We start from the raw sequence: 55812 nt of genomic DNA, 5'->3' as shown, positions 1-55812 counted from the left end.
GCCTGTGGTGATGAGGTAGAGCGGGGGAAACCTGCGCCGGATATCTTCCTGCTTGCGGCGAAACGCTTAGGTCAGGCTCCTCAAAATTGCATTGGGTTTGAAGATTCTCCTGCGGGGCTTACCGCCCTCCACGCAGCAGGTATCCCTTCAGTCTATGTTAAAGACCTTGTGGAAGCCCCGGAGGAAATCCTCCGCTGGGTATGGCGGCGCTGCGGCGATCTTGCCGAAGCGGCTGAACTTTTCGGTCCCTAACGTTCTTCCCTTAACAAAACTTCCCTAAAACCTGCGTTGTAGAGCCGTTCGCCAAGCGCCCGCATCTCGTATCCCCGTACCCAGGGTATCTGCACCCGGGTAAGATCACCCTGTATCTCAAACACAGGGCTGAACCCGGCGTTTAGCAGGCGGTTAAAGGCTTCCTGGGCGTTTGCGCGGGCCTTGAAGGCTCCGACTTGGACCCGGTATAGGGTATTGTCCCGGGGACCGGGCATATGGGGAGCTGCACTGACCGAAGGTCCTTGATAAACCGGGGCAGGGACAGCTCTGGGTGGGGAAGCAACCCTGGGAGGAGGCGCCGGGATCCGCGCGGGACCGTTGATACCCGGCCTTTCTATACTACCTATCCACGGCTGAGCCAATTCCGGCAACAGGGGGTCGCTTGGCTGTACCGGCCACGGCGTAGGATGGCCGGTTTCCCAAGGCGGAACAATTGGTTCTATCTCCGAGGTAGGTATCGGCCCGGGGGGCGGCGGGGGTACGGTATAGGGAACCGGTACGGCGGCAACCGAAACTTCAGCAGGCGCCGGAACGGTGGCTGCCGCATCCGCCGGAGCTGTGCTGGCAGCCGTAGGCGTGCCGGTAACTGCCGGCGGTAACGGAACCGAAGCGGATACTGCCGCAGGGGCAGTAGTATCCGCCGGAGTAGTAGTAGCTGCCGGAGTAGGTACAGCGGCGCTTGACGGTGTTTCGGTACGTTTCAGTTCCGCCTCAATGGTAACCTGGGTGGAATCATCAAACATGGCTAAAGCAACAGCAGCGGCGCCTGAAAGATTTATGATACGGGAACTTGTCGGGGGTATCCGTTCTGTGATGGTAACCGTAGCCTGGGCTCCGCTTTCCAGGTTGGTTACGGTCACCTCCTGGCCTATGGGCAGGATAGCATGACCTGCTTCGAGATCATCCGACTCCATATCATGGGTTGCCGTTCCGGTTTGGACAAAATTCAGGGGATCCGATTGGGCGGCGCAAACCGCAGCAAGAATAACGCTTAACAGCGATGTTATAAAGATCCTTTTTATCATCTTGAATCACCTCGCTTGGGTTTTACCGCCTTCATGCCCATGGGCAGATCCGGTAATTGGTTTAATTATTAACCATAGGACAAAATTAAACAAGTTGTCTCCGTCTTGAAGAGACAAAACGGGAAAAATCGTTGATATTTTTGACTACCATCTTATCATTGAAGAGCTCCATTCGCCGCTGGGCAACAAAATGGGTGATAATTTCCCGGGCTTCGGTGACACCCATGGCTGCCCAGTGGGCGATATCATCCACCGTGGCCTGAAATTCCCGGCGATCCGTAGTCCGGTCTATGTCGGTCTGACCTTCCTCCAGCATAAGGAATACATCGGCAATACGGGCCTCCGGTTCTTCCAGGGTAAGGATCATGAACTTGCGCTTTGAATCGTAGAGGCGTTTGGCAAAGGTCCTGAGCAGCTTCAGAGCTATCTGGGGGTTTCCGGATATGAGGATGTCAAAATTTTTCCGGTTGAATTCCAGAACCAGTACCGTGTCCAGGGCAATAGCGGTGGCGGACCGGGGGGAATTCTCTAAAATGGCCATTTCCCCGAACATTTCATTAGGCTGCAGGATATCCAGGGTTTTTTCCACGTCTCCGATAACCTTAACCAGCTCTACCCTGCCTTCCTGGATCAGGTAAAATGCGTCTCCGGGTTCAAATTCGGAAAAAATCATCTCTCCGGGCTGAAAGGTCCGGGCAAAACGAGAAAACATCGAAAGATCGGGGATGAGTGTGGCCATTCTATCTCTTCCCCAGCGCCGCCAGGGCACTTTTTGCCTTTATATTAACCGGGTTATCCCTATCGGGAACCATGGAAAGGATCTTCGTGTAAAAAACCTCCGCCATATCTTTTTTCCCCCGGAGCTCATGGGATTGAGCTATGAAAAAGAGGGCATCCGGCAAGTTGGGATGCTTTGGATAGGATGTAAGCATAATAGTAAAATGCTGAATGCACTCCTCAAATTTATTCATCATAAAAAGACAGCGTCCGATTTCAAAGCTGCTTTTGGCCATGAACCCGGGATCCGCAGCATCGTCCAGGATTTTTTTCAGGGTAACGAAGGCATCCTGGAATTTTCCTTGTGAAATACAACTCACCGCATCGGAGTAAGCCTTGGCGGCGGCGGACCCATCCTCCGCAGTAACTACCTGACCAATAGAAGATTTCCGTTTGGCCTCCGGGGCTGCCGGAGTATCCAAGGCGCTCTCCGTACTGCTTTCGGTACGCATGATCTGCAGGTTTCTCGCCGCCTTACCGGCATTTTTCCCCGATGGATAATAGGTAAGGTAACGGCCGAATATATATTGGGCCTGGGGGAAACGTTTGTTTTTAAGGTAGTATTCTCCCACACTAAAGAGACTCTGCTCGGGATTTTCCGGATCGTACCCCTCTTTTTCCATGATATTTGCGGTCTGGCGGTGGACACGGCGCAGCTGCTTAGAAAAAATTTTGAGCATCTTCATGATGATACGGATATTTGAGCTGGCAAGCTGCTCAAATTCGGAAACAGAAAAGATCATAATGGTAGTTTCATGGGCGACTATGGCGTTTTCTTCCTCAGGGTACCGGCCCAGGGCGGCTTTTACCCCAAAAAATTCTCCGGCCTGTACCGGATCGGAGATGTGCTCCCCGGTTTCAATGTCCTGATAGTGTAGGGTCACATTTCCGCTTTGGAGGAGGTATATTTTATCTGCGGCGTTTTCTCCCTGAAAGTAAATGACCGCGCCGTCTCGGTACTGAACTGTTTTGGGCATCCCCGTCCTTTCTTGCGGATATTTGGGCGGCAAACCCTCCGTCCCTTACGTCAATATCGGCATCTATATCAATTTATATCACACCATACTATAATATCCCACTATTGTGGAGCTATATGATCGATTTGCATACCCATTCCAGGGCTTCTGACGGTACCATGACACCATCAGACCTGATAAAAACCGCTAAAGGACGGGGTCTTTCCGCCATAGCTCTCACGGATCATGATACCATAGGGGGCCTTGAGGAAGCCCGGGAGGAAGCGGAGAAACAGCAGATCCGGTTTATTCCGGGGATTGAGATTGAAATCCATTATGAACCGGTCACGATCTGCGGCGAATTCCATCTTTTGGGCTTGGGAATCAACAAACCCGGCCCGGTTTTTAAGGAGATCCTGGCGGATTTGAGCCGCCGGCGGGAAGAACGGAACCTGCAGATCCTTGATGGTATGAAGAAACTGGGGATAAATGCGGATTATGAGGAGATCCGGGCTCTTTCCGGGGGCGGTTCCGTGGGCCGGCCTCATTTTGCTTCGCTTCTGGTCAATCGGGGGATTGTAAAAAACCGGGAGCAGGCCTTTGATCGGTACCTGGGCAAGGGTAGGCCCTTGTATATACCCAAGGAGGGGCTTGAGTTTACCCAGGCTTTGCAGATTATCCGGGATGCGGGAGGTATTTCGGTGCTGGCCCATCCGGGATCCCTTTACATTGCCTGGGGCCGGCTCCCGGGTTTGATTGCAGATCTGGCTGCCCAGGGGCTTGAGGGTATAGAGGCATGGCATCCTACCGCTAAGGTCCGATTTTGCAAGCGGCTTGAGGAACTGGGGAAGACCCTGGGGCTCTATATCACCGCCGGCAGTGACTTCCACGGGGAATCCCGTCCGGACCGAAAACTGGGGATCACCGCCGGGGACCGAAAAATCGAAGATACGCTCCTCGAATTGATTCCCCCCTTGCGGTTTTAGATAAAAAACTTTATAATTTAGGAGTGTTTATGAATATTCTGAAACCCTTAGAAGGGAGGTTATTGTGAAAAAAATTGTATTTCTTACAACCCTAATGCTCGTCCTGGCGGGAATACTACCGCTTGTTGCCCAGCAGAATAATTCTTCCTCATCTGCCGGCGGCAAAGAAGGATCTTACGCCCTTACGGTAAGCCTGGAGCGGGTTTTCCCCTACCGAAAGGGGTATGTGGTGAAATACCGGAAGGGAATGAGCGGAGTGGTGGACGCCTACCTACCCATTGAGTGGTTCGAAGGGACCGGTAAAAAAGGGGATCTGATACTAATGGGGTCCGGGACCGATTGGCCCCATATGACTGTGTTTTATAAGGATGGAGAATTCGACCATGTTCGTCTCTATGTACGGAGAGAACGATCCCATGAATCCTGGGGTAATATACCCCTTCATGTAAATCTTGATGACAAGTTTGAGGGTGTAGAAGGTATTAAGCTCGTGTTTTAATGACTTCCTTTCTGAATTTAAGCCGCATACAAGAAGCCATCTGCGGGGAAAAACTAGATGGATGGCTTTTTTGTAATTTCCACCACCGGGACCGGTTGGCGGATGACATACTCCATATTAACCGTAAGGATACTAATTCCCGGCTCTGGTTTTATGCGGTTCCCGCAGAAGGGGAACCCTTCGGCATTATCAACGCCGTTGAGCCGGGTATCCTTGATAAACTTCCGGGACAGAAAACGGAGTATTTTGGCCGGGAAGAACTGATGGCCCTCCTGAAAACCCTTGGAGGAAAACGTTGGGGGGTTCATATTTCCGATACCCTCACCATGGTCTCCTATTTAGATCGGGGGACCGCTGCGGTTCTGGAAAGCGCCGGTCTGGAACTGGCCTCCGCTGCGGGGCTGGTCCAGCGCTTCAAGGGTATCCTGGACGGGGAGGGTATTGCTTCCCATGAACGAGCCGCCGTAGCGCTCTACGATGTTGTGGAACAGACTTGGGGGACCGTCCGGAAGGCCTATATAGACAAAACGCCCCTCAGCGAAGGGGATCTGCTCCGGGTTATGACCGCAGCCGTAGAAGACCGGGGGCTCATAACGGATCACGCCCCCATTATCGCCGCCGGGGCAAACGCCGGAAATCCGCACTATAGCTGTGACGGAACGGGCGCTCCTATCCGGGAGGGCGCTGTGATTCAGTTTGACCTCTGGGCCAAGGAGCGTGATCCCGGCGCTATCTATGCGGATATTTCCTGGGTTGGGGTTTTTGCCCCCGCCCCTTCAGCGGAGTATGAAAAGGCCTTTAGAGAGCTTGTTTCCGCCCGGGAAGGGGTGTACGAGTACATCGCCGGGGAAATAGCCGCCGGGCGGACCATCTCAGGGGCCATGGCGGATGCAAAAGCCCGGGAAGCTCTGGTCAGCTTAGGTTACGGGACTGAGCTGAAACACCGTACCGGCCACGGCATTGACACCCAGTGCCACGGTTCGGGGGTAAACATCGATTCCTGGGAATTTCCCGATACCAGGCCTATCCTGGAGGGCTCCTGTTTTTCCCTGGAGCCGGGAATCTACTTTTCCGGTTTCGGTATGCGTACCGAGGTGAATGTGTATATCAAGGATGGCCGGGCAATTATTTCCCAGGGGGATCGCCGCCAATTTACCCTGCTCAATTGTCAACCGGGGACTGCCCGGTGAAAATGGTTCCTGTGCCCCCGGCGCTGCTCGATTTTATCCGCGAAGGATCAAAATTCCTTCTGGCGGGCCACAAAGACCCCGATGGGGACTGCGTGGGGAGTCAGCTTGCCCTGGCCTCGGTACTGCGAAGGATGGGCAAGGAGGTCATTCCCTGTTCCGCCGGTCCTTTTACGCGTACCGAAATAAAGCCCTATGCCTCCGCCTTTATCGCCAAACCAGGGGATACGGAACGGGAGGGCGCCCGGGTAATCATTTTTGACTGCGATTCCCAAGAACGTACCGGGGATCTGGGCCCCTTTCTCGAAGGGCTTCCCACGGCGATAGTTGATCACCACGCCACGGGTAAGGCAGGGGATGACGGCTCCGATTCCCCGATTTACCTGAACCCGGAAGCCCCCGCCACTGCCGTCCTTGTTCTTGAGCTTATCGAAGCCCTGGGTTTTAGCCCTACGGTGGAGGAGGCGGAACTGCTCTTCTTCGGGCTCTGTACGGATACGGGGTTTTTCCGTCATGTGGATGAACGGGGCGCCGAAACCTTCCGTTATGCCGCCCGGCTGATCAGCGCCGGGGCAAATCCTAAGAAGGCGTATTATGACATACACGGCGGTAAAAACCTGGATTCCCGTATCCTCGTGGGCAGGATACTTTCCAAGGCCCAATCCTATTACGGCGGCAAGCTTCTTCTCGCTACCGAGGCCCTGGAGGATACTCGTCGTTACGGCCTTGAGGGAAGGGACTCGGACAGCCTCTATCAGCTTTTGCAAACCGTGGCCGGGGCGGAAGCTATCGTCATCATACGCCAGGAAAATCCGGAAAACTGTACCATAGGGTTCCGCTCCCGGAACCTAGTGGATGTGGCGGCCATCGCCCAAAAATTCGGCGGCGGGGGCCACAAAAACGCCGCGGGACTCAGTCTCGCCGGGACTATTGAAGAGACAAAATCGAAAATTATCGAAGAATTTCGCGATATTTTTAACGAAAACCAGTGACATAGATCACTTTTTACTAAAGCAAAATTCGCCCCAGCCCCTATTACTCCCGATAAACCGGAAAGGGAGTGATTTATGAAGGACAATTTGCCGTTAACAAAATTGCTGAATCGTTATGCGCTTGGGCTCATCAGCAAGAAGGATTTGGAAGGTTACATTTTCAAATTTATTTTGGATAATTACCAGCAGTTCCATCCCTATGGGTGGGACAAGGAAGATTATATGGACTATCTCTGCTGGTTCTATCCCCGGATCAGCCGGGCCATCGAGAATTACCAGGACACGGGCGCCTCCTTTGACGCATATATAAACTCACTGGTGCGCTGGGGTTCCAAGGAATACCGCGCCCGGGAGACGGAGCACCATGTTGCGGAATATGCTTGCTGGAAAGCTAAGGCTCTGGATGATGCGGCCTGCCATGAAGAAGAGGATGTCTATATTGAAAAGAGTCCGGTTTTTGATTCGGTATCCAATCCCCGGCAAGTATTAGTTTTACTGCTCAAATCGTATCACTATATGTCATCTGATTTTCTGGATCGCATTTCTCCGGCCCTTAATATTGACAAGGAAAAACTTGGGCAGATGGTTGAAGAATTACGAAAACTACGCTTACAGCGGGAAGAGGAAATCCGGGAACTCCAGGAACGGATACACGGCCAATTCTACCGGTGTATAGTCATTGAGAAAAAACTTAAACTTGCCCCTCCGAATTCTGCCCGTCATGAAAAGATGAAATGCTGTCTGGTCCGGGGACGGAAACGGCTGGAGTCTATGCGGAAACGTCTGGCGGGGATGAAAATCGGTGCGAGTAACCGCCAGGTGGCGCAAATTTTGGAATCCGCAAAGGGGACCATTGATGCGCATCTTTACACGGTTAAGGCTAAGGGGGAAAAATACGGGGATGAAGGCGAAGTTGAAGATACTGAGCAATAATAGTCTTCACCGGGTAGTTTATTTGAGGTATGATTTAGGAATGTTGAGCTATAGACACGGCTTTCATGCGGGGAATACGGCGGATGTTTTAAAACATGCAGTTCTGATTTACTGTATGGAGTATTTAGGGCAGAAGGAGGCTCCCTTCCTCGTTATTGATACTCATTCCGGGGCAGGGCGCTATTTCTTGACAGGGGGGTATGCGGCGCAGAACCGGGAGTGGGAACAAGGGGTGGGGCGGCTAATGGATCAAGCCGTCTTACCGCCCTTGCTTGACCGGTATGTCGCGCTGGTTAGGGAATCCCTGGGAACTTCGTTGCAAAATGCGCGGCGATATCCGGGGTCTCCGGCGCTCATACAAAGGCTGCTGCGCTTCCAGGATCGGGCGGTTTGTTTTGAGCTGCACCCGGCTGATTTTACTGCGCTGGAGGAAACGCTTACGGGGGATAGGCGGTTTAGGGTTTTGCGGGAAGATGGGTTTGGCGGGCTTAAGGCTTTACTGCCGCCGCCCTCCCGCCGGGGCTGCGTTTTTATCGATCCGTCTTACGAAATGAAAAGCGATTATGAGGCGGTTCCGGAAAAGCTCGCCGAAGCGCTCCGGCGTTTTCCCACGGGTTTATACATTATCTGGTACCCCTTGTTGGTTAGCGATGATGCCGGGGAAGGCGCTACCCTGCAGGAAACGCTGCGGGAAACCCTGCTTGGGCTTTACGGCGGGAACCGGTGCGCCGTGGAGCTGCGTACCAGGGCTGCCGGCGGCGGAGGAAAGCGGCTGTACGGCAGCGGGCTGGTGATTTACAACCCGCCTTTTACGCTGCGGAAAACTCTGGAAGAAAGTCTTCCTGCGCTGGCAGATCTGCTGGAGGAAGGACAGGGGAGCTGGGATCTGCGGTGGGAAGATGCCATGGTTTGAAGAATTTTAACCGCAAGGTCAAATTAAAGGAATTTAGGGGTGTCGGAAAATACCCTTTTTTGCAACCATTCCCAATTATAAAGGTCTAAATCTACATGAAAGATGCTCTAAATTATGTAAAAAAACCGGCTTCTAAAGCGGCGGTTTTGCCGCTGCCCTTTCAGACCCTGGGTGAAGAAATAGCCAATGCCATACTCCACGGTCTGGGGGCGCTCCTTGCCGTGGCAGGCTTGGTCCTCCTGGTGCTTCGGGGCAAGGGCTATATGGGCATTGCCGCTGCGGGGGCTAAAACTGTTGCTGCCTATGTAATTTTTACCGCCGCCATGATCTGTATGTTTCTGGCTTCCACCCTGTACCACGCGGTCCAGCATACGGGGGCCAAGCGCATCCTCCGTATCCTGGATCATTCGGCTATCTACCTGTTTATTGCCGGTTCCTATACCCCCTTCTGCCTGGTGGGTCTTAAGGGCGCCTGGGGCTGGGCCATCTTTGGCGCCGAATGGGCCTTAGCCGCCGCAGGGATAATCCTCCATGCAGTAAACTACCGCCCTTTAAAAAAGCTTGAACTATTGGTATACATCCTTATGGGCTGGGCCATCGTCATAGCGACGGTTCCCCTGGTTAGGTCCATATCCCGTTTGAGCCTCATTCTACTGGCCGCCGGAGGCGTGGCCTATACCCTGGGCGCCCTCTTTTACCGTAAACACGAGGTCCGGGGCGCCCACGTTACCTGGCATGCCTTTGTATTAGCGGGGGCGCTCTGCCACTGGTTGTCTATCTGGTGGCTGTAATCGGTAAAGACAAGCTCTTTCGTTCGGGTTCCGGGTGGTCAGCTATCAGTGCCATCTACCCGGGATTTTATATATTCTTCTGCGGTTTGGACTGCCATGTCTTTTACGGTATAATCCTTTGTGTTTCGGGTTACTAAAACAGTAATTTCATTTCCGAATGATTTTCTGAGCATATAAAATACATTTGCCAATACAACCGGGGTGGTAAACAGCTGAACATCCCTATTTCCCGCCGAGTATCCGTTGCAGCCGCTCATCGGTCTCCGCCAATTTATACAACTTTTTCACTTCTTCCTTGGAACTGCGCCAAGCAGAGCTTCGACTACCGGCGAAAATTTCTTTTCAGGAGACGGTTTTTGGGTAAGATTCCTAAAATAGTTTTCAACAATCTTTGATAAGCTGCGATGGCGGCTATCGAGATAGGCAAGCTTTTCAATGCGCTCGCCGTGCAAAATCACATAGCGGCTTCTCTGCTCATCCCGTAGGGTTCCAAAAATGAGGTGGGTTTCGGGGGTATAAATGATATATATTTCATTGTAATCTTATAGGGATGGACTGGAATGTTTGGGGTTATTTTCCTGAACTTAAGTGGAAGATAGTTGCAAAATTCAAATGATTTTTCAGGTTTTAGAAGAGGTGGAAAATATTATGCGATCCATACGTTTTGTTGCTATTTTGACCCTATTCGGCGCCTGTGTTACTTTTTCCGGCAATTCTGAAACAACGGGAACGGAAAGCCGGGCGCCGATGTTTTCCGGAGACGGCGGGAAGGGCATTGTCATTGCGGTACCTACCCCGGCGCTGGAAAACAGTACCCCTGCCAACAATTGGATACCCCAGTTCTTCCAGGACCTTATGACCGGTGATTTTGTCCGCTTTTCAGCGATGACCGTCCTGGACCGGGCCAATGAAAGTTTAATACTTGCCGAACAGGAACTTCAGGCAAACGGAAATTATTCTGACGAGGATTACAGTTCAATAGGCCATTTAGCCAACGCACATTATGTTGTGGCCGGGACTATTCGTTCTATCTCGGGGCGCTATTCGGTAAGCTTTAGAATAAACGATATTGAGACCAATGAGATCAGGGCTTCATTTAACAAACAGTACAGCCCCCAGGATGTAGAGGGTGGCTTAGCCGCCAAAGAAGCAGTGCAGGAACTGCTTGCCGGCATGGGGGTTGTTTTGACCAGCGAAGGGGAAAGGCAATTACTGGCTATACCGAAAATTGAAGTAAGGGCTTCTTCCCAGCTGGCCAGGGGTATGGCCGCAGAACAGCGGAACGATAACCCGGTGGAAGCTCTGGCTTTTTTTTATCAAGCTACCACAACTAACCCGAATATGCGGGAAGCAAACCAGCATATAGAAAATTTTGCCAATGCTCAGCCGCCCGGTACTATACGGGAACGGGCTGAATGGGCTCAGGCACAGAAAGCAAAATGGGAAAAGATTTGGGCGGATTTGAATACTTACGTAGAAAATAATTTGGCGATTGCGGTTTATGATTTGAGCAATGTCGAAGATACAATTAAAGTATCCGGTAATAATACGACAGTTAGTTTTAGTGTAACACCGGGTATTAAAATTTTTCCTAATAGGAATGTTTTGTTGGTATGGAAAAAAGTTCGGGATGAGTGGGGAAAAGTTCGCGTGCTTGAAGAAAATAAATCCTGGGCAAGTTCCGTCGCAATGCCGAAGATCGGAGGTACTTTTCATGGAATTTCAGGAGAAATAGTGCTCTACTATGATACAGAAATTGGCCTATATGATGATTATGGGGACAGGATTGCCAGTTATAAAGGGGAAACACACTTATCTTACATGTATTCTCCACAATTCCAGGTAATTGCCCAGCATAAATACTATGATGATGCCAGAATTATTCCTGTTTCATTTAATAATGTACCAATTGAAAAGATTACCACCGATACCGTAACACCAAAAATAGAAAAGATTTACTACCGTGAAATTAATTATGGTGGCATGGGAAGAAAACAAATACCCCTTCTGTTACTGTCTGTTCCTGAATGGGAACAATGGCTTGCGGAACATGGAGGGAGATGACCCTGGGACATGAATGTGTATAGAAAAACCTACCTTTTATATGCAGCCGGTTTCTTGTTCTCCGGGGTAAAATACCCCTCCGCATGTGTCAGTACCGGCGGGGAAAAACTCCGCCCTGAGTTGCAAATAAGGATGTAAACACTTCTGCCACTGGCTGTAGGTTTAGTATTCCAATTTTCTTGCTTCATTATTGGGCATAAAAAGTACCCATCCTTCATCAAATCCATACATGGCCAGATAACGGCCGTCGGTGGAGGAAATTTCAGGCATCCCATTGATGGTATATCCCTGCCTCCAATCCAGCTGCATATCCAACAGGCTGTCGGCGGCGGCGATGATATCATCCCATTCGCTAAAATTGAGTAAATTTTCAGCCAAGACCGTGCCTTCAATGGTTTTTATAATAACCCTATCCCGCATCCGCACATACAGCTTATTCTCATCCACCACAATATTCCGCTCTTTATTGCTGGATATTATATCAAGAATTTTTCGATCTACTATGCCGCCCTTACTGGGATCTCCAAAATCGTCATAAAGGGTAACATCATAGGAGGCAACAGTTATTGTATGTATGTTTCCCGGCCTTATTTCTTCTCCCAATTCCTCTTGAAGACTGTCTGCAATTTTTTCAAATAGTTCAATAATTTCAGGTTCAATCTTCAAATCCGTCATTGCCCTGCTTAGGACCACAGACTTTAATTGTGCTTTATTGGTGCTTTGGGAAAATAAAAAAACAGGGATTAAAAATAGTAAAAAAACTACGCTGATTCTTTTCATATATCCTCTTATTTGAACAAATAAAAACTAACCGAAGATGATTTTCTATGTCCGGCCGCATGACCTCGTGATATGTAAGCCGCATCCTGCAGTTTCCTGTTTATCGAATTGTATATCGGTCTTCCAACGGAGCTATAGTCTATTGAATATACAACTTCATCATTGACAATTGCGGTAAAGGGGGATTCGGAAAACTTAAACTCAAAATACCCATTTGAAAAAGTATACCGGAGATTGATAATTGAAAATGCTTCGTAATGTAATTCGGTAAGAACAAGGGATGACCGTAAATCCTGTCTGTTCCGCTCTCTGTATACCTCATAGGCTAAGATATAGCTGGAATTATTTTTCAAATATGATGTGCCTAGTGCGGTAAACATCTTTTGTATATCATTGGTGTTAAGCCCCTGTCCCGCATCTAATTGTAATATAACATTTTTGCTGATCGGGTCTTCCTGGAGCTCCTTTTCGTCTGCAAAAACCAGGCCGGTCAGACCCATTATGAGGATTAAACTCATTGCAAATCTTTTCATGATAAAAACTCTCCTTGTTAATAAAAATATATGATCTTTTTATACAATATTATGAGGTAATGGTCAATTCATCGGTTTCTGGCTTGGTTCTTACAGGGATTCCATGATCCCTCTTTTTACGGTATAGTACCGCCATGGCTACAACGGTTGACGATAAAAAAGTTATATATTCCATGGACAGGGTCTCCAAGAAGCATGGGACCAAGCAGGTGCTTAAGGATATCAGTCTCTCCTATTTTTATGGGGCTAAGATCGGCGTTATAGGCCTTAACGGGTCGGGGAAATCAAGCCTCCTCCGGATTCTCGCCGGGACGGACACGGATTTTTCCGGGGAAACCACGGTAAGTCCGGGCTTTACCATCGGCTTTTTGGAACAAGAACCGGTACTGGAACCGGGGAAGACCGTAAAAGAGGTAGTTTCCGAAGGGGTCCAGGAATTGGTGGACATCCTGGCTGAATTCGATAAGGTGAGCGAGGCCTTTGGCGATCCCGATGCGGATTACGATAAGTTGGGAGCGAAACAGGCGGCGCTGCAGGAAAAGATCGAGGCCGCCGACGGGTGGAACCTGGACAGCCGTCTGGAACTGGCCATGGACGCTTTGCGCTGCCCCTCCGGGGACGAGGTGGTGGATCACCTTTCCGGGGGCGAGCGGCGGCGGGTAGCCCTGTGCCGGCTCCTCCTTAAAAAGCCGGACATCCTGCTCCTGGACGAGCCCACCAACCACCTGGACGCGGAAACCGTGGCCTGGCTGGAACACCACCTCCGGGAATACGATGGCACGGTTATCGCCGTAACCCACGACCGCTACTTTCTGGATAATGTGGCCGGCTGGATCCTGGAACTGGACCGGGGCGAGGGGATTCCCTGGAAGGGTAACTATTCGGGCTGGCTGGAACAGAAGCAGGCCCGTATGGCCCAGGAAGAGAAGGGCGAAAGCGAACGGCGGAAAACCCTGGAGCGGGAACTTGAATGGATACGCATGAGCCCCAAGGGGCGCCACGCGAAGAGCAAGGCCCGTATCGCCCAGTATGAAAAGCTTTTCCAGGATGATGAGCGGGAAAAGGTCAAGGATAACCGTATTACCATACCGGCGGGACCCCGGCTGGGGCAGTTAGTTATTGAAGCTAAGGAGCTTTCCAAGTCCTTTGGGGATAAGCTGCTTTTTGAAAACCTGGAATTTACCGTGCCCCCCGGCGCTTGTGTGGGCATCATCGGTCCCAACGGCGCGGGCAAGACTACCCTGTTTAAGATTATCACCGGCAAGGAACAGCCCAGCTCCGGGCAGCTCCGGCTGGGGGACAGCGTCAAACTGGCCTACGCAGACCAGATGCGGGAAAACCTGGACGGGGAGAAGAGCGTCTGGGAACAGCTTTCCGGCGGGTTGGACATCATCAAGTTGGGCGGAACCAAGGAAGTCAATTCCCGGGCTTACTGCGCCTGGTACAATTTTTCCGGCGGGGACCAGCAGAAAAAGGTTTCAGTTTTGTCAGGCGGCGAGCGGAACCGGCTCAATCTGGCCATGATGCTCAAGGAAGGGGCCAACGTGCTGCTCCTGGACGAGCCCACCAACGACCTGGACGTGAACACCCTCCGCGCCTTAGAGGAAGCGGTGGATACATTCGCAGGCGTAACCCTGGTGATAAGCCACGACCGCTGGTTCCTGGATCGGATTGCCACCCACATCCTGGCCTTTGAGGACGGGGAAGTGGTCTGGTTTGACGGCAACTGGTCGGAATACGCCGAATGGCGGCGGCAGAAGCTGGGCGCCGAGGCGGACCGCCCCCATCGCTACGTGTACCGAAAACTGGAGCGATGAGGCCGGGCTTTAGACATCCATCGTATCAATTAAACGCTGAAGACACAGTTTGATATAGTGATTGATGGTGATCTTCGCGTTCTCCGCCAGGCTGGCGGGATCGAAGAGCAGTATCCATACATCCTGCCGGTCATATCGGGGTCCCAGAAAGATGAGGTCCGCCATAGCCAGGGAACCCCGGAGCTTCAGCTGAACCTTCCGTATCACGGCGTTTTTATCCAGCTGCGGGGGGGCATCGATCTGTGCGGCAAAACCTGCGGCGCTGATGTCGAGGAGTTTGCCCGTTATGAGCCCAAAATCGCCCTTGAAGTTCAAGGTTCCCGATCCTTCTTCGCAAACCGCCCGGAAACTCTTCCTTCGGCCCTTGGCTTCATTGGCCAGCAGGGCGTTGCGGATAATCACGGTGCTTTCCTTAACTCCTTGCTTTAGCTGTATATACCCGCAGGGTACCATCATCTCCATGAGGTACTTTTCCATGAGATCCCGGTCGGTATTATAAGATAAGATGCCCAACCGGGTTTGGATCCCCGGGTTATCCTGGATTTCCTGGATATAGGCTTCCCACTCCGGTTCCTCCAGCCGTTCATCAATATTGATAAACATGATAGAGCCCGGAAAACGTTCTATAAGCTTTCGGGCCCGTTTATGGTCCCGGAGTATATAGATCTCAAATCCCTGCATAATAAGTTCATCCACCAGATCGTCTTGAATGACGCTGTGGGGATATAGAAAAAAGACTTTTCTTCCTTCGATAGGTGGCTGTTCCATATTATTCAATACTATCGCAAATTTTTCACATTGACAATATTCCTTTATGGTATTATTTTTATTGTGAAATATTTCACAAGGAGTGGTCATGGCCCAGATTCCGGGACCGGCAAAAGAAAGGCTTCTCTCCCTGATGCGGCTCCTCGAAAAACAGGCCGGGGGCCGTATTACCTCCGGCGAGGTTGAAGCCCTTACCGGCTGGTCCAGCCATACTATCCGTAAGGATATCTCTTATTTAGGCGGTATTGCCGGGAATAGTACCGGCTACGATCCGGAAACCCTGATTCCCGCCATAAAGCAGGCCCTGGGTCTTGGGGTCCACCGTCGGCTCTGTGTGGTAGGACTTGGCCGGCTGGGTTCCGCCTACCTGAATTTCCGGGGTTTCGGCGTCCCCGGCGCTGAGTTTGAACTGGCCGCGGGGTTTGATACCAGCGTAAACCGGGTGGAGATCCTTAAATCTCCGGTTCCCCTGTACCCGGCCTTTAAAATGGGCGAGGTGATTTCCCGGTTCGGCATAGAGCTGGCCCTGCTCTGTGTCCCCGAATCCGCCGCCCAATCCGCTGCGGAAAAATTGGCCGCCGCGGGCATCCGGGGTATCGTTAATTTTGCCCCCCTGATCTTACAACTGCCTCCGGAGATTGCAGTCCGTAATGTCTATGTGGTGGATGAACTAAGGGCCCTGTCGGTTAAGTTAAGCGAATAGGTTTACTGAAAAAAGGAGCTGTTATGCGTGTATACAATTTTGCCTCCGGACCTTCAGCCCTGCCCCTTCCGGTCTTGGAACGGGCGGCGGCGGAAATGACCGATGTCAACGGAACCGGCCAGTCGGTAATGGAGATGAGCCACCGGTCTAAGGACTTTAAGCCCATCATCGAAAAAACCGAAGCCCTGCTCAGGGAATTGATGGGTATTCCCCCCAATTACAAGGTGCTGTTCCTCCAGGGCGGCGCTTCTCTGCAATTTTCCATGGTCCCCCTTAACCTGGCCGGGGTTGAACCCGGGTCGCCGAAAAAAAAGGCTGCCTATGTGGAGACCGGTATCTTTGCAAAGAAGGCCGCCGAGGAGGCGTCCAAGTATGCGGAGGTGCATACCCGGGGGAGCTCAAAGGACAAAGCCTATACCTACATACCGGCGCCGCTTCCCCCGGAGGCCGATGACGCCTATTACCACATTACGGTGAATAACACTATTGTAGGGACCAGGTGGGCCGCCCTGCCCGAAACCGGTTCCGTTCCCCTGGCGGCGGATATTTCAAGCTGCATCCTTTCGGAACCCCTGGATGTTTCCCGGTTTGGTCTCCTCTACGCCGGCGCCCAAAAAAATTTGGGACCGGCGGGAACCACGGTGGTGATAATCCGGGAGGATCTCCTCGGGAAGGCGCCGTCCTGGACGCCAACGATGCTCCGTTACGATATCCACGCCGGGGAAGCTTCTATGTATAACACCCCGCCCTGTTACGGCATCTACATCATCGGGCTGGTCTTGGAGTGGCTCAAGGAACTGGGAGGCGCCGATGCGATGGGTAAGCTGAACCGTGAAAAGGCGGATCTGCTTTATGCCTATCTGGGGGGATCAAAACTTTTCCGGTCCCCGGTGGAAAAATCCAGCCGCAGCATTATGAACGTCACCTTCGTATCAACCGAAGCCGACCCGGATAAGCGGAAGGAAAAGGAAACCCGGTTTGTTAAGGAGGCCGCCGCCCAGGGCTTGGTAAACCTGGCGGGTCACCGGCTGGTAGGGGGTATGCGCGCCAGTATCTACAATGCCACGCCCATTGAGGGAGTGAAAGCTCTTATTAAATTTATGGAAAAATTTGAAAAAAACGAAAAATAAGGATCGGAGGTAAGGCAGTTATGTTTAGAATTCGTACTATGAACAAAATATCCCCCATGGGTCTGGAACTGTTTCCCAGAGACCGGTATGAGGTGGCCAGCGAGATTCCCAATCCTGACGCCATCCTGGTGAGAAGCGCGGATCTCCACAATACGGAGATCCCCGAGACGGTTGTCGCCATAGCCCGGGCCGGAGTGGGGTATAACAATATCCCTGTTCCCCAGTGCAGTGATTGCGGCGTGGTGGTCTTTAACACCCCCGGCGGGAACGCCAATGCGGTAAAAGAACTGGTTATCGCGTCCCTGCTGTTTTCTTCCCGGCGGATTCTGGAGGGCATCAACTGGAGCGCCTCCCTTTCCGACCACGCCGATGAGATTCCGGATCTGGTAGAGAAGGGGAAGTCTCAGTTTGAAGGGCCGGAGATTAGGGGCAAGATCCTTGGGGTGGTAGGCCTGGGCGCCGTGGGTGTAATGGTCGCCAATGATGCTATTTCCCTGGGGATGGAGGTTATCGGTTATGATCCCTTCATATCCGTGGACGCCGCCTGGAATCTGTCCCGGGCGGTAAAACGGGCGGATACCCTGGAGGGGCTTTTAGCCCGCGCCGATTATGTCAGCCTCCATACTCCCCTCAGTGATACTACTAAAGGCCTGTTGAACGCCGAAAAATTCCGGCTCATGAAAAAAGGCAGCCGCATCATCAACCTTGCCCGGGGAGGGCTGGTAAACGAAGGTGACATCATTGCCGCCCTGGAAACAGAAAAATTGTCCGCCTATGTAACGGACTTTCCCACGGCGGAACTCCTGGCCTGTAAGAAGGTTATCTGCATACCCCATCTTGGAGCTTCCACCCCCGAGGCGGAGGATAACTGCGCGATTATGGCGGTACAGCAGCTCATGGAATTTCTCGAATCCGGGGCGATCAAAAACGCAGTTAACTATCCCCGCTGCCGGCTGGATCAACGGGAAGCTCACCGGCTTCTGGTGATAAACCGGAACATCCCCAACATGGTTGGGCAGATAACCACCATCCTCGCCGGTATGAATATTAACATTACGGATCTTATCAACCACCACCGGGATGAATACGCCTACAATATTATTGATACGGAGCAAAAAATCCCCGATGAAGCTCTGACCCGTCTTAAAACAGTGGGCGGCATCATCCGTGTACGGACCATAGAAAAATTCGAGTAGTAAAATAGAAAAAAAGCCCGGCAACGCATTGTATCGCGGGATGCGTTACCGGGCTAACCATGGAAAGAGTGTTTTTTTTAAATAACCCATAACCGTTTGAGGCTGACAGTACCCTGTCGAGAGAGGCATAACGACAGGACACACTCAAAGATGGCTTTTTTTAGTTATATTAGAATAACATTCTTATATGAGACTAACATAACGGATTGGAAAACATATGTCAAGGGGTTTTGTGAAAAATTTATAAAAAACTATGAAGAATTTTTTTTACTTAGTATCCCGTGTGAACTATTTCGCTATTTTGTTGCATTATAAAGGATTAAACGATCGATTCTCCCTGTGGGCTATCAAACAGCTCCCCTAGCGTTACCTCCGGGTGATGATACCGTTCAGTACCCGGCTGCATACGTCCAAAGCTGATGGCGCGGCGGGGACAAAAGTTTAGGCAGGCCTGGCATTGTTCGCAGTTTTTTTGGAAAACCGGACCTTTGGCGGTCATGGTGATTGCGCCGGCAGGGCAGATGCGGGCGCAGAGTCCGCAGGCGGTACAGGCGCCGGTACGGCGGTACAGGCGGCGGGCCATGTTCGGACGGGCGAAGCGGAACAGGGCGCTTACAAAGCCGGAGAAGGGCCGGAACGTCAGAATTTTGTTGTCCGCCCGGGATAAAATCGCCGCAGCCGCCTGCTCGGTTGCCTCGGCTTGCAGGAGAAGCCGGGCTTCCTGTTTTTTAGCCCCCTGCGTACCGAATATGGGGATGAAGTTTTCCACCGCGGGGATACGCCCCGCGTAGTTCAAGCTTAGGTTTTTCCGGCCCAGGACCCGGCGGACTTCGGCCAACGCGCCGCCCGGGGAGGTACCAAAGCTTACCAGGGCCGCGAGGTAATCCGCGTGGATTTCAGCCTTTTCCAGAAAGCGGCGTACCATTACCGGTGTCCCGTAGGCATAGGCGGGGAACATAAACACCGCCGCGTCCGCTTCAATACGGAGCCCGGGCCGTTTGATTTCCCGGCTTATCGGTAAAATCTCCGCATCCCCGAGATGCCCGGCTAGTTTTTTCGCCGACCAGTAGGTATTGCCCGTACCGCTGAAATAGTAGATCCTAGCTGTTTTTCTTGTAGACATCAAAATAAAACTCCACCTGATCCTTTAACGCCTCAGTCACCGGCCGGGGGGCGTAACCGGTGAGGGCGGTGATTTTTTCGTGGGAAAAATTGCAGTTATCCCCCAACACTTTTAATGCGTAGGGAGTAAACATCAGTGTTTGCCCTTTACGCAGGGCAATGTTTTCGGCGATACCGGCAAACAGCTTTACAAAGCCCAGGGGCATACAGAGTTTTGGCGGCTTTACCCCGGCAGCCCGGGCGGATGTTTCCACCAGTTCCTTCACCGAAAGGGTATGCCCGGAAAGGATATAGCTCTCGCCGGAAACGCCCTTATCCGCGAGATCCGCCAGCGCCTTCGCCACATCCTTTACATCCACAAAATCGTAGCGGCCGGTTATGTACACCGGCAGGCGGCGCTCGGCAACATCGACCACCATTTGTCCGAAGTTGGAACGTTTCAATTCGAAGCCGCCCACTATCCCCGAGGGCATACCGATTACCGCATCCAGCCCCCGGGTCTTCACCGCGTCCAGGACCAGGTTGGAAGCAAGAGCCTTACTTACCGCATAGGCGCCGGCAACCGCATCGCTTTCAAAACGGGGGATCTCCCGCAGGATGCTGGTAGTATCGGTAAAGGGCAGAGTGTGGACCGTGCCGGTATAGACCAGGCGTTTTACCCCGGAGGCCAGGCAGGCGTCGATGACGTTTTGGGTACCGTCAATATTGACCGCCCTAATATTCGCATCAATTTTACTGGCTATGGAAACAATGCCGGCCAAATGGTAGACATAGGCGGTCCCCTCTAATGCGGGTCCAATAGATTCCGGCGAGGTGATATCGGCAAAGATCACCTCATCAGCATATTGTTTTAGGAAGGGTATAACCTTTTCACCACGGTAATAGAGGGCGCGGACATAGCGGCCCCTGGCGTGGAGTTCGGCGCAAAGGGCAAGGCCGGTGCGGCCGGTCGCGCCGCTTACAACGTGGATTTCATGGCTCATAGGGGAGAGGGTAACATGGAGCGGGGGAAGGTGTCAAAGCAGAATCTGCTTTAAGATTTCTTTACGGAGCTTTTTTCATAGACGGATTTCTCTGATTTTGCGATTGTTTCCGTAATCTTCAGAACCAGCTTTTTATGCCCATTGGAGAGACGATGGAAATTTGACCATAATCTCGCTATTTTAGCGTTTTCTGTCATCCGTTCCCCTTTCATATGGTGATTATAATATATTTATAGTAATATTACAATATAATCATGTCAATATTACGAATGCTTGCGGAATAATCTTTACAACATTATATTGAGAGCATGGGCGATTCGATCAACCAACGGGTAAAACAGATCCGGAAGGCACTGGAATTATCACAAAGGAATTTTTCCTCGATTTTAGCCCTGTCTAATGGGTATATTGGCGGGGTTGAGTCCGGAATCCGCAGGGTAAACGGCCGTCTCATCAAGCTCATCGTCTCGGAATTCGGAGTGAACGAGACATGGTTAACGCTAGGGAAGGGAGAAATGTTTACCCAGAACCCTGACGAAAAATTTACTAAATTAGTTGGATTATTTAAGGAATTACCGCCAAAGTACCAGGACGTGGTATATCAGATGATTGATGTTTTGCTCAAAGTGAAAGAGTAATACCGCCGGGCGCCTGCGTTATTTTTTTTCACAGTGCGGGCAGGCGCCCTTGTCCCCGCCTGAACAGCAGGATGGCCGCTTGCTCCGGAAGGTTTTGACGACCCGCAGTACCACAAAAACCGCCGCCAGGGCTACCGCCGCAATAATAACGCCGGTTTCAATCGTGGAATTCATAACAGCGCTCCCAAACCGGCCAGGCTCCCAAGCTGATAGACAATTGTGCAGAGGAGCCATCCCAGGCATAGCAGAAACACTAATTCAAATCCCAGCCATTTCCAGCCTATTTCCGCCCGGACCGTTGCCAGGGCGGCGAAACAGGGTGGGATAATCAGGGTGAAGAGCATGAACACAAACGCTGCCAGGGGGTTCATTTCCGGATCACTCCGTATGGCGTCCCGGAGACCCTCGCTTTCTTCGGTTTCTTCGGTACCAACCCGGTAGAGGATCCCCAGGGTGGAGACGATAACTTCCTTGGCGGCAAAGCCCGTTACCGATGCGGCTGCCAGTTTCCACCCAAAGCCCATGGGCCGGAAAATGGGGACGATAAACTTGCCCAGCTGCCCGGCGTAGCTGTGTTCCAGCGCCGCTTCCACGTTCCGGACGGAATCCTCCGCCTCTCCGCCGGAAGTACCGGGCGGGGGCTCGTAGGCGGGGAAACTGGTGATGGCCCAGATGAGGATAGCCGAGGCCAGGATGATGGTCCCCGCCTTTTTAACATAGAGCCAGGTCTTTTCGCCCACGTGCCAGAGTATGCCACGCAGGGTTGGCGCCCGGTAGGGGGGAAGCTCCATCACAAAAGGTGTGGGGTCCCCCTTCAGCACGGTTTTTTTCAGTATGAAGGCGCAGCAGAGGCTGAGGATTACCCCGATGGCGTAGATGAACATCACCATGGTACCGGCGTTGGCGGGGAAAAAGGCGGCGGCCAGGAGTACATGGACCGGCAGTTTGGCGCCGCAGCTCATCATGGGGGTGATGAGGATGGTGATGATCCGATCCCGGGGGCTTTTCAGGGTCCGGGAGGCCATAATCGCCGGGACGGAACAGCCGAAACCAAGCATCATGGGGAATATGGACTGACCGTGGAGGCCGAAACTATGGAGCAGCTTATCCGTGGCAAAGGCGGCGCGGGACATATACCCCACATCCTCCAGGATCGAAAGCAGGAAGAACAGTATTACTATTAAGGGGACAAAGGAGAGGACCCCCCCCACGCCGCCTATGATTCCGTCCACCAGGAGGGATCGAAGCAGAGTGTCGGGCATGGTGTTCAGGATGGCTTCGCTTAGGAAACCGAAGAAGGATTCAAGCCAGTCCATGGGGTATTGGCCCAGGAGGAAGGTAAGCTGAAAGACCCCCCAGAGGACCAGGACAAATACCGGCAGGGACAGGAAGCGGTTCATGATAAAGCGGTCCACCGCCTCGGTGACGGAGAAATCGGGCTCCCTGATGATCCGTACCGACTCCTTCACCGCCCCCCGGATATAGCCATAGCGTTGTTCGGAAATGATAATCTCCGCATCCTTTCCAAAGTGCTTTTCAATCCAGGCCACCGCATCCCTGGCGAGGGTCTCTATCTTTTCCGCCTGGGGATGTTCCTGCAGCCGTTCATAGGCGTTGGAATCCTTTTCGATGAGCTTTACCGCCAGCCAGCGGACGGGATACTTTGCCGCAAAAGCCGAATCGGCCGCAATAGCCGATTCAATCGTCTCAAGCTGGGACTCAATTTCATCGCCATAGTTCAGCCGCCTGCCTGAAAAGGCCTGCTCCCCGGCGTGATCAATGCAGTCCAACAGCTCATCAACGCCTAAACCCTTGGGACCTACGGTCTTAATCAGGGGGATCCCCAGGGTAAGGGTAAGCTGCTTATCGTCAATAAAGATGCCCCGGGATTCCGCTTCGTCGCTTATGTTCAGGGCGCCAATCACCGGAATACCCAGTTCCTGGAACTGGAGGCAGAGGTACAGGTTCCGTTCCAGGTTGGTGGAGTCCAAAACATCCACAATAACGTCGGGTTTCTCATCAAGGATAAAATCCCGGGCAACAACCTCATCAATGGAATAGGCGGTAAGACTGTATATACCCGGCAGATCGATAAAGTGGTATGACGTTTCACCCCGGACCCGGCTTCCTTCCCGCTTTTCCACCGTAACCCCGGGGTAATTGCCAACCTTATGGTGAGCGCCGGTAATGGCATTGAACAGGGTAGTTTTCCCCGAATTGGGATTCCCCGCCAGGGCTATTCTTGGATTGCCCTTTGTCCGCAGGGTGGTTTTGTTATTTCCCGCCATTTTCTAATTCCATTTTAGGGTCAAATTTCTTTATCGTCCAACACTTGAACAGCCTCCCGGCGTCTTTTACTGCCGACCAGTCCCCCACGGGGAGTACTTCAATCCCCTCGGCCTCAGAACGGCGGATCAGAATATCGTAACCCCGAATTCGGACCTGGATGGGGCCGTGAAAAAAGCCGGAACGAACCACAGCGCCTTCGGTATTTTCGGTAAAACCCATATCGGCCAGCCGTTTACCGACTTCCTTCCCAAGGGTGACCTTGACTACCTGGAAAGAAGCCCCATTGGGAGTGTCTGATAAAAAAAACATAAAAGCCTCTTCTGTTAGAATATTGTAACATAAAAAGAATGTCAATAATTTGGATGGTATTTGAACCTTTGTCAAAATGGCAGAAAAATGTTGACAGATCTGAAAAGTCATATTGGTGACGATATAGAGGTTTTTGAATAGTTTTGGTATTCTTTTTTATAAACGAGTGCCATATTTATTGTCGTTGTTATCATAAGTCATTTTCTCCTGAACAGATCCTCCTATGACACAAAACTGTATATGACCGGCGCCAGCCCCAAGGCTTGCCGATTTTCCAACATAAATGTTGATCCGGTTATAATTTTGGAATACATCATTTCCGCCGTTTTCGCCTTCTTTACATCCCTGGGTTGGAAAACTTTCAGGCATTGTTTTTATCGCCGGAAAGGCCGCTCCAAAAACACCGGGGATTGTTCAAACCCGGCGTCCGGTACTTGATTTCTGTCCCCATATATCCTACAATTCAGCTAGGTATTTGATTATGAAGATGGGAACGCAGCTAATACACAACGGATACGAAACGGATCTCGCCATAGGGGGTGTTACCGGGGCCTTGGGGGTGCCGGTGTACCAGACATCCACCTTTGACCAGGGAGATCTCTCGGAACACCGGGAATACGACTATGCCCGGTCAGGAAACCCTACCCGCAAGGCCCTGGAGGATATCATCGCCGCCCTGGAGGGGGGCGCCAAGGGCTATGCTTTTGGGAGCGGTATCGCAGCGGTATCTTCAGCCTTGGGCATCCTTGCCGGGGGGGATCATATCGTCGCCGCCGAGGATATTTACGGCGGGAGCTGGCGTATCCTCAATACCTTCTATAAAAGATGGGGGCTTGAGGTTACCCTGGTGGATACCACCGACCTGGATGCGGTAAAAAGGGCTATAAAGCCTAATACTAAGGCCATGTTTCTCGAAACGCCTTCAAATCCCCTGCTTAAAATCACCGATCTGGCTGCGGCCATCAAGATTGCCAAGGATGCGGGGCTTATCAGCATTGTGGATAATACCTTCATGACCCCCTATCTCCAGCGGCCCATTGAGCTGGGAGCGGATATTGTGGTCCATTCGGCCACCAAATTTCTGGGAGGGCACAGCGACGTGATTTTCGGCCTTGCGGTAACCAGGACTAAGGAACTGGGATCCCAGCTTTACCGGGTGCAGAACAGCTTCGGCGCCGTACCCGGGCCTTGGGATACCTGGCTGGTGATGCGGGGAATCAAGACCCTCAAGGTACGCCTGGAAGCTCAGCAGGCCGGGGCCGGTCTTGTAGCCCAATGGCTCAAGGCTCATAAGAATGTAAGCGATGTATTTTATCCCGGGCTGCCGGATCACCCCGGCCGGGAGATCAATGCGGCCCAGAGTTCAGGCGCCGGGGCGGTTCTTTCCTTTAAAACCAAGAGTGCTGAGCAGGCGGTCCGTTTCCTGGGGAAGGTAAAATACGCCGCCGCTGCGGTGAGCTTGGGAGGGGTGGAAACCATCGTCTCCTATCCGGTCAGGATGAGCCATGCTTCTATCCCCGAACCGGAACGGCTAAGGCTGGGTATCACCGATACCCTGATACGGATCTCCGTAGGGCTTGAGGATCCTGAGGATTTGATAGAAGATTTTGACCAAGCCCTGCAATAGGGGCCGGATACCCCACTGCTTGCGGCGGGGTATCTTCATTTCACGTCATCAAAAAGAAGATGACAAAGGAGGTGGCGTATAATGAATAGACGCAAGAAGAAATCAAAAAAGATTTCTGTGCGAGACTCAGAAAAACCTCCCACGGAAGTCTTATCAGAGGATGAAATCAATAAATTGCTCGTTGCAATTAATGCGGGGTCTTCCCACGATCCCGCGGAAGATTTCTGTTGCCCCAAGGTCCCCTGCTCTACGCCTTACGGAACCTTGTCCATGAGGACCGTTGCGGTGCATGGAGCTACCCTGTTTGAAGGTAAAACCGGGGCGATCAGTACCCCTATATATCAAAGCGCTACTTTCAGACACCCCGGGCTGTATGAGACCACGGGGTTTGACTATTCCCGGGCGATCAATCCCACCAGGTCGGAATTAGAAAAGACCATAGCAATTCTGGAACACGGAAAGTACGGCCTTGCCTTCGCCACCGGCATGGGGGCAATTTCTTCGGTAATAAAACTGTTTAATCCCGGGGATCATCTCATTGTTTCTGAAGATCTCTACGGTGGTACCTACCGGCTTTTTAACGAATACTATGCCAAGTACGGTTTTTCTTTTTCCTGGATCGATACCAGCGATATATCCAGGGTGGAGGCAAGCCTTAAACCGGAAACCAGGGCGATCTTTATTGAGACCCCCTCAAACCCTATGATGAAGGTTACGGATATTTGCCGCTGTGCGGAGCTTATCCATAAGCGGGGCGGGCTTCTGATAACGGACAATACCTTCCTCTCCCCCTATTTTCAGAATCCTCTTGATCTTGGTTCCGACCTTGTGGTGCACAGCGGAACTAAATACCTGGCAGGTCATAACGATACCCTGGCAGGGTTTGTGGTCCATTCCCGGGATGATCTGGCGGAGACTATGATCAATTCCCAGAAAAGCGAGGGGGCTTCCCTGGCGCCCTTTGATTCCTGGCTGACCCTGCGGGGGATAAAGACCCTGCCGATCCGGATGGAAAGGCATGAAAAAAATGCCCGTAGTATTGCTGCCTGGCTGCGGAAACATAAACAGGTAGAAAAGGTGTTCTACACCGGTTTTGAGGATCACCCCCAGTACGGTCTGAGCCGCTCCCAGGCCCGGGGTTTTGGGGGTATGGTTTCATTTTATCTGAAAGATAAGGCGGATGTGCCCAGGCTGCTTAAAAATATTTCTCTTATTCTTTTTGCGGAAAGTCTTGGCGGAGTTGAAACGCTGCTTACCTATCCGCTGGTGCAGACCCATGGGGCTATTCCGGAAGCAATGCGTCTTTCCGCCGGGGTGAATGACCGGCTTATGCGCCTGTCCGTTGGTATTGAGGAAACGGAAGATCTTATTGCGGATCTGGACAGCGCTTTTCGTAAAAGTATATGAAGTAATGAAAAAAAAATATTGGAGTAAAAAATGAGAATATCTACCAAGGGACGTTATTCACTTGAGGCCTTGCTGTATATGGTCCTTCTCCCGCAGGGAGAATATTCAAGTACCCGGACAATTGCGGAAAATACCGGCATATCCGATGGTTATTTAGAGCAGCTCTTTATTCCCCTGCGGAAAGCAGGGATAGTACAGGGTATACGGGGCCCCCAGGGCGGCTATCTTCCCGGGCGGCCTGTGGCGGAAATTACCGTGGGAGAGATTCTGCGGGCGGTGGAGGGACCCCTTGAACCGGTGGCCTGCGTTACCGAAAACATCTGCCCCATGAAGGATACCTGCATCAGTACCCATACCTGGAGCGATCTCTACCACGAGATCACCGACTGTGTGGATGCCATATCTCTGGCGGATCTGGGGGCAGCCTACTATGCCCTGGACAAGATGGAGTACGCCATATGAAAATCTCAACCCGGGGCAGGTACGGTATACGGCTTCTTATTGATTTGGCGGAGCATACCGGCGAGGATCATGTAGCCCTGGCCAGTGTTGCGGATCGGCAGAAAATATCCATCCGTTACCTCGAGCAGGTAGCAGTAATACTGCGTCGTTCCGGTTTTATCCGTTCCGTTAAGGGCGCTTCCGGAGGTTATGCTTTGGCCCTGCGTGCCCAGGATATCGTTATCGGGGAAGCCCTACGGGTGCTGGAGGGTGATATGCTGGTGGTGGACCCGCCGCTTCCCAACAAGACGGAAACAAAACTGCAGCGTTGCATCAGGCTTACGGTATTTAACCGGCTGAACGATCGTATCGCGGCGGTGATAGATCGGAAGACCCTGGCATCTGTGGTGGGGACCGTGGACCCCGACGAATCCTACATGTACTTTATCTGATTCTGTGTGACACGGTTTGTTACAGGATGTAATTTCTTATTGCCTGGGCAATGCCGTCATCATCATTTGAGCCGGTTATTGCCAATGCTTTGCGCTTTACTGCTTCATCGGCGTTCCCCATGGCAATGGGGAACCCAGCCTGTTCAAACATGGGTATGTCGTTGAGGTAATCCCCAAATACACAGATTTGCTGTTTTCCCAATCCCAGTATACGGCCCAGCGCCGCTACCCCCATACCCTTGTTTATACCCGGGGCGGCTACATCCAGGAGTCCATTTTCCGAAGAGGTACAGCTTAGGTTTTTTAAAGTACGAATATACTCTGTGGTCATATCCATTTCACCGGGGCTGAGTCCGGCGATAAGCATCTTATGAATTTTTCCGGAAAGAGCTTTCTGATAATTCGGATCATACAAGTGGAGGGGCATAGGTGAAAGATTATCCTTTCCGGCAATTTGATTGTACTGTTCAAACCGGGTTATCCTTTGGCTGCCTTCGGCATACCAGCAGCCTTCAGTATTGACCAGCAGGTGGTCCAGCCCATGTTCCCTGCAGAACAGTAAAAGGGGATACGCCGCCTGGGGATCAACAAAGTTGCTATAGAGCATTTCCCCGGTACGGGTATCGATAATAAACGCGCCATTCCCGGAAATCAGGGGGCCCTCCACAGAGAGGGTACGACTGTAGGCTTCAAGCATGGTATGTATCCGGCCGGAACAGATGGTAACAAAAATACCCTTCTCCCGGGCCATATTAATTGCCTTGAGGTTTTCAGGGGAAATTAATTTTTCGCTGTTTAATAGGGTCCCGTCAAGATCACAGACAATGAGCCTGACTTCCTGCCCTGCTTTTCGCAGTTCTTCTTCCATAATTTTTACCTCTTTGATGCCAATATCCTATACCGATATAGTTTCTTTTTCAAGTAGGTTTACGCTTCCTTAGTATCCATGCGTCCACCGCCAGAACCGGCAGTTCAATCAAAGGGCCTATCACCAGAACCAGGGCGATTACCGGCCGGTCAGAAAAGGTGACCGCGGCAATGGCCAGGGCTACAGGGGAATTGCGGGCCGAGGTGGTGAAGATCAGAGGAATAGTATCCTTGAATGGCAGCTTTAATAGTTTACCTGCGAACAGGGCCAGGATGAAGTTGACGATAAAAAAGATAATCAGCGGAGGAAAGATACTGACAAAGAGGCCGGGGTTTTCCAGTAAAAGTTTTCCCTGGGAAGCAAACATGGATACCACCGCCAGGCATAAAAAAATAAGCTGTATCATATCGGAATAAACGGTGATTGTTTTTTCAAACTTCTCCCGTACCGGTAATTTCCCTGCTATAAGCTTTACGATGTTGGCAGATACCAGGGGAATTACCAGCACCAGGAGGATACTGGTGAAGATGTTCCCGGCGCTGAAAGAAACGGCGTTCCCCATGAACAAAAGAAGATACACCGGTAATAGGAGGATCTGCAGGATCAGGTTTAGGGGCAGCAAGGAGGATCCCAGACTTACATTACCCCCGGCCATACCGGTGAAGATAAGGTACCAGTCGGTACAGGGGGTCACCATAAGCATGATGAACCCCGTCTGCAGGTCTATTTGACCTGCCATAAACAAGCTGCCCAGGATGAAGGTGAACACCGGGGTCCAGATAAAGTTGATGGCCAGGGCAGCCAGGGAAAATCGGACGTTGGTAAAGGACCGCTTGATTTCTTTGATATCCACCGCAAGGAATACAAAGAAGAGGAGAATCATTAAAAAGACTTCGATTAAATTTCCCGCCCTGGATGCAACGGCCGGGCTGAACTGACCAAGCAGGATACCCGCCAGAGCAGAGACTATGATGATCAGGGGCTGGAGTTTAGCCATGAAAGTGATGATAGCATGGCGGTCGGTATTTACCTACTAGCTTCGTGATAATGGCGGCAGCCTAAGCCGATACAGCTTCCTTGGCGTCTTCTTTTATGTACAGCACACCCTGAGGGCAGGCTTTGACACAGATGCCGCAGGCTATGCACTTGGTAGGACTGGGTTTGTCCTTGGCATGGACTATCACCTTGAAGGGACAGACCTCCACGCATTTGCCGCAGTTAACGCAAAGCTTCTTGTTCAGCGTATACACACCCTGGGCATTTTGAGTTATAGCCCCGGCTTCACAGGACTTGGAACACTTCCCGCACTGCACACAGGTGGCGATTTTGAATTTATTGGGCGTATCGGTTCCCAAAACGTGAATACAGGACAGATCCTGGGCCTGGAAGTTTTCGCCCTTGTAAAAAGCCTGGGCACAGGCGTTCTCACAGGTCAGACAGAACATACAAGCAGACAGATCTTTAACAGCTAATTTTTTCATGATAATACTCCCGCGATGATGTCAGTTTATCCATAGCAAATAGCCCTGTCAAGCAAATAAAAATTCAGAAATCCCCTGCCTTTGATATCCCTATTGACATCCGTATGGAAGCAATGATAATAATTCTTATTGACGTAGTGATAATTATATCCTATTAATAGCATAGACATTATAAGATATAATATGCTATACTGGAATTAACAATGACTATTCTTGATTTTGTAGGGAATACCCCCCTTTTAGAGCTGAAGAAAATCTCCCAGGATACGCCCGGGGTGTCCCTTTTCGCCAAAGCGGAGTTTTTAAACCCCAGTGGTTCCGTAAAGGACCGGGCTGCCCGGGCTATGATCCTTGCCGGGTTGGAGCAGGGGGCGCTTGTCCCGGGAAAGACCATTATCGATGCCACCAGCGGCAATACGGGGATTGCCTATTCCATGATCGGCGCCGCCCTGGGGTATCCGGTTACCATCTACCTGCCCGCAAATGCCAGTGCGGAACGGAAGCGGATCATGAAATGCTACAATGCGGAAATTGTGGAAACCAGTCCCCTGGAAAGTTCCGATGGGGCCTTCCTGGCGGTCAAGGAGGCGGTTGCTAAGGACCCGGAACGGTATTTTTTCCCCAACCAGTACAACAACGATGCCAACTGGAGGGCGCATTATAACACCACGGGGGTTGAAATCTGGGAGCAGACCGGGGGTAGGGTGACCCATTTTATCACCGGTCTGGGAACTTCCGGTACCTTTATGGGGACCTCCCGGCGGCTTAAGGACTACAGTAAGGATGTTCATATTTACGCGGTGCAGCCCGATTCCCCCTTCCACGGTATTGAGGGGACCAAGCATATGGGGAGTACCATCAAGCCGGGGATCTACGACGAAACCCTGGCGGAAGCTTTTGTGGAGGTAAACACCGAGGCGTCCTACGCTATGGCCCGCCGGCTTGCCCGGGAAGAGGGGGTCTTTGTGGGGATAAGCGCTGGAGCCAATGTGGTAGGCGCCATCCAGCTTGCGCGAACCCTGCCTAAGGGTTCGGTGGTGGTCACTATTTTGGGGGACAGCGGCTCCCGGTACCTGTCGGATTCTTTCTGGGTAGAAGGGGTATAGGATGATCTTCCTGCCGGAAAAATGGGAAGTCTTGATCCGAAAGGAAGGAGAAATTTCCTATCCCAACGAATGTTGTGGTATACTGCTGGGTACAATTGCAGAGGATGACAGCCGGGTGGTGGAGGATATTATCCCCATCCGGAATGCCCGGGAGGCGGAGGAACAATACCATCGTTTTCAGATTGAGAGCGAGGATTTAATGAAGGCGGAACTGGAGGCCCGGAAACGCAAACTGGATGTGCTGGGGTTTTACCATTCCCATCCGGACCATCCGGCAAAGCCTTCGGACTTTGATAGGGAACACGCCCTGCCGTTTTATTCCTACATCATTACGGCGGTGGATAAGGGACGGGCCGGCGATTTTACCAGTTGGGAGCTGAAAACGGACCGGTCGGAGTTTTTGAGGGAAGACATTAAAAGGGTTTGAGGAGGAACACAGAGTATGGCAGTTACACTTTTGATACCCACGGCGCTGAGGAACTTTACGGATCGTAAGTCCGAAGTGACGGTGGAAGGCGCTACCGTGGGGGAGGCGATTCGGAATTTCGCCGATGCCTATCCTGATATTAAACAGCATCTCTACCAGGGGACCGAATTACGGTCCTTTATCAACGTATTTGTAGGGGAGACCAATATAAAGGCCCTCCAGGGTCTGGACACCAAGGTTGCCGACGGAAGCGCCATCATGCTGGTACCGGCTATTGCCGGGGGGGCTTGAGGTAGGGATTTTAGAATGGCAGATAGTATTATTAAAGATAGGAAATTAGAGGATCTCAGTAACGAGGAGATAGGGCGGTACAGCCGGCACCTGCTCCTGGCTGAGGTGGGGCTTGAGGGGCAGAAGAGGCTTAAGGCTGCGCGGGTACTCATTGTGGGGACCGGCGGTCTGGGAGCGCCTCTAGCGCTCTACCTTGCGGCGGCGGGGATCGGGAAGCTGGGGATTGTGGACTTCGACTTTGTGGAGGAGTCCAACCTTCAGCGCCAGGTGATACACGGGACCCGGGATGTGGGGCGGCCCAAGGTGGCCTCCGCCAAGGACCGGATCAAGAGCATCAACCCGTACTGCGATGTGGTTACCTACAACACCATGCTCACCAGCGAAAACGCCCTGGATATTCTGAAGGACTACGATGTGGTGGCCGATGGTACGGATAACTACCAGACCCGCTACCTGGTGAACGACGCCTGCGTGTTATTGGGCATCCCCAATGTGTACGGCTCCATCTTCCAATTTGAAGGGCAGGCATCGGTTTTCTACGCCAAGGAAGGGCCTTGTTACCGCTGCCTCTATCCGGAACCGCCCCCGCCGGGGCTGGTCCCATCATGCGCCGAGGGCGGTGTGGTAGGAGTACTGCCGGGTATCGTGGGAACCATCCAGGCTAACGAGGTGATCAAACTTATTGTGGGAGGCGGAGACAGTCTTACGGGCAGGCTCCTCCTTTTCGATTCCTGGAAGATGAAATTCCGGGAGCTCAAACTGGACAAGGACCCCCATTGCCCTATCTGCGGCAAGGAACCCAGCATCCATGAGCTTATCGACTACGAGCAATTCTGCGGCCTCAAGAAGAATACCGATGAGGAGCCCGTGGAGATCATCACCGCAACGGAATTGAAGGAACGGCTGGATAAGAACGATCCTATCCAGATCATCGACACCCGGGAAACCCACGAGCGGGCCATCGTCAAATTTCCCCAGGCCAAGGTTATACCCCTGGGGCAGATGGCCCGGCGTATCGATGAGTTTGACCCGAAGATTGACGCGGTGTTCATTTGTAAAATCGGACAGCGGAGTGTCTTCGCTATCCGGGCATTGAGAGAGGCGGGCTATACCGGCCGGCTTCTGAATCTTAAGGACGGCATAAACGCCTGGGCACGGGAGGTTGATACCTCTCTGCCGGTTTATTAAATACAAGGAGTAATGCGAAACTTCGTTTCGCTTCGATTAGACTATGCGGCAGTCGCCGCACTAAAAAAAGGAGTAAATAATGGCAGACAAGAATTTGTTGAACGCCCTCGGAAAGGAAGCAGCCTATCAGCTGGCTAATGTTACTAAGACGCCGCCCCAATACGGCGCCTTAACCCCGAAGTGGATCACGAAGATCCTTGAATTCAAGGGACTGGAAGCGGGTATCTATCGGGTAAACAAAGTTGTGGAAGGGGATGCTCCCCTGGATGTGCTTTGCAGCCAGGACCCCAAGAAGATTGATATTCCCAAGGGATATGTTGAATACCAGACCAAACCCCGGGAGTATCAGCTCAATTCCATTTCCACCATCATCAACGTTGATACCAAGGTTTCGGACGTGTACAGCGCCCCCTACGATCAGGTAAAGGAACAGCTCTCCCTGGCCATTGAAAGCCTCAAGGAACGGCAGGAGAGCCAGCTTATCAACAGTGATGATTACGGTCTTCTGAACAATATTGCCGATACCCAGCGGGTTAAGCCCCGGGTCGGCCGTCCTTTGCCGGACGATCTGGACGAACTGATCTCCAAGGTATGGAAGGATCCCTCCTTCTTCCTCGCCCATCCCCGGGCCATTGCAGCCTTTGAGCGTGAGTGCACCCGCCGCGGCGTTCCGCCTGTAACGGTGAATATCGCCGGCGGTACCTTTATTGCCTGGCGGGGTATCCCCATCATCCCTACAAACAAACTTTTTGTGGATGGTCTCAAGGATCCCAAGGGCAAGGCGGGAAAGTCCAATATCCTTCTGGTCCGTACCGGCGAAGCCAAGCGCGGCGTTATCGGTCTCTATCAGGCGGGGCTTCCCGGAGAACAGTCCCGTGGTCTTTCGGTGCGTTTCCGGGGTATTGATGACAACGGCGTCGCCTCCTATCTCCTTTCCCTGTACTGCTCCGCCGCCATCCTCGCAGACGATGCTATCGGCGTGCTGGAAGACGTAGAGGTGGGTGACTACTATGATTACCCCATCTAACGGACCCGGAGTCCCCGGTGAGTACGATCCGCTTGCCGCCGGTCTCCCGTCCTCGGCGGACATAGCCGCTCTGGCCGCCGCCTACTTTCCGGAATTCGCCGTACCGGCGGCCACCGGGACCGAAGCGGCCCAGGCGACGGGCTACATGGAACAAGCTGCGGCAGCAGTTCTGCCGCAAGCTGCCCAGCCGGCCATCACTGTTCAGGCAGCGCCTCCTCTGGGAGGCGCCCTCACCCCGGCGGATTATCAGCGTGTTCTGAACGAGAGCCTCGACCTCGGCGCGGTTCTGGGTGACCCCGCATCTGCGGTAGGCGCCGGCTCTGCAGGCAGCAGTACTACTGCGGCTGCCGTGGAGTATGCCGCCGGTTACGCCGGTGGGATAAGCCCCGCCGCCTTGGCCGGAGCCGCCGCATACGCCGCGGCTGCGGACAGCGCCGTCCTGGGGGGAGCCGCCCAAACAGCGGCGACCGCGGGAAGCTTCGCTGGAAATACTGCGCCGTCTGCGGCCTATGCGCCAAAGGTGTTGTCTAAGGACAATCCCTTTCCCGAGGTTTGCCCTTCGGTAAAATTTGCCCGGGCAGTAGGGATACTGCCGCCGGTCTCACAGGAACCGGGGAAGAGTATCTATGTGGGGTCCCGGGATCTATCGGAGATACGAAAGGATTTCCCCATACTGTCGGAAAAGATAAATGGGCGGGATCTGGTATGGCTGGATAACGCCGCCACTACCCAGAAGCCCCGGCAGGTAATAGATAGGCTTAACTATTTTTACGAGCATGAGAATTCCAATGTGCACCGGGGCGCCCATGAGCTGGCAGCCCGGTCTACGGACGCCTACGAAGATGCCCGTGGAAAGGTGGCCCGGTTTCTCGGCGCCCCATCAAAGGATAATATTGTTTTTGTCCGGGGCACCACCGAGGGGATCAACCTTGTAGCCCAGGCCTACGTAAAACAACTGCTCAGCCCAGGGGATGAGATCATCCTTACCATGCTGGAACACCATGCCAACATCGTTCCCTGGCAGCTTATCGCCCAGGAAACGGGGGCGGTTATACGGGTGGCTCCTATCGACAAGCTTGGGCAGATCGTCCTTCCTGAATACTCCCGGCTCTTTAACGGCCGCACAAAGTTTGTGGCGGCTACCCAGGTTTCTAACGCCCTGGGTACCATAGCTCCGGTGGCGGAGATGATCCACATCGCCCATGCTCAGGGGGTACGGGTTCTCATCGATGGCGCACAATCGGTGTCCCATATGCCGGTGAACGTTACTGCCCTGGACGCGGACTTTTTTGTCCTGTCGGGACACAAAATCTTCGCTCCCACCGGTATCGGCGCCCTCTACGGCAAGACCGAAGTACTGGAAGCGGCCCGGCCCTACCAGGGCGGGGGCAACATGATTGCCGATGTAACATTTGAGCGGACCCTGTATCAGGCGCCGCCGAATAAGTTTGAGGCCGGTACGGGGAACATCGCCGATGCGGTGGGACTCGGGGCTGCCCTGGATTATGTCAGCGCCATCGGCATAGCGAACATCGGCGCCTACGAGCATGAACTGGTCCGGTACGGCATGACCGAATTAGCAAAAGTGCCGGGGCTGCGTTTAATCGGCACAGCGCCGCTCAAGGCCAGTGTTCTGTCCTTTGTGCTGGAGGGCTACGAAAACGAAGAGGTTGGGAAGTACCTTAATACCCAGGGCATTGCGGTCCGGGCGGGGCATCATTGCGCCCAGCCGGTGCTGCGTAACTTTGGTCTTGAAGGTACCGTACGTCCCTCGGTGGCGTTCTACAATACCCCCGGGGAAATCGACGCGCTGGTCAGGGCATTGTTTGGATTAATACGAAGGTAAAAAAATGGAAAAAACCGAGGCTATCCGAATCAAGCACCTGGTAAATTTGCTGGTAAAGAGTTATCAGGACCATGAAGAGATCATTAAGATTGATACCGGGAATCAATTGAACCGGAATGTGATCCTTGAGGTTCTGGAAAAACTGCGGTGCCTTATATTTCCCGGGTACTTCGGACGGCGGAATATATCCGCTGGCCTGGTGGAATACTACGCCGGGGATCTTCTGGAGGAGGTGAGTTTTCATCTCTCCCGGCAGATCGCCCGGGCTCTCCGGCATGTGGATAGCTACGCTGCGGCGGAGGCGAAGAATATAGACAGCAAGGCGGAGGAGCTTACCTTTTCCTTTTTGGCGCGGATTCCGGAAATTCGGGATTTTCTTGCCACGGATGTTTCCGCTTCCTTCGAAGGGGACCCTGCGGCATTCAGCAGGGATGAGATCATTTCTTCCTATCCCGGAATCTATGCTATCATGGTGAACCGCTTGGCGCACGAACTCTACAAACTGGAGGTTCCCCTGATCCCCCGGATCATGACGGAACACGCCCACAGCGTTACCGGTATTGATATACACCCCGGGGCAACCATAGGGCATCATTTTTTTACCGACCACGGTACGGGGATCGTCATTGGTGAAACCACGGTGATCGGCAACTTCGTAAAGCTCTACCAGGGAGTTACCCTGGGGGCTCTCTCCACCCGGGGCGGTCAGGTTTTGAAGGAAGTGAAGCGCCATCCCACCATCGAAGACCATGTTACTATTTATTCCGGAGCTTCAATCCTTGGGGGTAACACGATTATTGGCGAGGGTGTGGTTATCGGCAGTAATGCTTTTGTTACCAAGTCGGTGCCGGAAAAAACCAAGGTCAGCGTTAAGAACCCGGAACTGCAGTTTAAATCCGATGAGCATGATGACAAGTGGGAACAAAAGGAATTTCAGCAGGATGATGTTTTTGATTATATGATCTAAAATTGCCGCCGAAATGATACCTTTTGTAGATTTTTCGGCTTCATTGTACTTGATTTAAAAATTAGAACATATTAGAGTCTATAACAGCTCTATGTATAGAGTTTTTATGTTTTTTGAAATAATTAGGAGGACTTGGCGATGAAAATTTTGGATACTGTGAAAAAAGTTCCCGGCGGGTTGATGGTTGTTCCTTTGTTATTAGGTGTTTTGCTCAACACTTTTTTCCCGGGTTTTCTTGGCATTGGTGGTTTTACCACCGCTCTTTGGAAAAACGGCGCCACAACAATTATTGCAATTTTTCTGTTCTGTAACGGCGCCCAAATTAACGTTAAACAGGCCGGGCTGCCGGTAGTTAAGGGGGTTTTGTTGACCCTTGTTAAATTCATTATCGGCGCTGTTTTAGGGGTTGTTCTAAACAGACTGTTTGGCCCAATGGGTGTTTTAGGCCTTACGCCATTGGCTATTGTAGCCGCTGTTACTAACTCTAACGGGGGTTTGTATTCGGCTCTGGCCGGTGAATTCGGCGATTCCACGGATATCGGGGCGGTTTCTATCCTGTCCATTAATGACGGTCCTTTCTTTACTATGGTGGCCTTTGGTCTCACCGGACTTGCGGAAATCCCTTTCATCCTCCTGATCGCCGCTATCCTGCCCATCGTTGTCGGCTGTATCCTCGGCAATCTGGACGAGAATCTGAGAAAATTCCTGAATAATGGTACCGCTGTTACCATTCCCTTCTTTGCATTCCCCCTGGGGGCGGCCTTGAATCTTAAGCAGCTTGCCTCCGCCGGAGCGCCCGGAATCCTGCTCGGCATAATCTGCACCGTTTTTACCGGACTTGGTGGTTATCTTGTTATGAAGCTGATTAAATCCGAGCATCCCGTTGCAGGAGCCGCTATCGGTACAACCGCCGGAAATGCTGTTGCTACCCCCGCTGCTCTTGCAGCTGCAGATCCCCGGCTTGCCGGTGTTATTTCGGATTCAGCTACTATTCAAGTGGCTGCCGCAATTATTGTAACCGCAATTCTTTGCCCGCTTCTGGTTAGTTGGCTCTCTAAGATTGAAAAGAAAAAGGTTCCCCAATCAGCTTAAAACTTAATAGAGGATGGATATAAATATGGATTATTTTTTAATTGTTGCGGATGATCTTACCGGTGCTAATGATACTGGTGTGCAGATTCGCCGCCGCGGTATTCCTACCAGTGTTGTATTTTCCAGTAAACTGATCACCGGTCAGGATTCATGTGTACTTGATACCGAGTCAAGAGGATTCTCCGACAAGGATGCTTTTGATAGGGTATCCGGCGAAATCGCATCGATTCCCTTTGAAAAATTTGCCTATGTGATGAAAAAAGTTGATTCCACCCTGCGGGGAAAAATGGGATCGGAAACAAAGGCAATAGATACGCATTTTAAGAGTGAGCTTATTATCTGCGCTCCCGCACTACCCGATCTGGGCCGTACCACCGTCGATAAAATACATCTTTTAAACGGCGTGCCGGTAAGCCAAACAGAAATTGCCCGGGACCCCAAAGCGCCGGTAACGGAAGACAATATCCATAAGCTTATGTCCGCTTCCTTTGACGAACCTGTGGTGCATATAGGGCTTGACGCGGTCCGTTCCGGTAACATCCCCCTGGAGAAGGGGCGTATTTTTACCTTTGACGCCGCTTCCAATGAGGATATGCGGAATATTATTCTCGCGGCCCTTGGGACAAAAAAACGTGTTCTTTGGGTCGGTACCGCCGCTATGGCAGATAATTTACTGAGCATAAAAGACCCAATCCCTCCGGCCTTGGCCGTGGTGGGGAGTCTCAGTTCCGTATCCCGGGGGCAGGTTCTTTATGCGGAAAAACAGGGAATACAACTGGTAAAGGTCCCCATGTATGATGTTCTGGAAAAGAAAATCAAATTGGAGGATATTGTAGCTCAGGTGGTGGGGCTTTTAAAGTCCGGAAAGGATGCCCTTCTTCATTCCGCTTCAACCTATTCCGCCGACGAATTGAAAAAATCCAACGATGCCGCCGCACGGCAGAATATGGCTATTGAAGCATTGAGCCTGTTCACCCAGAAAACCCTGGGGCAGCTTATAGGACAGATACTGAACGAAGTAACTGTCTCCGGGCTATTCCTAACGGGTGGTGATACGGCAATGAGTTTCTTTGAAGTTGCTGAATCATCCGGTTCTTCCATTACCACTGAGATCGCCGTAGGTATTCCTCTGATGCGTTTACGGGGTGGTAGATTTGAAGGACTAAAGATTGTGACCAAGGCGGGCGCCTTTGGAAAAGAGGATGCGCTTTTCTATGGGCTACGCAAACTCAAGGAAGCAGATTGATGAGCGCGTTACTGCAATTACCGCGGCGTGTTAACTTTGGTCCCGGGGCCTTGGAACAGGTAGGAGAAATAATAGAAAGAAATAAGGCTAAAAAGGTATTAGTATTTACCGGAAAGTCTATACGCAAGCTGGGGGTAACTGCGGGCTTGGAAGCGGCTATTGTAAAAACAGGTGCGTTCCTGGAGATTGTGGACGAGATTCCCCCGGAACCATCGGTGGAGGATGTGGAGAAGGCGCTTGCCTCGGTAAAAGATTTCCAGGTTGATTTACTCATAGCCATTGGCGGCGGTTCGGTTCTGGATACCGCAAAACTTGTTGCGGTACTTCTTGGCGCTCCCTATAAAGTGCGGGATCTTTTACAGAACCCCCTTCAGGCCAAAAAGCAATTTCCCACAGTGATGATTCCTACTACCTGCGGGACCGGAAGTGAAGCGACCTGTAATGCCATTGTGGCTATTCCGGAAGAACAGGTAAAAAAGGGGATCGTAAGCCCTGCCTTGATTCCCGATGAGGTTATTCTGGACGTAAATTGTGTTGCTGCTCTGCCTAAGTCTATTATCGCCGCCACCGGGGTGGATGCTCTGGCCCATTGTGTGGAATGTTACACCAGTAAAAAAGCAACGCCCTTATCGGATCTCTACGCATCTGTTGGGGCTAAGCTGATATTTTTGAATATCGAAAAAGCGTATAATCATGGAGATAAGGAAGCCCTGCAGAATTTACTCCTGGGAGCATTCTATGGCGGAGTTGCCATTACCGGCAGCGGTACCACCGCAGTGCATGCTCTTTCCTATCCCCTGGGGGGCCGGTATCATATCGCCCATGGGGTCTCCAATGCCATCCTTTTCGCCCAGGTAATGACCTTTAACAAGGATGTTTGTACGGATCGTTTGGCAGCGCTTTGTGATACGGTGTATCCTCAGCATGGAGCGGAAACGAATGAAAAAAAAGCGGATGTTCTGATTCAGCGGATCTCCGGGATTGTTAAGAATACTGAAATACCTGTAAGTCTTAAAGCCTTTGGATTAAAAGAAGCGGACTTGGAAGATCTGGTTCTGGCAGGAAGTCAGCAAACAAGACTGCTGGTAAATAACATGAAAGAATTATCCCTGGATGATATTCGATCTATTTACCGTCAAGTAATATAGGAGTTGGAAAAATGAGTTATAAACCCATCCTTGGTATTACCATGGGAGATCCTTCGGGAATAGGTCCGGAGATTTTGGTTAAAGCCTTGGGGCAGAAGAATATCTACGATATTTGCCGCCCCTTAGTGGTAGGGGATGCCGGCGTTATTGAAAAAGCCGCACGGGAAGCGGTAAAGCGGCAAGATTTGGTTATACATCCCGTATCCTCTGTTAAGGAATGTCTTTTTACCTATGGTTCTATTGACGTTTTTGATTTGCACAATGTGGATATTGATAAGTTGAAGATCGGTAAGGTAGATATCATGAGCGGTGAAGCCGCCTACACTTCGATAAAGAGGGTGATCGAACTCGCACTTGCCAAGGAGATTGACGCCACTATTACTAATCCCCTCAATAAGGAAGCCCTTAATTTGGCGGGACATCATTATTCGGGGCATACTGAAATTTACGCCGATCTGACAGGGACAAAGGATTATTCCATGATGCTGGCGGACAATGCCCTGCGGGTTGTCCATGTTTCAACCCATGTTTCCCTGAGGGAAGCCTGCGACAGGGTAAAAAAAGATCGGGTCCTTAAGGTTATTGAACTGGCCCATAATACCTGTAAAAGCTTAGGCATAACTCAACCCAAAATCGCCGTGTCGGGCTTGAATCCCCATGCGGGTGAAAACGGTATGTTCGGCAGGGAGGAAATTGAAGAGATTGCTCCTGCGGTTGAAGCGGCCCGTACCAAAGGGATAAACGCCGAAGGTCCTATTCCGCCGGATACGGTTTTTTCCAAGGCCCATGGAGGAATGTACGATATTGTGGTAGCCATGTACCACGATCAGGGACATATCCCCCTTAAATTACTGGGCTTCCAGTATGATCAGAAGTCAGGAAAATGGAAGACCGTTAATGGGGTGAATATTACCCTGGGCTTGCCAATTATCAGAAGTTCCGTAGATCACGGGACTGCCTTTGGACATGCTTGGCAGGGTACGGCCAATGAGTCAAGCCTTATAAATGCCATCGAATACGGCGTTACCCTGGCGATAAACAAAAAGTAGGGTAAAACCCCGGCGTTATCCGGGATTTCATGAATTACAGAGATGCCGCAGGCTCCATTGGGAACTGCGCCGGAAGTGCCGCCAGCTCATAGGCGATAGGAATATCCGAGGGATTTTTTTTATTAGCCCATCGTATAATCCCAAATGCGGCGATTGCCATAACCATTCCCAGGCCGAAAGATAAGGGTCCCTTGTAGGTCGAAACGCCTAGCCGGGGCAAGAGAGTGTCCCCTATACCCAGGCTGATGATAAAGGCGGCAAAGCAGAGACCTATCTGGACCAGATTCCGGAATTTTACCTTGTCATAATCCGATTCAACCCTGACATGATCGCCAATGTTGGCTTGGCAGAGGTTCCGGGTTTCAAGGAAGACGGATTCCACGGTGGTGACATTGACACAGCAGCCGCCCCCGGTGGTAAGCAGCCGTTCCACCTTAACCACCGCCATTTCTCCCCTAATGTCTGTAACAATACCGGTTTCTTTCATATCATAACTATTCACCGAAAGTTTGAAGAGGTCAAGGTAATAGGGTTTCGATGATAAAAATCATCCATTTTTTTAAGAAAGTACTTGACAGACGGTCTATTTACATATATAATGCCTATATTAATACTAGGAATTAACACAGGAGGTTAATATGGCTAGGGTAGACAAAATTACGGATCTGATTGGGAAAACCCCAATAGTTAAAATCAACAAACTCAATGAAAGCGGGGCAACGGTGTATGTAAAGCTGGAGAGCTTTAACCCTCTTTCCAGTGTTAAGGATCGGATCGCCCTTGCGCTGATCGAAGCGGGCGAGAAGGAAGGCAAAATTAAAAAGGGTACGGTTCTTATTGAACCTACCAGCGGTAATACCGGTATCGGCCTTGCCTTTGTGGCGGCAGTTAAGGGCTATCGGATCATTCTGACCATGCCGGAAACCATGAGTATTGAGCGGCGGAAGCTCCTCAAAGCTCTGGGGGCGGAACTGGAACTGACCGAAGGCGCCAAGGGTATGAAGGGAGCCATTGCCAAGGCGGAAGAGCTGGCGGCTACCATCCCCAATTCCTATATTCCTCAGCAGTTTAACAATCCGGCTAACCCCGCAATCCATGAGAAAACCACGGGACCCGAAATTTGGGATGATACGGAAGGGGCGGTTGACATCCTCATCGGCGGGGTCGGCACCGGCGGTACCATTACCGGCGCGGGCAAGTATCTTAAGTCCAAGAAAGCCTCGGTAAAGGTTATCGCCGTGGAACCCTCGGCCTCTCCGGTTCTTTCCGGCGGACAGCCCGGGCCCCACAAGATCCAAGGTATCGGCGCAGGTTTTGTACCCCTGGTATACGGGAAAGATATTGTGGATGAGATTTACCAGACCGATGATGTAAAGGCCGGCGCTATCGCCCGCCGGGCAGCTAAGGAAGAGGGTATCCTGGTGGGTATTTCCTCCGGCGCAGCCCTGGAAGCAGCTCTGACCATTGCAAAGCGGCCTGAAAATAAGGGTAAGACCATTGTGGCTGTACTACCCGATACGGGAGAACGTTACCTTTCAACCTGGCTCTGGGAAGATTAACCTGAGTCTGTAGTAACACTGCAAAAGGGGGCGAAATGAAGAAACAATTTCGCCCCCTTTATATATATAAAATTACAAGTATGTAAGAATTTGTAGTTGTATTAACAACTCCTCCATGCTAATATGGCGCCAATTGGCGCTTGGCGCCTTTTGCGGCGGTCATCCTGTTACCCGCCTTACCAAAACAAGGAGTTTCCTGTGAATACCCGATCTTTCCGTTTCCTCGATCTGATTATGGCTTTTTTTGTGACGGTACTTGTCGTCAGCAACGTAGCGTCTTCGGCAAAAATCGTGGATCTTGGCTTTTCCCTCTTCGGCATCAGGCTGGCCTTTGACGGCGGCACCCTCCTCTTCCCCCTGTCCTATGTTTTCGGGGACATCCTCACCGAAGTCTATGGTTTCCGTGCATCCAGGCGGGTTATCTGGACGGGATTTGCCGCCCTGGCCCTGTCTTCCCTGGTATTCCTCTTACTCCGGGTTCTCCCGGCGGATGCCGAATGGGAGGCCTATGCGGGGTCCGCAGCCTATGACGCTATCCTGGGGGGCATGAGCACCGGCGGCATAGCCCTGGCGAGCCTCGCCGGTTACTGGGTGGGGGAATTTTCCAACTCCGTGGTCCTCTCCCGGGTGAAGGTTCTTATGAAGGGCCGGTTCCTCTGGGTACGGACCATAGGCAGCACCCTGGTAGGGGAACTGCTGGACAGTGTAGTTTTTGTGTTTATCGCCAGCCTCACCGGAGTCTTCGGCTGGGAACTCTTTGCCTCCCTGGTGTTAACCAACTACATACTGAAATGTACCATTGAGGTGATCATGACCCCCGCAACATATTTGGCGGTATTTAAGCTGAAGAAGGCCGAATCAATTGACACCTATGATGTGGGAATAAGCTTTAACCCCTTTAAGCTTCAAGATCGAACCGTACCGCCGGGGGGTCAAAGTCCGGATATTCCGTAACGGGTTTGGGCAAGCCGAATCGTTCCGGATTTACCCTATATGCTGCCGACCCTGCGGTTGTCGTCGGCATATAGGGCGTTTCCACCGCCCCGTGGAGAACTTACAATCCCTTACCGAGGACCGCGGTAAGGATACTTGCAATAATAATGACAATTGCTCCGCCGATACGGGAGGAAATCTGCGCGAAAGGCATAAGGGACATACGCTTGGCTGCGCCAAGGGTGGCCACATCGCCGGTGCCGCCCATGTTAGACATACAGAGGCCGGCGGTAATCATGGATTCTATGGGGTAGAACCCTACCAGCTTTCCGAATATGGCGGTACCTAACAGCGCGCCGATAACAGTAACCAGAACGATAACAAAGTAGAACAGGCTGAAGGATTCCTTAACCACCGCCAGATCCGTATAAACGCATCCGATACCAAACATAACCGCAGGCAGGGTTATCTTGAGAATAAAATCGTACCACTGGGCCATCTGGGCTTCCATGGCTTTCGGAAAGAGTCCGACGATCTTAACTATGGCTACAATAACAATGGTCCAGGCATAGTAATGTATGGCGGGTACAAATTTGGCAACTATTACCCCCAGGGCGGCAAAGACGCCGGAAAGGATAAATCCCGTACCAAGATGTTCAAACTGTAACGGTTCAGATTCCAGTTTTCCTTCACTCAGATCAACACCCTTCATAAGTACGCCGTTGCCGGTCAATGAAGGTATTGCTTTTCCCAGGCGATCCAGCAGACCGCCGCCGACTATAGCCAGTACATTCCCCATTACTACCGCAGGCATTAAAAGGGATAGGTAATAGCCGCTGTCCCGGGAAAGGGCCGCGCCGTAGAGCTGGGATGTGGGTACTGCACCGGCAGAGGTACCGCCGCCCATGATAGGCAGGGCGATGAACATAATTGCCTGTTTCCACCCAAATCCGGAGATGGCTCCAATCAAGCCGGCGAAGATAAACGCAAAGAGGATCCCCGCCAGCAGGGGAAGCAGGTACAGCATTCCGGCGCGGATCAACAGTTTTCTGTTCATGGTGAGGATGCTGCCGCAGATAAGCCCCATAACAGCCCATCCGATATAATCCATGGGACGAATCAGATTGTCGATAATTTTGACGGTTCCCGCGGGGATCACATTAAAATAGATGAGTGCGGCGCCTCCGAAGATTGCCAGGAAAGCCCCGCCCCCAAAAAAATCCTTGATGATGGGACAAACATCGCCGATTGCGATGAGGCCCATCCCCAAAATAGTACAGACCAGAAATCCTCCAAGCCATCCCGGGGGGACGGCGTTCAGAGCTATTGCAGTGATGGTAATCACAAGCATAATCAGATAGTATTTTAATTTAATAAACCCAACGTTGGCATTATTCAAAAGTGAACTCATTATAACCTCCACAGATTACAAGTTTTCTTAAACTTTGGCAAACCGCTGAAACGCCGAGCCGCAGGCAGACGTTTTGCGGAAGCGCTCTTATTGATCGCAGATGGAACCATCCGTATTCAACCTGGTATATACTTCCCGTTTTTTGTAGGGGAACCGTTCTTCCACATTCTCCGTAAGATCCAACCCAAGGCCGGGGCCTTCGGGTAAAGCGATAAAGCCATTGGTAACCTTCGGCAGGGCAGTAACAATATCCGCCTGTTTCAGGGCTTTGACGTTCTCAGCTTTATCGAAGACAAAACGTTCGGTCGCCGCTGGTCCGTCATGATCGGGAAGTTCCTGAACCGCGAAATTTTCAATGGCAGCCGCTATTTGAAGACAAGCAACGGTGCTTACGGGACTCAGAGGGTTATGGGGAACAATCAAAGCGTCATGAGCTTCGGCTATGGCGGCTATTTTTCTGGTCCCCGTGATGCCGCCGCAAAGACAAACGCTGGTCCTGACATAGCTCATTGCATTGCGGGCCAGAAGCATCTCAAATTCCTGGATGGTGTGGATACGTTCACCCGTGGCTATGGGGACATTGATCCGGTTGGCAATAAGCGCCATCGCGTCAAAGTTATCCGGCTTGATAGGATCTTCCAGGAAGAAAGGCGTATACTTTTCCACTGCATGGGCAAAAGAAATGGCTTCTCCCGGATTCATCCGCCGGTGTAGTTCCAGACAGAGGTCCAGATCATCCCCAACAGCCTCCCGAATTTGACGTACCCGGTCTACCGCACGATTTATACGATGGGCGCCGGTCTCAAAATAAGCTCTGCTGCGGGGTTCGTCCAGGAAGGGGGACAGATGGCCCACCGCGGTATACCCCAGGTCCCTGGCTTTCTTGCATTGGTCTACCATTTCTTCGGTGGTGGTCCCGGCAACATGATAATACACCCGGATTTTATCCCGGCATTTACCGCCGATAAGCTGATAAATCGGGGCATTATGGTATTTACCCGAAATATCCCAAAGTGCAATGTCTATGGCACTTAATGCTCCCATGACTGCGGCGCCCCGGAAATGGAAACTGCGGTACATATACTGCCAATGGTGCTCAATAAGCAGGGGATCTTTGCCTATAAGATAACCCTTAAAGATTTCCGCCGCTGCCTTCGCCGCGTCCAGAAACCCCCAGGCTCCACATTCACCTAATCCGGTGAGCCCCTCATCAGTAAAAATTTTTACATACATAAAACTGTTCACCATAAGAACTTTTAAATCAGTAATTTTCATCCGATACCTCCTTTTGGTTTTTTCTATAAGATTTAGAGGCTATGCCCCTTTTCCTAACCGTGCTCTGAACAGGGCCTTGATTCCTCCTGCCTGAAGAATGGACATGGCGTGCTCTCCTATCCGGGGACAGGAAAACTGTTCACCGGTTCGGGAAAGTGTTATTTTTCCGGTACTTATATCTACTTCCAGAGCGTCTCCGGACTGAACCTTGCCGGTAATGCCGGAACAGGTTAACAGGGGAAGGCCGAGGTTTATGGCGTTCCGAAAAAATATCCGGGCGAAGGATTCGGCAATAACCACACCGGCGCCCATATTAATAAGGGCTATTGCAGCATGTTCCCGGCTGGAACCACAGCCGAAATTTGTTCCCGCCACAATGATTCCCTTTTTCTGAAAGTGCCCCGCAATTGCCGGGTCAACACCGTAGAGACACAATTTTCCGATTTCAACGGGGTCCGTAATTTCCAGAAAACGCCCAGGAAAAATCTGATCCGTGTCAATGTTCTTTCCCAGTACCAGTGCGCTTCCGCTAAAGCTTGTATCCATTGGTTTCTCCTAAAGTAAAGTCCGGGGATCAGTTATTTTCCCCTTTAGTACCGACGCAGCCACGGTGGCTGGGGAGGCTAAATAAATTTGCGCCCCAGTGCTGCCCATTCTGCCCGGGAAGTTCCGGTTGGAAGCGGTGATGCATACCTCTCCCGGGGCTATTACCCCTTCGTGGGCGCCCAGACAGGGACCGCATCCCGGACTGGAAATGGTTGCTCCGGCTTTCATCAGATCCTGGATATACCCCAGGCGCATGGCTTCTTCCATAACTGCGGCGGAGGCGGGTATAACCACCAATCGCACATATTGGGGGATCTTCTTACCCCGAAGGATTTCCGCAGCCTCCCCAATATCCTCCACCCTGCCTCCGGTACAGGCCCCCACAAAGCCCTGATCCACCGCCACGGCTGGAATCTCTTCAATGGGCTGTACATTATCCACACTATGGGGGGAAGAAATTTGGGGGGATAAACTGCTCACATCAAATACATAGGATTCAGAATACACGTACCCCGGATCGGTAACCGGGATCTCAAAGGGCCGTACGGCTCGAATGTTGACATAGTCAAGCACCGCCTTATTAGGCTGCATATAAGCGGTTTTGGCGCCCATCTCTACCGCCATATTACAAATCACTATTCTCCCGGGAATATCCAACTGATCCACATACGTTCCGGTAAAATCGATAGCCTTATATACCGCTTTATCCGCCTTAAGGGTACCAAGGATATGGAGGATCACATCCTTGGGATATACCCCCCGGGGAGGAGTACCGTCTATACGTATCTCTATTATTTCCGGTACCCGGAACCACAATTCGCCGGATATCAAGATAGTCGCCATATCGGTGGCTCCCACGCCGGTTCCAAAGGCGCCAAGGGCTCCATGAGTGGTGGTATGGGAATCGGTCGCTACCAGGATCATTCCCGGATAAACAAGTCCTGCTTCAATCATCACCTGATGACACACCCCGCAATTGATATCGAAGTGGTATTGCAGACCCTGTTCCCGGGCAAATTCCCGCATTTCGCGGTGAATCTGGGCGGTTTGAATCGTCGGCGCCGGTGCGTAGTGGTCAAAAACAAAGGCCGCCCGGGTATTATCCCAGACCTTGGTTCCGCCCATCTCCTTAAAGGAATAGATAGTTTGAAGATAAAGATCGTTAATTTCAGCAAAATCAATACGGGCATTAACTATTTCACCTGTTTTGATTTTGTCTGTTCCACTTGCCTTGGCTAGAATTTTCTCTATTGCATGCATTACAAGCTCCTGATATATCGTATATCGTATACAAGATGCTAACACGACTTTTATTATAAGGCAACATATTTTTTCAATAAGTTTAAAATTTTTGAAGAAATTCCATTTATTGACAAATTCGTTTTTTAAATAGTAAAATATGAGGGTCTATGATTCATTTGTCAGGTAAAATGGTGTGAAATCAATAAATTTAATGCCCATGCGGGTTCGAGTTGCCTCAGAATTGCGAAAAGCGATCCTTGCAGGGGAATTTAAAGAAGGTCAGTCCTTATCCCTTACAGAACTTAGTAAACAACTCGGTATCTCCCGAACCCCTATCCGGGAAGCTTTTCAGACCTTGGCTGAGGAGGGCTTCATTGAACTCCGGATGAATAAACACGCCCTGGTCCTGGGAATTGATCTTAAATTTATCCAGGATCATTACAGGATGCGTATCCTTCTTGAAGGAGAAGCCGCATTTTGTGCTGCCAATAATAATATGGATACCGGCGAAATTGCTGAAATAACCCGGAACATTAAAAATAAACTCCCCGGAGTTGCTCCGGAGGAATTCGCCGACTATAATCAACGTTTTCATACTATTATTTGGGAGTCCGCAGATAACCAGCGCTTGTACAGCTTCCTCATGAGTCTGTGGAACGGCGCATCAAAGGGGAAAGCTGTATCAAATATGGATCATTTCAACCGATCTATATATGAGCATGAACAGATTATAAGCGCAATTGCCGGACACCAAGCCGAACAGAGCCAGCAGTTCATGCATAAACATGTTTCACGAGGTTTAGAAAACATGTTAAGAAGCTACCAGCTCCCGAGAAATCCTTAAAGTACATGGTTGTTCCTCATTTCTCATTCTCATTGACAGAGCTCTTCCATTGGGTACAATTTAAACAATGCCCGTGAACCCGATTTTTCAGAGACTGACCCTCCTTACCGGCGCCGAAGCCATGGAAGCCCTTGCCAATATCAGGGTGATTGTTTTCGGGGTTGGGGGCGTGGGGAGCTGGTGCGCCGAAGCTCTGGCGAGGTCCGGGGTGGGGCATATCGCCATAGTCGATTCCGATACGGTTTGCGTTACCAATATCAACCGCCAGGTCCAGGCTATCGCCGCCACCGTAGGGCAGTTTAAGGTGGATGTCCTAAAGGACAGGCTGTTGGCGATCAACCCCGCCTGTGATGTCGCCGCCTTTGGGAAGGTCTTTTCCCGCGAAAGCGCCGGTGACTTCGGCATTGAAGGCGCCGACTATGTGATTGACGCCATCGACAGCATCACCCACAAGCTGGACCTGATTGAATACGCCGCCGCCGCTAGTGTCCCGCTCTTTTCTTCCATGGGTATGGCTCAGAAACTCGATCCCACCCAGCTTAAAACCGGGGATATCTGGGAAACCCAGGGCTGTCCCCTGGCCCGTCTGGTCCGTTCTGGTCTGCGAAAGCGGGGTTTCCAGGGGCATTTTACCGTAGTCTACAGTGCCGAGCGGCTCCCCCTGAGCGCCGGTGTGGTTGCCGCCTGTGGTTCCGCCCAGTGCCTGTGTCCCGCCCGGAACCGGGATGACCCCAATGCCCCAATTGAGTGGTGCAGTTCAAAAAAGGTGATCAACGGCAGCGCCGTCACGGTTACTGCCACTGCGGGGATGATCCTGGGGAGTCTGGTGCTCCAGGATGTGTATGCCCGGTACCATCCGGTGGACATGGTTCAAAATGGCTAACCGGTTTCTCCGCAAAGCCGGGGCCAGTACGATTGTGCAGAAGCTTAGCGCCAAGGCTATACTGGAGCGGAACCTCATCACCGAGGGGGACCGGATCCTTATTGCCGCTTCCGGGGGTAAGGATTCTACCGTCATGGCTTGGGCGCTTTCAGCTATCAGGCCGGCGCTGAAAAAAAACTACGAACTGGCGGCTATCCACATTTCCAGCGATTTCTGCGCCTGCTGCAAAAAGTCGGCCCTTTCCCAGCGGCTGGAGGGGTGGGGCATCCCCTTTACCGACCTTTTCGTGCCGATCATCGGTCGGCTCAAGGAGGGGGAGAAGATGAATTGTTACTGGTGTTCCACCCAGCGGCGGACGGAACTTCTGAAATATGCGGTGGAAAATGGGTTCAACAAGATCGCCCTGGGGCATCATCTGGATGATATTATCGAAACCTTCTTTATGAACATGACCGCCAAGGGAGAGCTTTCCGCCATGCCCATGCTCCTCGCTTACCGGAAATACCCCGTAAGCCTTATCCGGCCCCTGGGTTATGTGGAAGAGCAGCAGATCATAGCCTGCGCTGCGGAAAGGGACATCCTCAAGGCGGTCTGTACCTGCCCCTATGGGATCAACTCCAAGCGCCGGGACGTTCGGAAGCGTATTGCCGAATTTACCGGCAATTCCGGGGCGGTAAAACGGCGTATCTTTAAGGCCCTTTCTTCCGGAGATCGGGATCTGTTAATGGAGAATGAATGAAGAATTCAGGGCTGGATGCCGATAGGTGTATATGCGGAAAAGTATAATAGTATTCTTATTTCTTATAAGTGCAGGGATGCAGGTGTTTTTTTCCTGCGCCAGCTCCCAAGCGGTCCCTGTTTCCCGTGACAAGGGGTCGGTTGTACCGAGAAAGCCGACTATGATTACGAATTCGCCGCCGGCTAAAAATACCTCCCCCGAAAGCAGCAGCTCCGCAGCGGAAAGAAAGGTTCCGGATCAATCCCCAGGGGTGAGTCCGGAACGGACGGAGACTTTTACGGCCGAACGGACTATAAACCCTACCGTTAACTGGCCTCTTTTGGGTCAGGGGCAGATGGATGCGGAATATTTAGCATCCTTTCTATTAAAGGTAAACAGTGCTGCGGACCCCGAATTTGTAAAGCAGCTTTCCCTTCTTTACGTTGAGGAGGCCGCACTGGAAGGGGTGGATCACGATGTGGCCTTTGCCCAGATGTGTTTGGAAACAGGATTCCTCCGGTATGGAGGCCTGGTGACCAATGATATGAATAACTTTTGCGGTCTCGGCGCCATGAGTCCGGAAAAGCCGGGGGAACGGTTTCCCACTCCGCAAATGGGCGTCAGGGCTCAGATACAGCATCTTAAGGGATACGCCACCGGGGATCCTCTGAGTCAGGAATTGGTAGACCCCCGGTACAAGTATGTCCGTTACGGTTCGGCGCCCACCATCGAAGGCCTTACGGGTACCTGGGCGACTGATCGCAGTTATGCTGAAAAGATCGTTGGTGTTTTACAGAGGCTTTATACTAATTCTAGTGTTGCTGCGGGGCAGCCTGGGCCATAATCCTTTTCTAGTATTTATCGTAATCGGGCGTGGGGAGGGGCATACCCGGCTTCATGTGCATGTAGAGCCTGTCTCCGCAGCCCCACTACGTGGGTCTACTACGACAGAGAATTCCATATACATGAAGCCGGGTATGCCCCTCCCCACGCCCGCCGGTGCGTATGTACGGGAAAGGGATATGGTACTTCATTGCGTTTACAAATTTTCCCACACTCATTTTACGCTGGTAGATAGAATTGACGGGATATCTGTTCATCATAATAGAAACTCAATAGGAAAAATCAGTGAAAAACATGTTTCATTGTTTGCCTGGAGAACATCGGATGTAACATCATTAAACGGGAATGGCGGAAAATATAGCAGCCTGTTTGGTGTAAATCAGATAATAGTTGAGAATATTCCTAAAGGCAGGACCGTAATAAATGTAAATGCTGTATTCGGATTGGTTGAAATTATTGTATCAAAAGATATAAAAATAATAAATAAAACAGTACCAATATTCTCTGGAATATTTCAACCAAAAATTACAGAAGAAAATATAGATAAGGATAGGCCTGAATTGTATATAACCGGAAAAGCCGTTTTCGGAAACATTACTATAAAAAACAGTAGGGGAAAATAAAAAGTATAATGAGCGGAATGAAAAAATATATCAAAAGGTATATGATAAAATATAAAAAGCTGCCCGTCGTCCATGGTGGACGCTTCGTAGTAGATTTTTACTTCATATAACGAATCCGCTGAATAAGTCCATGCAGTAAAACTACTATGATATATACCCATGTAGCCCGCCGCGCAATTCTTAAAATCAAAAGCCCCCTGGATACTATTGACCAAGAAGACTACTACCGCCCACTGTTCGCCTATACTCCCAAATCCGTAATATATGCGCAATTAAATTCGTATATATTACAGTCAGGGGATATATACGCATTCGCATATATACTAGGAGTGGATGGTTTATGCGTATTTCGTATATAATACGTTATGTGCAATTTTGGCCAAACATTATATTGACAATAAGCGGATAATAATATTAAAATAATTAGAGGGTTTTATGAAAAAAATTTTAATATTGATAATGATTATTAATATTTACTCAAATTTATTTTGTGAAGGAAATAATGAAAGTAAATTAGTAAGTCATTATTTACAATTAAGAATTACAAACAAATCAAAAAATGAGATAGGAGTATATTTTGATCATCTCAATTATTTTGACAAAACATTACCTATGAATGGATCATATATTACAGATAACCACCCAAAAAATGAAAATTATCCGGGATTTATCGCAATTGATAGGGGTAACAATGTATTGGAAATATATAAGACAAATTTAATAAATACCGTTGCCTTAGAATGGTATTTTGATGTTATCATATTTGATGATGAAGTTGATTTTTATCAAGTAGATAATTTAAACAATACCGAATTAAATTCAAAAGAAATAAGTACGAGATGGTATAAATATGAAATAAATAACAAAAATATATCAATTGAAATTGATAATAAAACAAACATGGATATAATAATAGGGTTTGATGGAATAGTTGGAAGCTATCATTCTGATAAATTGGCAAATAATAATACTATAAAATTTGAAATTAATGATTCAATATTTGATTTAAAGCATATAAGTATAAGAATTTTATACACTGATATTATAATAGACCGTATGAAATTGACAGATTATTTATATTTAAATAATAGTAGGCACAAAAATATAAAAATAATATTAAATAACGATTCAGGTTATGAAATACAATATATGTGAGGGGCCAAAACTGCACATAACAGGTCTGTATGCGTTCCGGGCCTTCGGCCCTCCAGGGTTCCGCTCGCCTAGGTCAGCTTCGCTTCCCACGGCTCGTTCCACCCAAAGTTTTGCAGGGCTGCAAACGCTTCGCGTTCGCAGCCCTGCAAAACTTTCGCATACAGCCGGAACGTTATGCGCCATTAAATCCTGAAATTTTTGTTTAATGAAGTGCCGCCTCCATGCGGCATGAAGAAAATATTTTGTTAAATTGAATATTTTTAATATTGCATAAAAAAATATATTGTGATAAATATATTCAAGGTATTATGTATTTAGTATCTAAATTTGGTTTGGAGGTTCTTATGAAGAACAAATTTATGCTTTTGGGTATAGCCTTTGCTATAGTTATGCTCATGGGGTGTTTTTCAACACCATCATCATCTGGTAATGGGGCTCAGCGTTCTAACAATCAAATGAGATTATTAGATCCAACTGATGTTGTTGGCAAAAACTTGGTTGGTACTGATGAAAGTGGTACTTATAGTTTTTTGTTACACGAAGGCGGGAAACTGGAATACACCATAAATGATATGGTGAATACAGGAAATTGGTCTTTTGATAAATCCAAAAAAATATATCGTTATACATTTAATTGGACAGAAGATGGCAAAGAAAAAGGTTATATTATGGACTTTTTGGCTAATGAAGCAGAAATAACCGTTGCTGGGCATTGGTATTTAACCGATGCTTTTATAACTTTTGGGAAAAAAGTAACCATTGAAGAATAAATGAAGAACGCACGCCGTCCATTGGTGTGCGCTTCGTAGCAGGATTTAACGGCGCATAACCAAGGTGCTGAAAAAGTCCTTGCGTTAGTAAAACTATCATGATATAATACTGTATTATGGCACGATACAAGTATGTGGATAAGAATCAAGGCCTATTTATAACGGTGGACCTGCAAAAACAGCTAATACCCGGCACATTTGAATACACATTGAATGAATTAATCGACAAAAAGCTGGATTTAAGTATCTTCGACCAACGGTATAAGAATGACGAGACGGGAGCGACTGCAATAGAACCGCGAACATTGCTCAAAATCATCATATATTCAGAAGCGGGCAGTCTGTACACCCACCCTGTTTCATCCGGTATACCTTCCCCGTGTTTCGGTTCAGTTTTACTACCCCTTGATAGGGTAAAACTTTTCCGCAGGGACAGATATACGTATCATCTTTTTCATTGTAGGTAAACTCCTGTACCGTAAACTTTTTGTCTTCTTCTTTAACATGTCCTTTCCGGTTCTTAAATCCTTCTTCCCGTGTTCTGAAATGCGGGTCTGGGATGAGTACCTTAACCCCCTGTTCCTGAGCAATTTTCAAATTGTCTTCGGAAAAATAATTGGTATCCGCAAGCAGCAGTGTGTCTGCAAGCGGTTTTTCCTTCCCGGTTAATTCCTTAATCTTCGCACTTTCATTGTCCGTAACATTTGATTGCACTTCTTTTCCGGATACCCCAAGCCGTGTCTCTGCTGTTTTGAGAAAATCTTTGATATAGGCCGCTTTTTTTTCAAACCTCTCTATCGCCCCCTGTAGACGATCCTTCTCATCATCAGTATGGGTCAGGTCATTGTTTTGATGTTTTTCCATCAATCGTCCTACCTGCTTTTCAAACCGTTTCTGCTTCTTTTCAAGGTTCTCATGGGTCCCCGACCACTCTTTACTGGCATTGCTGGGCAGTCGGCACCCATCCAGGGCAAACATATCCCCTTTTATCAGTTCAAGTTCATTACAGACAAGCAGTACCTCTGTAAATATTTCCTTCATTTCTTCGCTGTGCCCTGACACAAATGCCGCTATGGTCGCATGATCGGTACTGATATCCCCGGTAAGTGCTTTTGCCGTTATATTTGTTCTTGCCAGATTTTCCAGCTTCCTTGAGGACAGTATCCCGCGGGAATACCCGTAGAGTACCAGTTTTAAGAGGGCTCGGGGATTAATGGCCGGCCGGCCTTCTTGGTCATTCTTGTAAAGAATATCAAACTTGCCGCAGTCTATGTTATTTTCTACAATCTGGTTAACCGTCCAATCAAAGGTTCCGGGTAATAATTGCTCCGCAAGATTCACTTCAAGAAAGAACCCCTGGCCATATTCGGCCCCTGTCGTTTTGTATCGTGACATGATAAGTAATTATACTATTTTTTATGTTTTTCGACAACTTCAACAGATCTGTATACGCTGCGGGCCTTGAAGGCCCTCGGGGTTCCGTTCGCCTAGGTCAGTCGCTTCGCTCCTTCCCACGGCTCACTTCACCCAAAGTTTTGCAGGACTGCAAACGCTTCGTATACAGCCGGAACGTCTATGAGAAAAGTCAAGCAGAAATCTGTAAATTTTCCGGAAAAATGATATTATTATTTTCCAGGAACTTTTTATATTCCGCCATCTTCTTCTCGTGGAGCTTCTCAACGG

Annotated in this window: 60 protein-coding genes and 1 pseudogene (1 of these 61 only partly in view); 40 read left to right on the top strand and 21 right to left on the bottom strand. The window is 50.6% G+C overall.

Annotated features, from left to right (window positions below; genetic code table 11):
• Positions 1 to 252: the final stretch of an HAD family hydrolase gene (locus LQZ19_RS03255; RefSeq protein ID WP_411046211.1), read on the top strand. The gene continues 417 nt to the left of window position 1, outside the view; the window shows 252 of its 669 coding nt (coding positions 418-669); the start codon falls outside the window, past its left edge; it ends in the stop codon at positions 250 to 252.
• Here LQZ19_RS03255 and LQZ19_RS03250 read toward each other — a convergent pair.
• The 3 genes from LQZ19_RS03250 to LQZ19_RS03240 form a co-directional block, all read right to left on the bottom strand.
• On the bottom strand, positions 249 to 1298 hold the full coding sequence (locus LQZ19_RS03250) for an RlpA-like double-psi beta-barrel domain-containing protein (RefSeq protein WP_411046210.1): 1050 nt from the start codon (positions 1296 to 1298) through the stop codon (positions 249 to 251). The genes LQZ19_RS03255 and LQZ19_RS03250 overlap by 4 nt on opposite strands.
• An 85-nt stretch (positions 1299 to 1383) precedes the next feature.
• On the bottom strand, positions 1384 to 2037 hold the full coding sequence (locus tag LQZ19_RS03245) for a Crp/Fnr family transcriptional regulator (RefSeq protein WP_411046209.1): 654 nt from the start codon (positions 2035 to 2037) through the stop codon (positions 1384 to 1386).
• 1 nt (position 2038) lies between these two features.
• Positions 2039 to 3052, bottom strand: a complete 1014-nt coding sequence (locus LQZ19_RS03240; RefSeq protein ID WP_411046208.1) for a cyclic nucleotide-binding domain-containing protein — start codon at positions 3050 to 3052, stop codon at positions 2039 to 2041.
• Positions 3053 to 3168: 116 nt separating this feature from the next.
• On the opposite strand from LQZ19_RS03240, the gene LQZ19_RS03235 reads away from it, so the two are divergent.
• From LQZ19_RS03235 to trhA, 7 genes are all read left to right on the top strand, one after another.
• Positions 3169 to 4017 carry a PHP domain-containing protein gene (locus LQZ19_RS03235; protein ID WP_411046207.1) on the top strand — a complete coding sequence of 283 codons (849 nt, stop codon included), beginning with the start codon at positions 3169 to 3171 and terminating at the stop codon, positions 4015 to 4017.
• 64 nt (positions 4018 to 4081) lie between these two features.
• A complete protein-coding gene (locus LQZ19_RS03230) occupies positions 4082 to 4516 on the top strand; it encodes a hypothetical protein (protein WP_411046206.1) in 435 nt (144 codons plus the stop codon).
• Complete coding sequence (locus tag LQZ19_RS03225; protein WP_411046205.1) at positions 4516 to 5706, top strand: M24 family metallopeptidase; 1191 nt, start codon at positions 4516 to 4518, stop codon at positions 5704 to 5706. Before LQZ19_RS03230 ends, LQZ19_RS03225 begins: the two co-directional genes overlap by 1 nt.
• Before the next feature lie 2 nt (positions 5707 to 5708).
• Complete coding sequence (locus LQZ19_RS03220; protein WP_411046261.1) at positions 5709 to 6695, top strand: DHH family phosphoesterase; 987 nt, start codon at positions 5709 to 5711, stop codon at positions 6693 to 6695.
• Between the two features lie 75 nt (positions 6696 to 6770).
• Positions 6771 to 7628 carry a hypothetical protein gene (locus LQZ19_RS03215; protein ID WP_411046204.1) on the top strand — a complete coding sequence of 286 codons (858 nt, stop codon included), beginning with the start codon at positions 6771 to 6773 and terminating at the stop codon, positions 7626 to 7628.
• A 40-nt stretch (positions 7629 to 7668) separates the two neighbouring features.
• Positions 7669 to 8541, top strand: a complete 873-nt coding sequence (locus tag LQZ19_RS03210; protein ID WP_411046203.1) for a 23S rRNA (adenine(2030)-N(6))-methyltransferase RlmJ — start codon at positions 7669 to 7671, stop codon at positions 8539 to 8541.
• A gap of 95 nt (positions 8542 to 8636) precedes the next feature.
• Positions 8637 to 9332, top strand: a complete 696-nt coding sequence (gene trhA / locus LQZ19_RS03205; RefSeq protein ID WP_411046202.1) for a PAQR family membrane homeostasis protein TrhA — start codon at positions 8637 to 8639, stop codon at positions 9330 to 9332.
• A 284-nt stretch (positions 9333 to 9616) separates the two neighbouring features.
• Here trhA and LQZ19_RS03200 read toward each other — a convergent pair whose 3' ends face one another.
• A complete protein-coding gene (locus LQZ19_RS03200; RefSeq protein WP_411046201.1) occupies positions 9617 to 9790 on the bottom strand; it encodes a DUF6364 family protein in 174 nt (57 codons plus the stop codon).
• Between the two features lie 190 nt (positions 9791 to 9980).
• On the opposite strand from LQZ19_RS03200, the gene LQZ19_RS03195 reads away from it, so the two are divergent.
• Entirely contained in the window at positions 9981 to 11396 is a 1416-nt protein-coding gene (locus LQZ19_RS03195) for a hypothetical protein (RefSeq protein WP_411046200.1), read from the top strand.
• Between the two features lie 162 nt (positions 11397 to 11558).
• Here LQZ19_RS03195 and LQZ19_RS03190 read toward each other — a convergent pair whose 3' ends face one another.
• Together LQZ19_RS03190 and LQZ19_RS03185 are read right to left on the bottom strand one after the other, a co-directional pair.
• Positions 11559 to 12176: a hypothetical protein gene (locus LQZ19_RS03190; protein ID WP_411046199.1), complete on the bottom strand. Its 618-nt coding sequence runs from the start codon at positions 12174 to 12176 to the stop codon at positions 11559 to 11561.
• Between the two features lie 8 nt (positions 12177 to 12184).
• On the bottom strand, positions 12185 to 12709 hold the full coding sequence (locus LQZ19_RS03185) for a hypothetical protein (RefSeq protein ID WP_411046198.1): 525 nt from the start codon (positions 12707 to 12709) through the stop codon (positions 12185 to 12187).
• Positions 12710 to 12843: 134 nt separating this feature from the next.
• Between LQZ19_RS03185 and ettA the strand changes: the two genes are divergently transcribed.
• A complete protein-coding gene (ettA, locus tag LQZ19_RS03180; protein ID WP_411046197.1) occupies positions 12844 to 14526 on the top strand; it encodes an energy-dependent translational throttle protein EttA in 1683 nt (560 codons plus the stop codon).
• 9 nt (positions 14527 to 14535) lie between these two features.
• On the opposite strand, the gene LQZ19_RS03175 is transcribed toward ettA, so the two are convergent.
• Positions 14536 to 15294 carry a PilZ domain-containing protein gene (locus tag LQZ19_RS03175; RefSeq protein ID WP_411046196.1) on the bottom strand — a complete coding sequence of 253 codons (759 nt, stop codon included), beginning with the start codon at positions 15292 to 15294 and terminating at the stop codon, positions 14536 to 14538.
• A gap of 88 nt (positions 15295 to 15382) precedes the next feature.
• On the opposite strand from LQZ19_RS03175, the gene LQZ19_RS03170 reads away from it, so the two are divergent.
• From LQZ19_RS03170 to LQZ19_RS03160, 3 genes are read left to right on the top strand one after another with little or no spacing between them, the layout of a single operon-like run.
• The gene (locus LQZ19_RS03170; protein WP_411046195.1) at positions 15383 to 15997 is read left to right on the top strand and encodes a redox-sensing transcriptional repressor Rex; all 615 of its coding nucleotides are present in this window, start codon (positions 15383 to 15385) and stop codon (positions 15995 to 15997) included.
• 23 nt (positions 15998 to 16020) lie between these two features.
• Complete coding sequence (gene serC, locus LQZ19_RS03165) at positions 16021 to 17127, top strand: 3-phosphoserine/phosphohydroxythreonine transaminase (RefSeq protein WP_411046194.1); 1107 nt, start codon at positions 16021 to 16023, stop codon at positions 17125 to 17127.
• A 20-nt stretch (positions 17128 to 17147) separates the two neighbouring features.
• Positions 17148 to 18323: a phosphoglycerate dehydrogenase gene (locus LQZ19_RS03160; RefSeq protein WP_411046193.1), complete on the top strand. Its 1176-nt coding sequence runs from the start codon at positions 17148 to 17150 to the stop codon at positions 18321 to 18323.
• Positions 18324 to 18642: 319 nt separating this feature from the next.
• Here the strand turns inward: LQZ19_RS03160 and LQZ19_RS03155 are convergent, their stop codons facing one another.
• Together LQZ19_RS03155 and LQZ19_RS03150 are read right to left on the bottom strand one after the other, a co-directional pair.
• Entirely contained in the window at positions 18643 to 19446 is an 804-nt protein-coding gene (locus LQZ19_RS03155; protein WP_411046192.1) for an EFR1 family ferrodoxin, read from the bottom strand.
• Positions 19424 to 20428, bottom strand: a complete 1005-nt coding sequence (locus LQZ19_RS03150; protein ID WP_411046191.1) for an NAD-dependent epimerase/dehydratase family protein — start codon at positions 20426 to 20428, stop codon at positions 19424 to 19426. The genes LQZ19_RS03155 and LQZ19_RS03150 overlap by 23 nt, the downstream gene beginning before the upstream one ends.
• A gap of 308 nt (positions 20429 to 20736) precedes the next feature.
• Between LQZ19_RS03150 and LQZ19_RS03145 the strand changes: the two genes are divergently transcribed.
• On the top strand, positions 20737 to 21066 hold the full coding sequence (locus LQZ19_RS03145) for a helix-turn-helix domain-containing protein (protein ID WP_411046190.1): 330 nt from the start codon (positions 20737 to 20739) through the stop codon (positions 21064 to 21066).
• Positions 21067 to 21084: 18 nt separating this feature from the next.
• On the opposite strand, the gene LQZ19_RS03140 is transcribed toward LQZ19_RS03145, so the two are convergent.
• From LQZ19_RS03140 to LQZ19_RS03130, 3 genes are read right to left on the bottom strand one after another with little or no spacing between them, the layout of a single operon-like run.
• Complete coding sequence (locus tag LQZ19_RS03140) at positions 21085 to 21240, bottom strand: hypothetical protein (RefSeq protein ID WP_411046189.1); 156 nt, start codon at positions 21238 to 21240, stop codon at positions 21085 to 21087.
• Entirely contained in the window at positions 21237 to 23354 is a 2118-nt protein-coding gene (feoB, locus tag LQZ19_RS03135) for a ferrous iron transport protein B (RefSeq protein WP_411046188.1), read from the bottom strand. Before feoB ends, LQZ19_RS03140 begins: the two co-directional genes overlap by 4 nt.
• The gene (locus tag LQZ19_RS03130; RefSeq protein ID WP_411046187.1) at positions 23341 to 23664 is read right to left on the bottom strand and encodes a FeoA family protein; all 324 of its coding nucleotides are present in this window, start codon (positions 23662 to 23664) and stop codon (positions 23341 to 23343) included. Before LQZ19_RS03130 ends, feoB begins: the two co-directional genes overlap by 14 nt.
• A 171-nt stretch (positions 23665 to 23835) precedes the next feature.
• Here LQZ19_RS03130 and LQZ19_RS03125 point away from each other — a divergent pair, with 171 nt between their 5' ends.
• From LQZ19_RS03125 to LQZ19_RS03105, 5 genes are all read left to right on the top strand, one after another.
• Positions 23836 to 24102, top strand: coding sequence for an ABC transporter permease subunit (locus LQZ19_RS03125; RefSeq protein ID WP_411046260.1), 267 nt, complete (start codon positions 23836 to 23838; stop codon positions 24100 to 24102).
• Between the two features lie 43 nt (positions 24103 to 24145).
• Positions 24146 to 25291, top strand: coding sequence for a trans-sulfuration enzyme family protein (locus LQZ19_RS03120; protein WP_411046186.1), 1146 nt, complete (start codon positions 24146 to 24148; stop codon positions 25289 to 25291).
• An 81-nt stretch (positions 25292 to 25372) separates the two neighbouring features.
• Positions 25373 to 26698 carry a trans-sulfuration enzyme family protein gene (locus tag LQZ19_RS03115; protein WP_411046185.1) on the top strand — a complete coding sequence of 442 codons (1326 nt, stop codon included), beginning with the start codon at positions 25373 to 25375 and terminating at the stop codon, positions 26696 to 26698.
• Between the two features lie 30 nt (positions 26699 to 26728).
• Positions 26729 to 27160, top strand: coding sequence for an RrF2 family transcriptional regulator (locus LQZ19_RS03110; protein ID WP_411046184.1), 432 nt, complete (start codon positions 26729 to 26731; stop codon positions 27158 to 27160).
• Complete coding sequence (locus LQZ19_RS03105) at positions 27157 to 27591, top strand: RrF2 family transcriptional regulator (RefSeq protein ID WP_411046183.1); 435 nt, start codon at positions 27157 to 27159, stop codon at positions 27589 to 27591. Before LQZ19_RS03110 ends, LQZ19_RS03105 begins: the two co-directional genes overlap by 4 nt.
• Before the next feature lie 19 nt (positions 27592 to 27610).
• Here the strand turns inward: LQZ19_RS03105 and LQZ19_RS03100 are convergent, their stop codons facing one another.
• The 3 genes from LQZ19_RS03100 to LQZ19_RS03090 all read right to left on the bottom strand — a co-directional run bounded on the left by LQZ19_RS03100 (position 27611) and on the right by LQZ19_RS03090 (position 29940).
• On the bottom strand, positions 27611 to 28459 hold the full coding sequence (locus LQZ19_RS03100; protein ID WP_411046182.1) for a Cof-type HAD-IIB family hydrolase: 849 nt from the start codon (positions 28457 to 28459) through the stop codon (positions 27611 to 27613).
• 49 nt (positions 28460 to 28508) lie between these two features.
• The gene (locus tag LQZ19_RS03095) at positions 28509 to 29456 is read right to left on the bottom strand and encodes an arsenic resistance protein (RefSeq protein WP_411046181.1); all 948 of its coding nucleotides are present in this window, start codon (positions 29454 to 29456) and stop codon (positions 28509 to 28511) included.
• Between the two features lie 61 nt (positions 29457 to 29517).
• Positions 29518 to 29940, bottom strand: coding sequence for a 4Fe-4S binding protein (locus tag LQZ19_RS03090; protein WP_411046180.1), 423 nt, complete (start codon positions 29938 to 29940; stop codon positions 29518 to 29520).
• A 203-nt stretch (positions 29941 to 30143) separates the two neighbouring features.
• Here LQZ19_RS03090 and LQZ19_RS03085 point away from each other — a divergent pair, with 203 nt between their 5' ends.
• From LQZ19_RS03085 to pdxA, 11 genes are all read left to right on the top strand, one after another.
• A complete protein-coding gene (locus tag LQZ19_RS03085; RefSeq protein ID WP_411046179.1) occupies positions 30144 to 31046 on the top strand; it encodes a PLP-dependent cysteine synthase family protein in 903 nt (300 codons plus the stop codon).
• 1 nt (position 31047) lies between these two features.
• The gene (locus LQZ19_RS03080; protein ID WP_411046178.1) at positions 31048 to 31473 is read left to right on the top strand and encodes a M67 family metallopeptidase; all 426 of its coding nucleotides are present in this window, start codon (positions 31048 to 31050) and stop codon (positions 31471 to 31473) included.
• Positions 31474 to 31488: 15 nt separating this feature from the next.
• Positions 31489 to 31764: a MoaD/ThiS family protein gene (locus LQZ19_RS03075; protein ID WP_411046177.1), complete on the top strand. Its 276-nt coding sequence runs from the start codon at positions 31489 to 31491 to the stop codon at positions 31762 to 31764.
• 15 nt (positions 31765 to 31779) lie between these two features.
• Positions 31780 to 32952 carry a molybdopterin-synthase adenylyltransferase MoeB gene (moeB, locus tag LQZ19_RS03070; RefSeq protein ID WP_411046176.1) on the top strand — a complete coding sequence of 391 codons (1173 nt, stop codon included), beginning with the start codon at positions 31780 to 31782 and terminating at the stop codon, positions 32950 to 32952.
• Between the two features lie 79 nt (positions 32953 to 33031).
• Positions 33032 to 33979 (top strand): family 2A encapsulin nanocompartment shell protein, encoded by a 948-nt coding sequence (locus tag LQZ19_RS03065; RefSeq protein ID WP_411046175.1) that lies wholly within the window; start codon positions 33032 to 33034, stop codon positions 33977 to 33979.
• A complete protein-coding gene (locus LQZ19_RS03060) occupies positions 33963 to 35825 on the top strand; it encodes a family 2A encapsulin nanocompartment cargo protein cysteine desulfurase (RefSeq protein WP_411046174.1) in 1863 nt (620 codons plus the stop codon). The genes LQZ19_RS03065 and LQZ19_RS03060 overlap by 17 nt, the downstream gene beginning before the upstream one ends.
• Before the next feature lie 4 nt (positions 35826 to 35829).
• Positions 35830 to 36792: a serine O-acetyltransferase EpsC gene (epsC, locus tag LQZ19_RS19390; RefSeq protein WP_486401701.1), complete on the top strand. Its 963-nt coding sequence runs from the start codon at positions 35830 to 35832 to the stop codon at positions 36790 to 36792.
• A 138-nt stretch (positions 36793 to 36930) separates the two neighbouring features.
• Positions 36931 to 37884, top strand: a complete 954-nt coding sequence (locus LQZ19_RS03050; protein ID WP_411046173.1) for a 2-keto-3-deoxygluconate permease — start codon at positions 36931 to 36933, stop codon at positions 37882 to 37884.
• Between the two features lie 25 nt (positions 37885 to 37909).
• The gene (locus LQZ19_RS03045) at positions 37910 to 39130 is read left to right on the top strand and encodes a four-carbon acid sugar kinase family protein (protein WP_411046172.1); all 1221 of its coding nucleotides are present in this window, start codon (positions 37910 to 37912) and stop codon (positions 39128 to 39130) included.
• The gene (locus LQZ19_RS03040) at positions 39130 to 40278 is read left to right on the top strand and encodes an iron-containing alcohol dehydrogenase (protein ID WP_411046171.1); all 1149 of its coding nucleotides are present in this window, start codon (positions 39130 to 39132) and stop codon (positions 40276 to 40278) included. The genes LQZ19_RS03045 and LQZ19_RS03040 overlap by 1 nt, the downstream gene beginning before the upstream one ends.
• Positions 40279 to 40289: 11 nt before the next feature.
• Positions 40290 to 41327 carry a 4-hydroxythreonine-4-phosphate dehydrogenase PdxA gene (pdxA, locus tag LQZ19_RS03035; RefSeq protein ID WP_411046170.1) on the top strand — a complete coding sequence of 346 codons (1038 nt, stop codon included), beginning with the start codon at positions 40290 to 40292 and terminating at the stop codon, positions 41325 to 41327.
• A 34-nt stretch (positions 41328 to 41361) separates the two neighbouring features.
• On the opposite strand, the gene LQZ19_RS03030 is transcribed toward pdxA, so the two are convergent.
• Positions 41362 to 41814, bottom strand: a complete 453-nt coding sequence (locus LQZ19_RS03030) for a SoxR reducing system RseC family protein (protein ID WP_411046169.1) — start codon at positions 41812 to 41814, stop codon at positions 41362 to 41364.
• Positions 41815 to 41965: 151 nt separating this feature from the next.
• Between LQZ19_RS03030 and cysK the strand changes: the two genes are divergently transcribed.
• Both cysK and LQZ19_RS03020 read left to right on the top strand, forming a co-directional pair.
• Positions 41966 to 42886 (top strand): cysteine synthase A, encoded by a 921-nt coding sequence (cysK, locus tag LQZ19_RS03025; RefSeq protein ID WP_411046168.1) that lies wholly within the window; start codon positions 41966 to 41968, stop codon positions 42884 to 42886.
• 198 nt (positions 42887 to 43084) lie between these two features.
• Complete coding sequence (locus tag LQZ19_RS03020; protein WP_411046167.1) at positions 43085 to 43840, top strand: queuosine precursor transporter; 756 nt, start codon at positions 43085 to 43087, stop codon at positions 43838 to 43840.
• Between the two features lie 100 nt (positions 43841 to 43940).
• On the opposite strand, the gene LQZ19_RS03015 is transcribed toward LQZ19_RS03020, so the two are convergent.
• The 4 genes from LQZ19_RS03015 to LQZ19_RS03000 all read right to left on the bottom strand — a co-directional run bounded on the left by LQZ19_RS03015 (position 43941) and on the right by LQZ19_RS03000 (position 48311).
• Positions 43941 to 45230, bottom strand: coding sequence for a 2-hydroxycarboxylate transporter family protein (locus LQZ19_RS03015; protein WP_411046166.1), 1290 nt, complete (start codon positions 45228 to 45230; stop codon positions 43941 to 43943).
• Positions 45231 to 45317: 87 nt separating this feature from the next.
• Positions 45318 to 46505, bottom strand: a complete 1188-nt coding sequence (locus tag LQZ19_RS03010; RefSeq protein ID WP_411046165.1) for a mandelate racemase/muconate lactonizing enzyme family protein — start codon at positions 46503 to 46505, stop codon at positions 45318 to 45320.
• Positions 46506 to 46544: 39 nt separating this feature from the next.
• Positions 46545 to 47051 (bottom strand): LeuD/DmdB family oxidoreductase small subunit, encoded by a 507-nt coding sequence (locus LQZ19_RS03005; RefSeq protein WP_411046164.1) that lies wholly within the window; start codon positions 47049 to 47051, stop codon positions 46545 to 46547.
• 9 nt (positions 47052 to 47060) lie between these two features.
• On the bottom strand, positions 47061 to 48311 hold the full coding sequence (locus tag LQZ19_RS03000) for a 3-isopropylmalate dehydratase large subunit (RefSeq protein WP_411046163.1): 1251 nt from the start codon (positions 48309 to 48311) through the stop codon (positions 47061 to 47063).
• Between the two features lie 175 nt (positions 48312 to 48486).
• On the opposite strand from LQZ19_RS03000, the gene LQZ19_RS02995 reads away from it, so the two are divergent.
• From LQZ19_RS02995 to LQZ19_RS19385, 8 genes and pseudogenes are all read left to right on the top strand, one after another.
• Positions 48487 to 49137 (top strand): GntR family transcriptional regulator, encoded by a 651-nt coding sequence (locus tag LQZ19_RS02995; RefSeq protein WP_411046162.1) that lies wholly within the window; start codon positions 48487 to 48489, stop codon positions 49135 to 49137.
• 67 nt (positions 49138 to 49204) lie between these two features.
• The gene (locus LQZ19_RS02990; RefSeq protein WP_411046161.1) at positions 49205 to 50020 is read left to right on the top strand and encodes a tRNA threonylcarbamoyladenosine dehydratase; all 816 of its coding nucleotides are present in this window, start codon (positions 49205 to 49207) and stop codon (positions 50018 to 50020) included.
• A complete protein-coding gene (locus tag LQZ19_RS02985) occupies positions 49980 to 50759 on the top strand; it encodes a tRNA 2-thiocytidine biosynthesis TtcA family protein (RefSeq protein WP_411046160.1) in 780 nt (259 codons plus the stop codon). The genes LQZ19_RS02990 and LQZ19_RS02985 overlap by 41 nt, the downstream gene beginning before the upstream one ends.
• 160 nt (positions 50760 to 50919) lie before the next feature.
• Complete coding sequence (locus LQZ19_RS02980; protein WP_411046159.1) at positions 50920 to 51582, top strand: glucosaminidase domain-containing protein; 663 nt, start codon at positions 50920 to 50922, stop codon at positions 51580 to 51582.
• 178 nt (positions 51583 to 51760) lie between these two features.
• Positions 51761 to 52204 carry a hypothetical protein gene (locus tag LQZ19_RS02975; protein ID WP_411046158.1) on the top strand — a complete coding sequence of 148 codons (444 nt, stop codon included), beginning with the start codon at positions 51761 to 51763 and terminating at the stop codon, positions 52202 to 52204.
• Positions 52205 to 52639: 435 nt separating this feature from the next.
• Positions 52640 to 53359 (top strand): hypothetical protein, encoded by a 720-nt coding sequence (locus LQZ19_RS02970; RefSeq protein ID WP_411046157.1) that lies wholly within the window; start codon positions 52640 to 52642, stop codon positions 53357 to 53359.
• A 344-nt stretch (positions 53360 to 53703) separates the two neighbouring features.
• A complete protein-coding gene (locus tag LQZ19_RS02965) occupies positions 53704 to 54129 on the top strand; it encodes a hypothetical protein (RefSeq protein WP_411046156.1) in 426 nt (141 codons plus the stop codon).
• A 116-nt stretch (positions 54130 to 54245) separates the two neighbouring features.
• Positions 54246 to 54416: pseudogene (locus tag LQZ19_RS19385) on the top strand (IS1182 family transposase); the annotation flags it as partial.
• A gap of 31 nt (positions 54417 to 54447) precedes the next feature.
• Here the strand turns inward: LQZ19_RS19385 and LQZ19_RS02960 are convergent.
• Positions 54448 to 55524: a transposase gene (locus LQZ19_RS02960; protein ID WP_411046155.1), complete on the bottom strand. Its 1077-nt coding sequence runs from the start codon at positions 55522 to 55524 to the stop codon at positions 54448 to 54450.
• Between the last annotated feature and the right edge of the window lie 288 nt (positions 55525 to 55812).

The sequence above is a fragment of the Treponema primitia genome (assembly GCF_046533075.1).
Taxonomy (GTDB): Bacteria; Spirochaetota; Spirochaetia; order Treponematales; family Breznakiellaceae; genus Termitinema; species Termitinema primitia_B.
This window is presented reverse-complemented; position numbering and strand designations above follow the sequence as displayed.

Excerpts from the sequence above, each read along its gene's own strand:
- LQZ19_RS03250 (WP_411046210.1), bottom strand. The coding sequence starts at position 1,298 with ATGATAAAAAGGATCTTTATAACATCGCTGTTAAGCGTTATTCTTGCT.
- LQZ19_RS03245 (WP_411046209.1), bottom strand. The coding sequence starts at position 2,037 with ATGGCCACACTCATCCCCGATCTTTCGATGTTTTCTCGTTTTGCCCGG.
- LQZ19_RS03240 (WP_411046208.1), bottom strand. The coding sequence starts at position 3,052 with ATGCCCAAAACAGTTCAGTACCGAGACGGCGCGGTCATTTACTTTCAG.
- LQZ19_RS03235 (WP_411046207.1), top strand. The coding sequence starts at position 3,169 with ATGATCGATTTGCATACCCATTCCAGGGCTTCTGACGGTACCATGACA.
- LQZ19_RS03225 (WP_411046205.1), top strand. The coding sequence starts at position 4,516 with ATGACTTCCTTTCTGAATTTAAGCCGCATACAAGAAGCCATCTGCGGG.
- LQZ19_RS03220 (WP_411046261.1), top strand. The coding sequence starts at position 5,709 with ATGGTTCCTGTGCCCCCGGCGCTGCTCGATTTTATCCGCGAAGGATCA.
- LQZ19_RS03215 (WP_411046204.1), top strand. The coding sequence starts at position 6,771 with ATGAAGGACAATTTGCCGTTAACAAAATTGCTGAATCGTTATGCGCTT.
- LQZ19_RS03210 (WP_411046203.1), top strand. The coding sequence starts at position 7,669 with ATGTTGAGCTATAGACACGGCTTTCATGCGGGGAATACGGCGGATGTT.
- trhA (WP_411046202.1), top strand. The coding sequence starts at position 8,637 with ATGAAAGATGCTCTAAATTATGTAAAAAAACCGGCTTCTAAAGCGGCG.
- LQZ19_RS03195 (WP_411046200.1), top strand. The coding sequence starts at position 9,981 with ATGCGATCCATACGTTTTGTTGCTATTTTGACCCTATTCGGCGCCTGT.
- LQZ19_RS03190 (WP_411046199.1), bottom strand. The coding sequence starts at position 12,176 with ATGAAAAGAATCAGCGTAGTTTTTTTACTATTTTTAATCCCTGTTTTT.
- LQZ19_RS03185 (WP_411046198.1), bottom strand. The coding sequence starts at position 12,709 with ATGAAAAGATTTGCAATGAGTTTAATCCTCATAATGGGTCTGACCGGC.
- ettA (WP_411046197.1), top strand. The coding sequence starts at position 12,844 with ATGGCTACAACGGTTGACGATAAAAAAGTTATATATTCCATGGACAGG.
- LQZ19_RS03175 (WP_411046196.1), bottom strand. The coding sequence starts at position 15,294 with ATGGAACAGCCACCTATCGAAGGAAGAAAAGTCTTTTTTCTATATCCC.
- LQZ19_RS03170 (WP_411046195.1), top strand. The coding sequence starts at position 15,383 with ATGGCCCAGATTCCGGGACCGGCAAAAGAAAGGCTTCTCTCCCTGATG.
- serC (WP_411046194.1), top strand. The coding sequence starts at position 16,021 with ATGCGTGTATACAATTTTGCCTCCGGACCTTCAGCCCTGCCCCTTCCG.
- LQZ19_RS03160 (WP_411046193.1), top strand. The coding sequence starts at position 17,148 with ATGTTTAGAATTCGTACTATGAACAAAATATCCCCCATGGGTCTGGAA.
- LQZ19_RS03155 (WP_411046192.1), bottom strand. The coding sequence starts at position 19,446 with ATGTCTACAAGAAAAACAGCTAGGATCTACTATTTCAGCGGTACGGGC.
- LQZ19_RS03150 (WP_411046191.1), bottom strand. The coding sequence starts at position 20,428 with ATGAGCCATGAAATCCACGTTGTAAGCGGCGCGACCGGCCGCACCGGC.
- LQZ19_RS03145 (WP_411046190.1), top strand. The coding sequence starts at position 20,737 with ATGGGCGATTCGATCAACCAACGGGTAAAACAGATCCGGAAGGCACTG.
- LQZ19_RS03140 (WP_411046189.1), bottom strand. The coding sequence starts at position 21,240 with ATGAATTCCACGATTGAAACCGGCGTTATTATTGCGGCGGTAGCCCTG.
- feoB (WP_411046188.1), bottom strand. The coding sequence starts at position 23,354 with ATGGCGGGAAATAACAAAACCACCCTGCGGACAAAGGGCAATCCAAGA.
- LQZ19_RS03130 (WP_411046187.1), bottom strand. The coding sequence starts at position 23,664 with ATGTTTTTTTTATCAGACACTCCCAATGGGGCTTCTTTCCAGGTAGTC.
- LQZ19_RS03120 (WP_411046186.1), top strand. The coding sequence starts at position 24,146 with ATGAAGATGGGAACGCAGCTAATACACAACGGATACGAAACGGATCTC.
- LQZ19_RS03115 (WP_411046185.1), top strand. The coding sequence starts at position 25,373 with ATGAATAGACGCAAGAAGAAATCAAAAAAGATTTCTGTGCGAGACTCA.
- LQZ19_RS03110 (WP_411046184.1), top strand. The coding sequence starts at position 26,729 with ATGAGAATATCTACCAAGGGACGTTATTCACTTGAGGCCTTGCTGTAT.
- LQZ19_RS03105 (WP_411046183.1), top strand. The coding sequence starts at position 27,157 with ATGAAAATCTCAACCCGGGGCAGGTACGGTATACGGCTTCTTATTGAT.
- LQZ19_RS03100 (WP_411046182.1), bottom strand. The coding sequence starts at position 28,459 with ATGGAAGAAGAACTGCGAAAAGCAGGGCAGGAAGTCAGGCTCATTGTC.
- LQZ19_RS03095 (WP_411046181.1), bottom strand. The coding sequence starts at position 29,456 with ATGGCTAAACTCCAGCCCCTGATCATCATAGTCTCTGCTCTGGCGGGT.
- LQZ19_RS03090 (WP_411046180.1), bottom strand. The coding sequence starts at position 29,940 with ATGAAAAAATTAGCTGTTAAAGATCTGTCTGCTTGTATGTTCTGTCTG.
- LQZ19_RS03085 (WP_411046179.1), top strand. The coding sequence starts at position 30,144 with ATGACTATTCTTGATTTTGTAGGGAATACCCCCCTTTTAGAGCTGAAG.
- LQZ19_RS03080 (WP_411046178.1), top strand. The coding sequence starts at position 31,048 with ATGATCTTCCTGCCGGAAAAATGGGAAGTCTTGATCCGAAAGGAAGGA.
- LQZ19_RS03075 (WP_411046177.1), top strand. The coding sequence starts at position 31,489 with ATGGCAGTTACACTTTTGATACCCACGGCGCTGAGGAACTTTACGGAT.
- moeB (WP_411046176.1), top strand. The coding sequence starts at position 31,780 with ATGGCAGATAGTATTATTAAAGATAGGAAATTAGAGGATCTCAGTAAC.
- LQZ19_RS03065 (WP_411046175.1), top strand. The coding sequence starts at position 33,032 with ATGGCAGACAAGAATTTGTTGAACGCCCTCGGAAAGGAAGCAGCCTAT.
- LQZ19_RS03060 (WP_411046174.1), top strand. The coding sequence starts at position 33,963 with ATGATTACCCCATCTAACGGACCCGGAGTCCCCGGTGAGTACGATCCG.
- epsC (WP_486401701.1), top strand. The coding sequence starts at position 35,830 with ATGGAAAAAACCGAGGCTATCCGAATCAAGCACCTGGTAAATTTGCTG.
- LQZ19_RS03050 (WP_411046173.1), top strand. The coding sequence starts at position 36,931 with ATGAAAATTTTGGATACTGTGAAAAAAGTTCCCGGCGGGTTGATGGTT.
- LQZ19_RS03045 (WP_411046172.1), top strand. The coding sequence starts at position 37,910 with ATGGATTATTTTTTAATTGTTGCGGATGATCTTACCGGTGCTAATGAT.
- LQZ19_RS03040 (WP_411046171.1), top strand. The coding sequence starts at position 39,130 with ATGAGCGCGTTACTGCAATTACCGCGGCGTGTTAACTTTGGTCCCGGG.
- pdxA (WP_411046170.1), top strand. The coding sequence starts at position 40,290 with ATGAGTTATAAACCCATCCTTGGTATTACCATGGGAGATCCTTCGGGA.
- LQZ19_RS03030 (WP_411046169.1), bottom strand. The coding sequence starts at position 41,814 with ATGAAAGAAACCGGTATTGTTACAGACATTAGGGGAGAAATGGCGGTG.
- cysK (WP_411046168.1), top strand. The coding sequence starts at position 41,966 with ATGGCTAGGGTAGACAAAATTACGGATCTGATTGGGAAAACCCCAATA.
- LQZ19_RS03015 (WP_411046166.1), bottom strand. The coding sequence starts at position 45,230 with ATGAGTTCACTTTTGAATAATGCCAACGTTGGGTTTATTAAATTAAAA.
- LQZ19_RS03010 (WP_411046165.1), bottom strand. The coding sequence starts at position 46,505 with ATGAAAATTACTGATTTAAAAGTTCTTATGGTGAACAGTTTTATGTAT.
- LQZ19_RS03005 (WP_411046164.1), bottom strand. The coding sequence starts at position 47,051 with ATGGATACAAGCTTTAGCGGAAGCGCACTGGTACTGGGAAAGAACATT.
- LQZ19_RS03000 (WP_411046163.1), bottom strand. The coding sequence starts at position 48,311 with ATGCATGCAATAGAGAAAATTCTAGCCAAGGCAAGTGGAACAGACAAA.
- LQZ19_RS02990 (WP_411046161.1), top strand. The coding sequence starts at position 49,205 with ATGCCCGTGAACCCGATTTTTCAGAGACTGACCCTCCTTACCGGCGCC.
- LQZ19_RS02985 (WP_411046160.1), top strand. The coding sequence starts at position 49,980 with ATGCCCGGTACCATCCGGTGGACATGGTTCAAAATGGCTAACCGGTTT.
- LQZ19_RS02980 (WP_411046159.1), top strand. The coding sequence starts at position 50,920 with ATGATTACGAATTCGCCGCCGGCTAAAAATACCTCCCCCGAAAGCAGC.
- LQZ19_RS02975 (WP_411046158.1), top strand. The coding sequence starts at position 51,761 with ATGGTACTTCATTGCGTTTACAAATTTTCCCACACTCATTTTACGCTG.
- LQZ19_RS02970 (WP_411046157.1), top strand. The coding sequence starts at position 52,640 with ATGAAAAAAATTTTAATATTGATAATGATTATTAATATTTACTCAAAT.
- LQZ19_RS02965 (WP_411046156.1), top strand. The coding sequence starts at position 53,704 with ATGAAGAACAAATTTATGCTTTTGGGTATAGCCTTTGCTATAGTTATG.
- LQZ19_RS02960 (WP_411046155.1), bottom strand. The coding sequence starts at position 55,524 with ATGTCACGATACAAAACGACAGGGGCCGAATATGGCCAGGGGTTCTTT.